Raw genomic sequence first — 57,671 nt, forward strand, 5'->3', positions numbered from 1 at the left:
TCGAGGGACCGTTGCTGTACTACCCAGGCCGCCGCTACCTGCCGGCGCCGCTGCGGGCCTTCGTCGACTTCATCCAGACCATGCGCTGGTAAATTGCTGCACTGCCGCTAGCACTCTTTCAATGTTGACGATATAGTCAATGCACAAATCACAACAAAGGAGACAGCATGATCATCAAACGTTCGTTTGCAGTGCTCTGTTTCATCCTGCCGTGCGCACTCGCGTCGGCGGGCAACCCGGCATCGGTGCCGCTGCCGGCGCCGGCCATCGGCGATTCCTGGACTTATCAATATACCGATGTGTGGAAAGGCGCCAAGGGCAATATCAACCGCATCGAGGTGGCCGCCATCGACGAGGCCGGCATCCATGTCGATATCAAGCGCGCCGCCAGCGGCGCCCTGCTCACCAAACAGCTGTTCAGCCCGGAAATGAATCCGGTCGACCGTGGCGGCATGCACTTCGCACCCGCGTTCGCGCGCTACGCCTTCCCGCTGGCGCCGGGCAAGGAATGGAACAGCGACGTCACCGGCAACAATCCCAAGCTGGGCAAGAACTGGCGCTATCACATCAAGGGCAAGGTGCTGGACTGGGAAAAAGTGCGGGTGCCGGCCGGCGAATTCGACGCGCTGAAGATCGTGGTGGAAGCCACCTACAGCGCCGAGGATACGTTCACCAAGAACGGCAGCGGCCAGCTGACCGAAACCGTGTGGTTCGTCCCCGAGATCAACAACTTCGTCAAGCTCGACTACCGCGACACCGACTGGCAAGGCCGGCTGTACAACCGCGACAGCTGGGAACTGACCAGCTACGCCCACAAGCAATAGTCATTTCGAAATCCGCAAAATCGCCGACGCCAGCTTGGAGAAGCACGGCGTCAGGTCGGCCTGGGTGGCCGCATAGCAGTAGACGCCGATCGGCTTGTAGGCGTTGTAGCAGCGCGCCGGTGCGTCGGCGGAGTTGGCCATGCATTTCAGCGTGTCCTCGCCCTTCTCGCCATCGGCGCCGGTGCCGGTCTTCAGGCTCGCCCCCAATCCCAGCGTGAACACATAAGTGCCCTCGTCGCGCGCCTTGGCAGCCATCGCCTCGACCAGGTTGCGCGCGGCGCGGTTGACGTTTTTGTAGGTGATGGCGTTGGTCACCACGCGCGGCGAGCTGGTCACGATGGGGAATTCGTGCGCCACCGCCGGATCGTTCCAGATCTTGGTGGCCGTGCTGTGCGCGTTGTACCAGTCCGGCAAGGCCGTGGCCTTGGCGGTGATGTCGGACGGCGTGCAACTGCCGCCGATGTCGTCCGATTGCTTGTCCAGGTAGTACAGCCCGCCCGGCGTGCCCGAGCCATCGTCGTCGGTGGTGATGGTGCCGGGTATGTAGTTGCCCGACGCGTCCCGGCAGTCGGTGCTGCTGTTCCACTTGACCGTGGTGCCGAACGAGTTCGGCGCGCCGTCCGAGAAGAACACGATCACGCGCAGGTTGGACCAGTTGTTGTTAGCGGTCGGCATGTCGTTGAGCTGCTTGCGCGCCGCGTACATGCCTTCCGGCGAGGCGGTCGAGCCGGTGAAGCTGTAGTTCTTGATGTGGTTGTTCATGCTGGTGCGGTCGAAACCGCGCGCGGTCTGGCGGATCGGGTCGTCGATCACGGCGCCGTAGGAAAAATGCAGCAGGCCGACGCGGTCGCGGGCGACGTTGAACTGGTTGAGGAAGGTCTGCGCCGAGCTGCGCACATTGGCCGCCGAACCGGACAGCGAGCCCGAGGTGTCGAGCACCACCACCATGTCGAGGTCCTTGCGCTTGGTCTCGGTCAGCACGCCCGGCGACAAGGGGCCGGTGCTGAAGCCGCCAAACAGCGCGGTCGGCATGGTGGCCGAGGCGCTGACGGTAATCGTCACCTCGCTGGTGTTGAAGACCACGTTGATGTCGTTCAGGGTCGCGGTCGACATCAGGTAGTTGGCCGGGAAGTTGGCATAGAAGAAGCGCTGCCCGGCCGCCTTGGCGTTGGCCATCTGCTCGGTCTGGTTATTGCCGTTGCTGATGGCGCGCGCGGCCGCCAACCCGGCCGCATCGGTAGCCGCGTTGAGCTTGGACTTGACCATGTAGCTGAGGCCGGCAGTAAAGGCCAAGCCCACCACCGCCAGCAAGGTGGTCAGCGAGACGATCACCATCACGGTGATGCCGCCGCGTTGTCTGTGTAAAGTCATCAGAACACCGTCATCGAGTAAAAGTCCGGCCCCAGCACCGGCGTGCTGAAGCCGGCAAAGCTGAAGCTCTGGAACAGCATGTTGAATTTGTAGAACACTTCGACCACATAGATCACTTCACCGTCGATCAACTGGCCGCTCATCAGCGATACCGAGGGGGCGTTATTGCCGCTCGGGACCAGGCAGGTGCCGGCGGTGCCGCTGGCCCAGTTGGCGCAGGTCCACACCTTGCTGGCCGGGCCGTAGCCGCTGACGCGGAAGCCGCGATTATTCACGCTGTCGTCCCAGCGGTACTGTTCCAGCACAATGCTCTTGGTGACGCCGTTGGTGGTGGAGCCCATGATGCGCGTCACGTAGATCATGCCCAGCTTGTTCATGTCGAGCGGCGGCGCCGAGGCCGCCACCTGGCCGATGATGGTCTGGGCGTTTTCCGACAGCTGCAGCTTGCCGCGCGAGGCCAGGTTGGCGCCCTCGCGCGACAGGTTAATCAGGATCATATTGGCTTGCAGCGCGCGCGCCACGTCGACCAGCGCAATGAACAGCACCAGCAGGATGGGCAACAGCAGCGCGAACTCCACCGCAGCGATGCCGCGCTGGCTGCCGCGCGCGTGGCGGCGACTCAAGCACGTGGCCCGCATCAGTAGTCCTCGTTCTGCATGGTGGCGGCCACGGTGAACTTGTATTCGCCGTTGGGGAAGAACACCGCCAGCAGCGGCGTGGCCAGCTTCCAGGTGCAGTCGAGCCGCAGCACCACGATGTCGCCGGGGTTGCCGAACATATTGGCGTTGTAGTTGCCGCTGCTGGCATAGGTGGCGCCGTTGACCGAGATGATGGGATTGACGCTCTCATACATCCCCATCGCGGTGTTTTTCATTTGCTGCACCACGGCCAGGTAGCGCTGCTGGCCGCTGGCCGCCGGGTCCTTGTCGGTGCGGCCGGTGACGGCATAACGCGCACCTTCGCGCACCGCGTACTGCATGGTCAGCGTGGTGTAGAACAAAATACTGAACTCGATCACGCCGATCAGCAGCAGGAAGGCGATCGGCGCAATGATGGCCATCTCGACGACGGCAGAGCCGCGCTGGCGGCGCAGGAATGCGGGTACGTTCATGATGTTGCGTCCGTGATACGGTGGAGTCGGGAACACCTGACTATGCAGGCGTGAATCATTACATGCAGCGTAGCACGCTCTCGCTAGACATTGCAGCGCCGTATGCGTAGACTCGATTGCGTTAGCAACAACTATCGAATCGCTATTTCGTTTAGTTTGCTTGTATGCGGGGGGACAGCGCCTTGATTGCAGAGCGTACCAACACCAGTGCGGCCCGTCAGGGCGGCGACGCCGCCGGCGCCTCGATGGTGTTTGTCATGCGTCTGGTGCTGGCCCTGACCGCGATCCTGACCCTGTTTGTCGCCCCCGGCGACCTCGGCAACCGGCACGGCCAGCTCAGCGTGCTCAACGCCATCATCTTCGGCGGCTACCTGCTGCACAGCCTGACCCTGCTGCTGGCGGCGCGGCGCCACCGCAATCCCTTCTGGCACGGCAAGGCGGTCTACTGGATCGACCTCGGCTGGTATGCGCTGATGGTGTACTGCACCGGCGGCGGCAACAGCTTCTTCTTCCCGTTCTTCTTCTTTGTGATCCTGACCGCCTCGTTCCAGTGGGGCTTCGACGAGGGCGCGCGCATCACGCTGGGCGCCACCGTGGCGCTGACGCTGGCCACCTGGCTGGCCAACAGCAGCATCAACCACGGCCACCTGCTGCTGCGCACCGCCTTCGTGCTGGCGCTTGGCTACATGATCGCCTACTGGGGCGGCATGGGGGTGGCGCAGCGGCGCCGCCTGCGCCTGCTGCGCGATGTGAGCCAGCTGTCCAATCCGCGCTTCGGGGTCGAGCAAAGCATCGCCACCATGCTGCAGCAAACGCGCGACTTTTACCATGCTAGCAATTGCCTGCTGCTGATGCGCGACGGCAGCGACGAGCTGTGGCAGCTGCATTCGTCGGGCGCGCCGGGCGGCCGCGCTTCGCTGTCGCGCCTGCCCGAGGGGGCGGCCGCGCCGCTGCTGGTGTTTGCGCCGCAGGCGCTGGTGCAGTATGCGGCGGCGCTGCATGCGCGCCTGCCCGGCACGCGCGAGTCGCGCATCCGCACGCCGGACGACACGCGCTGGCGGCTGCTGCCGCCGGACACGGTGGAACAGCTGATCGACTTGCTCGATGCCAGTTCCTTCGTCAGCGCGCCGCTGCCGCTGCGCAAGGGCGAGGGACGGATTTATGTGGTCTCGCAAACGCACCGCTTCAACCGCGCCGATGCGGTGTTTTTGCAACAGCTGGCGGCGCAGGTGTTCCCGGTGATCGAGAACATCGTACTGCTGGACCGGCTGGCCTCGGACGCCGCCTTCCGCGAGCGGCAGAAGATTGCGCGCGACCTGCACGACACCACCATCCAGCCCTACATCGGCTTGCGGCACGGGATCGCGGCGGTGCGGCAATCCTTGCAATCGGAACACCCGGTGGCGGCTGAACTTGATAAACTGCTGGACATGACCACCGAGGTCATCGGCGACATGCGCCAGTTCGCCCGCAATGTGCGGCAAGGGGCGGCGCAGACCGACGCTGAACTGATGGTGGCCTTGCGCCGGCAGGCGCAGCAGGTGCAGGAGTTCTACGATATCCAGATTACGATACAGGCGGAAGACGGCCTGACCATCAGCGACCGCCTCGCTGCTGAGGTGTTCCAGATCGTGAATGAAGGCATGCACAATATACGCAAACACACCCGTGCCCGCACCGGTTCGATCAGCCTGAGCAACGCTGACGGCCAGCTGCGGATACACATCGAGAACGAAAATCCGGACGGTCCCACGGCCCCATTCCTGCCTGGATCGCTGGCCGAGCGCACTGCCGCGCTGGGCGGAACGATCGAGATCGACTGCGAGACGCCCGGCGTCACCGCAGTGCGCATCGCCATTCCGGTATAACTGACCGAGACAAAACCATGATACGCATCATGCTGGTGGACGACCACAAGACCATGCTGTGGGGCCTGGAAAAACTGATCGAAGGCGGCGGCAGCGATTTGCAGCTGGTCGGCACCGCCAACAACAATGACACGGCTTTGCAGCAGGCCAGCGTGCTGAAGCCCGATGTGATTGTGCTCGACCTTGATCTGGAGGGGCGCAGCTCGATCGAGATCTTGCCGCAGCTGCTGCGGGAGAACGAGGGCGTGCGCGTGATGATCTTGTCGGGCAACCGCGACCAGGGCTTGCTGACGCAGGCGGTCAAGCTGGGCGCGCGCGGCGTGGTCAGCAAGGAGGCGCCGGCCGAGGTGGTGCTGAATGGAATCCGCAGCGTGCACCGGGGCGAGACCTGTCTCGATCCGACCTTGATGAATGCCTTGCTGGGCCAGCTGTCGACGCCGGCCAAGGCCGATCCGGAAGCGGCGCGCATCGCCTCGCTGACGCCGAAGGAACGCAAGATCGTGGCGGTGGTAGTGGAAGGCAATGGCGCGCCCAACAAGGAGCTGGCGTCGCGCCTGTTCATCGCCGAGCCGACCCTGCGCAACAACCTCACCACCATCTACCAGAAGCTGGGCGTGGCCAACCGGCTGGAACTCTACGTCTACGCCACCAAGCACGGCATGACCAGCGCCGCCTGAGCAAATTCCTCATCGCGTGAGAATTGGTGACAAATGTCATGGCACATCGTGACGTTTGTCCGCTGTGCCGTGACATCGGCCTGCCTAGAATGTCTTACATGGGCAGCACAGATACACCACCTAAAACCCGGACCCCGTTTTAGTCAGCGCCGCCAACGACATACCAACCCCACACTGAAACGAGGTCCATCATGAACGCAGTCAAAAACTTCATCAACGACGAAGCCGGCATCACCGCCATCGAATACGCCCTGATGGCCGCCGCCATCGCCGCCGCCATCACCGCCGGCCTGGCCATCCTCGGTCCGAAGCTCACCGCCTCGCTGACCTATATCTCCGGCTTGATCAAATCCTCCTGATCGCCGCAACAGCGTCGCCCCCTATTTCAAAATCCGGCCCCGCGCCGGATTTTTTTCGTCTCAATCAAAAGCCACGTCTTCAAGGCGAAAGTGGTATTTGCGGCGCTCGGGCAAGTCCCGGCCCTCTCTGGGTACACCATCGCGCGGCCGCGCGGGGGTCGTTGTTTTTGCGGTTCTTGTTTTGGCAGCTCTTTGCGCAAGATGCAGGCAGGCCTGAACTGCTTGTCTGCGCTGCCAATTACTTCGGATAAGTCTTGCGTGCCACCGCGTATTTGCAGTTGGGAAATGAGGCGGAGCAGGAGGCTGGTGTCTATCTGTAGGCTCATTGTGGATTTCGGGGAGCGCCCAAGACACTACCCCTGTGTATCCTCGTGACAAATGTCATCGCAGATCGTGACGTTTGTCGGATGTGCCGTGTGGAAAGGGTGCGTAGAATGGTCTTCATCGGCAGTACCTAAAACCCGAACCCCGTTTTAGTTGAAGCTCTCCCCCTTAACGCATTCAACTTAACGAGGTTTATCATGCAAGCTATCAAACAGTTCATCACCGACGAAGACGGCATCACCGCTATCGAATACGCCCTGATGGCCGCCGCCATCGCCGCCGCCATCACCGCCGGCCTGGCCATCCTCGGCCCCAAGATCACCGCCTCGCTGACTTACATCTCGGGCCTGATCAAGTCTTCCTGATTCACAGTCTCCTCGTTGTAGCTCCCTTAGTAGTCTTGTTCCGGGACCGGTGTCCCGGATTTTTTTTGCCTGCGAAAAAGCCATGACAAATGTCACGCCAGATCAGGACGTTTGTCGGATGTAAAAACGATGCCAATTCCTTAAACTGATAGCTTGAAAATCAACGTCTTTCGCCAGGAGTAACAATGCGTATCGCCCTCATCCCCCGCCGGCTCGCCCGCTTCGTCCGCAACGACGACGGCGCCACGCTGCTGGAGTACGCATTGATTGCCGCGCTGGCCTCGGTCATCGTCATCATCGCCGTGCTGGCGGTGCTGGGCTCGAAGACCTGAACCGAAATCTAAAACCCCGACCCCGTTTTAGTTGAAGCTGCAAAACGCAACTTGTCCATCAACCTGAACGAGGCTCACCATGAACGCAATCCAGAACTTTCTGCGCGACGAAGATGGCATCACCGCCATCGAATACGCCCTGATCGCTGCCGCCATTGCCGCTGCCGTCACCGCCGGCGTCGTCATCCTCGGACCGAAGCTGACCGACTCGCTGACCTACATCTCCGGCCTGCTCAAGTCCTCCTGATGAAGCGCCGCCACAGCGGCGAAAATATTTCCGGAACGGTACACGCCGTTCCGGAAATTTTCTATACACTAGGCTTGTCTGTTTCCTTTCCATAAGGCGACCCATGACCTTGCTGCCCCTGATCATCCTGTGTGCCTTGCTGGCACTGGCTGTCTGGAACGATTTGCGTACACGCCGCATTCCCAATGCGCTGGTGTTCGGCGGCGCGGTGCTGGGCCTGCTCTTCAACTCGGCGTTGCCGCCCGGCGACGGTCTTTTCATACAAGTCTTTGGCGGCATCGGTTTTCTGAGCGCACTCGGCGGCCTCGCGCTTGGCCTGTGCCTGCTGCTGCCGATGTACGCCATGCGCGCGCTGGGCGCCGGCGACGTCAAGCTGATGGCCATGATCGGCGCCTTCGTCGGTCCCGGCGCCGTGGCTGGCATCACGCTACTGACCTTGCTGGCCGGCGGCGTGCTGGCATTGGCCGTGGCCGGCTTCAACGGCCGCCTCAAGGTGATGCTGTTCAACACCTGGCACATGATCAAGTACAGCATGCTGCGCTCGCTCGCGGGCGAAGTGCCGAAGATGGATGCGCCGGCCGCCGCCAGCGGCCGCCTGCCCTACGCGGTGGCGATCGCCGCCGGCGCCGCGCCCTACCTGATCGTCGGCGCCAGCACGGGCCGCAGCCTGTTTTCGTGAAGGATGCCATGACCTTCCAGCAGACGACCGAAGCCCCCGCCGATGCGCGCGCCCCGCGCACCACGGAAGAAACGGGATTGCCGTTTCTGTTCCTGGTCGAGCTGTTGTCCAAGGTCTTGTTCCAGCGCGGACAAGTCCGCCTGCCTGAACTGGCTAGCCATCTGAAACTCAGCGTCAGCGTGATCACGCCGCTGGTCACCCATCTGCGCAACGAGAAGCTGTGCGAAGTCACGCGCAGCGGCGGCAGCGGCACCGACGCCGACCTCACCTATCACCTGACCGAGGCCGGCATGCAGCGCGCCATCGCCTGCCTCAACCGCAACTCCTACGCCGGACCGGCGCCGGTCACGCTGGCCGCCTACGTGGCGCAGATGGAATCGCAAAGCGTGCGCCACCTGCACGTCACCCGCGAAGATGTGCACGCCACTTTCCACGACGTGGTGGCCAGTCCCTTCGTGCTGGACCAGATGGGCGCGGCCATGAATTCGGGCCGGGCGATTTTCATCTATGGCCTGGCCGGCAGCGGCAAGACCTTTTTGGCCGAGCGCCTGTGCGGCCTGCTGCACGGCGCCATCGCCGTCCCCTACGCCATCATGATCGACGGCGAGGTGGTGCCGTTCTTCGACCCGGTACAGCATCGCCCGATCGACAACACGCCGCCCTCCGACGAAGCGGGCGAGCTGCTGCGCCCACTCGATCCGCGCTGGGTGCGCGGCGTGCAGCGCCCGACCGCGCTGACCGGCGGCGAACTGACGCTGGAAATGCTGGACCTGCGCTTCGATCCCAACACCCGCTTGTATCAAGCGCCTCCTCATTTGAAAGCCAACAACGGCATCTTCATCATCGACGACCTCGGCCGCCAGCGCTGTTCGCCGCTGGAACTGATGAACCGCTGGATCGTGCCGATGGACCGTGGCGTCGATTATCTTTCGCTGCACACCGGACTGGTTTTCCAGGTCCCTTTCGATGTGGTCGTGGTATTCTCGTCGAACTTCCTGCCCGAGCGCTTATCCGATGGCGCCTTCCTGCGCCGGCTGGGATACAAAATAGAAGTACCGCCGCAAACGCCCGCCGAATATGAGCTGCTGTTCCGCCAGGCCTGCGCGCAGTACGGTATCGCATTCGACGCCGCAGCCTACGACTATTTGCTGAGCGCCCTGCATGCCAAAGACGAGACACCGCTGCTGGCCTGCTACCCGCGCGACCTGATCCGCCAGGTGCGCGACCTGGCCCGCTACGAAAGCACGCCGCCCACCTTGACCCAGCGCTCGCTGGACTGGGCATGGCACAACTACTTTGCCGGCGCCGGCGCAAGACGCGTGGCCGCCGAACAGCAGAAAAAGGAACGCGAACGCCGCGACGCTCAACTCAATCCGCTTAATCAAGGACGGCAAGCATGAGAAATACCCGTGCGCTGACAATGATCGGGGTGGCGCTGTTTCTGGCGCTGGCGGCGGTGGTGGTGGCCGCGCAGTGGATCGCCGGGCAGTCGGCCAGCAACAGCAACCGGGTGGCGGTGGCGCTGCTCGACATCAGCATGGGCGCGCGCATCACGCCGGAACTGGTGCACATGGTGGACTGGCCGGCCAGCTCGGTGCCGCCGGGCGCGATGACCGATCCCAAGGCGCTCGAAGGCCGCATCACCCGTTCCAACATCCAGCGCGGCGAGCCGGTCACGGAAGGCAAGCTGGCGCCGGCCGGCACCTCGGGCGGCTTGTCGGCGGTGGTGGCCGAGGGCAAGCGCGCGATGACGGTGCGCGTCAATGATGTGGTGGGCGTGGCCGGCTTTGCGCTGCCTGGCAATTACGTCGATATCCTGGTCAACACGCAGAGCGACAGCGGCGGCGACCAGTCGGTGCGCGAGCAGGCGATTTCCAAGATCGTGCTGGAACGGATACTGGTGCTGGCGATTGCGCAGGAATCGAATCGCGACGATACCAAGCCGAAAGTGGTCAATGCAGTGACCCTGGAGCTGACGCCGGAGCAGGTGGAAAAGCTGGACCTGGCGCGCAGTGTCGGCACGCTGTCGCTGGTGCTGCGCAACCAGATCGATCCGAAGTCGGCCAACACCGGGGGCGCCACCAAGAGCAGCTTGCTCGATGGCGTGCCGGTGTCGGTGGGGCAGCCGGTGCCGGGCACGCGCCATGAACCGGCCTCGCCGGCGCCGGTGGCTGCTGCTGCGCCGGCGCCGCGTCCTGCACCGCCGCCGCGCGTGGCCGACAAAGTGGAAGTCATCAAAGGGCTGGAGCGTAGTTCACAACAATTCTAAGCATAGTGATGGGAGAACGCGACTTGAGTAACGTATCTTCGCCATGCCATTTCGTACCGCTGCGGGCTGCCGCCCTGGCGGTGTTGCTGAGCGCCGCGCCGCCGCCCACCCACGCCAAGCGCGCCAAGCCGCCGGCCGCCGCCCCCATCCCCACCGCTGCCGCCGCTGCGGCCTCCGCGCCCACGGCAATGGAACTGGCCAAGGAAATCACGCTCTCGGCCGGCAAGTCCACGCTGATGCGCCTGCCCTCCCCGGCCGCCCGCGTCGCAGTCGGCGACGCCAAAATCGCCGACGTCATCCTGCTCAATCCCAGCGAAATCTACATGCTGGGCAAGGCCACCGGCGCCACCAATCTGATCGTCTGGAACCGCGCCAACCAGGCCAGCGTGATCGATATCACGGTCGGCCTGGACACCGCCGCGTTGCGCGCCCAGTTCACCGAACTGTTCCCCAATGAGCGCGATATCCGCATCACCGTCTCCGGCAATTCCGTAATCCTGCACGGCACCGTGGCCGACGCGGTGAAAGCATCACAAGTGGTCGCCGTCACCAGCGCCTACCTGCAGCGCAACGGCCGCAGCGGCATGAGCGGCGGCGGTGCGGCCTCGCCCGACGCGGCGGCGCAAGCTGCACAAGCGGCGGCCGGCGGCGGCGCGCCATCCGCCGCATCGGGCGCAGCGGCCGGCGCCGCCTTCCAGCAGGCGATGGATCCCATGTCCGGCCTGTCGCAAGGCCAGGGCAGCGCCGGGCGGGTGGTCAACATGCTGTCGGTGGCGGCGCCGCAGCAAGTGATGCTGGAAGTGAAAATCGCCGAGGTCTCGAAAACGCTGGTCGACCAGCTCGGCGCCAGCGTCGGCCTGAACGGCTCGCGCGGCAGCTGGACCTACACCATGCTGTCCAACCTCCTCAGCGGCAATCCCAGCAAGGTGGACGCCTTCAACAACAAGAGCGGCAAGTTCGTCACGCTGGACGCGCAAAAGAACGATGGCCTGATCAAGGTGCTGGCCGAGCCCACCGTGATGGCCATCAGCGGACAGGAAGCCAGCTTCCTGGCCGGCGGCAAGATCTTCATCCCGGTCTCGCAGAGCAATACCTCGGGCACGCCGCAGGTCACGCTGGAAGAAAAAGAGTACGGCGTGGCGGTCAGGTTCACGCCCACCGTGCTCGAAGGCGGCCGCATCAACCTGCGCGTGTCGCCCGAGGTGTCCGAGCTGAACCGCGAAGGCATCGGCGTCAGCGCCACCGGCAGCACCGCCACCGCCATCCTGCCCTCGTTCACCACGCGCCGCGCCACCACCACCGTGCAGCTGTTCGACGGCCAGAGTTTTGCGATTGGCGGCCTGATCAAGAACAACGTCACCAGCAGCATCAAGGCCTTCCCCGGCCTGGGCGAGATTCCGATCCTGGGCGCGCTGTTCCGCAGCAGCGATTTCCAGAACGACCGCACCGAGCTGGTGTTCATCGTCACGCCGCATCTGGCGCAGCCGCTGCCGCCCGATCACAAGCTGCCGACCGACGACTACGTGCAGCCCAGCCGCGTCGACTTCTTCCTGAACGGGAAGATGGAGGGCTCGCCCCCGCCGCCCGCGCCCGCCACTCCTGTGCCGTCCGGCGGCAACAATTAGGAGGCGCCATGCGAACACTCATCATCCTGCTCACCGCCTTGCTGACTGCCTGCAGCACCACGCCCACGCTGGACCGCGAATTCGGCAACAGCCTGCGGCTGGCGCGCACCCAGCAGACGCTGCATCCCGATGCCGGCCGCACGCCACGCCCGGTCAACGGCCTCGATGCGGCAGCAGCGGCGGCGGCCTACCAGAACTACCAGCAATCGTTCATCACCAAGGACGACCAGGGCAACGGCTTCACCATCGGCGTCGGCAGCAAACGTTAAGGAGCGGCTCACTTGAAGATCACCGTTATCTCCCGCGACGAACGCCAGCTGGCGGACCTGATGCGCCTGCTGCGCGCGCGCTCGCCGTCCGATGAAATCGACCACCTGTCAGGCGGCGTGGCGCGCACCGCCGCCCTCACCGACGAGCACATGCCCGATGTGCTGATCGTCGACCGCCCGCAAGTGGCCGACGATGACCTCGAACAGCTGGAACGCTTCTCGACCCAGCATCCCAACATCGCCTGCGTGGCGCTGTGCATCGACCAGGAACCGCAATTCCTGCTGCAAGCGATGCGCGCCGGCGTGCGCGAAGTGCTGCCCTCGCCGGTCACCAGCAGCGCGCTGTATCCGGCGCTGGAACGCATCGCCGAAAAACTCGAGCGGCGCGGCCAGACCAGCGGCAAGGTGTTGGCCTTCATCTCGTGCAAGGGCGGCAGCGGCGCCACCTTCCTCGCCACCAACCTCGGCTACGCGCTAGCCGCCAGCGGCAAGCAGAAAGTGGCGCTGATCGACATCAACCTGCAATTTGGCGACGCCTCGCTGTTCGTCTCCGACCACAAGCCGCTGGCCACCTTGAGCGACGTGGCGCAGCAAATCCACCGGCTCGACCCCTCGTTCCTGACCTCGTCCATGCTGAGCATCACGCCCAACTACGGCGTACTGGCCGCGCCGTCCGACCCGGCCCACGCCAACGACGTCAAGCCCGACCACATCGACGCCATCCTCAAGCTGGCGCGCCGCCAGTACGACTTCGTGGTGCTGGACGTGGGCCGCAGCCTGGACGCGGTCAGCATCCGCGCGCTCGACCATGCGGACCAGATTTTCCCCATCCTGCAAACCACCCTGCCCTACATCCGCGACAGCAAGCGCCTGCTCAACGTGTTCCGCTCGCTCGAATACGGCAAGGAGAAAATCCAGCTGATCGTCAACCGCCACGACAAGCACAGCGAAATCCGTTTGAAAGATCTTGAAAGCGCCTTCGACGCCGAGATCGCCTTCACCATCCCCAACAACTACGACTCGGCGGCCGCCTCGGTCAACCAGGGCGTGCCGGTGCTGCAACTGGCGCCGACCGCGCCGCTGAGCGTGTCGCTGGCCGAGCTGGCGCGCAAGCTGTCCGGCGAAGCGGCGCCGGTGCAGCAAGGCGGCGGCTGGCTCGGCAAGCTGGGCTTGCGCAAATAAAAGGAAAGCATCATGAGCACCACACCCGTGTCGCTGCGCGAACGTCTCGAAAACGCCGACATACGCGGTTCCGGCCAACGCGTGCAAGGCGGCATCGACAACCGCGCCTACCAGAAACTCAAGCAGCGCCTGCACGCCTCCTTGCTGGACCGCGTCGACCTCGAAAGCATGCAGCGCCTGACGCCGGAACAGATCCGCGTCGAGCTGCGCAACCTGGTTGAAAAACTGCTGGAAGAAGACGCAGTAGTGATCAACGACGCCGAGCGCAAGACGCTCACGCGCGACATCCAGAACGAGATGCTCGGCTTCGGCCCGCTGGAACCGCTGCTGGAAGATCCCACCGTGTCCGACATCCTGGTCAACACCTACCGCCAGATCTACGTCGAGCGGCGCGGCAAGCTGGAACTGACCGACGTCACCTTCAGCGACGACGCCCACCTGATGAAGATCATCGACAAGATCGTCTCGCGCGTGGGCCGCCGCATCGACGAATCGAGCCCGATGGTCGATGCCCGTTTGCCGGACGGCTCGCGGGTCAACGCCATCATCCCGCCGCTGGCAATCGACGGCCCCATCATGTCGATCCGGCGTTTTTCGGCCGACCCGCTGCGCCTCGCCGACCTGGTGGCCTACGGCTCGATGACGGCCGACATGGCCGAAGTGCTGCAAGGCCTTGGCAAGGCGAAAGTGAACATCGTGATCTCGGGCGGCACCGGCTCCGGCAAGACCACCATGCTCAATGTGATCTCCGGCTTCATCAACCCCAGCGAGCGGGTGGTCACCATCGAGGACGCGGCCGAACTGCAGCTGCAGCAGCCGCACGTGGTGCGCCTCGAAACACGGCCGCCAAATATCGAGGGCAAGGGCGAGGTCACCCAGCGCGCGCTGGTGCGCAACGCGCTGCGGATGCGGCCCGACCGCATCATCCTTGGGGAGGTGCGCGGCGCCGAAGCGCTCGACATGCTGGGCGCGATGAACACCGGCCACGAAGGCTCGATGGCCACCATCCACGCCAACACCCCGCGCGACGGCCTCACGCGGCTGGAAAACATGGTGTCGATGGCCGCCTCCAACCTGCCGACCAAGGCCATGCGCCAGCAAATCAGCAGCGCAGTCGGCGTGGTGATCCAGGTCTCGCGCCTGACCGACGGCAAGCGCAAGGTGATGTCGATCCAGGAGGTGACCGGCATGGAAGGCGAAATCATCACCATGCAGGAAATCTTCGCCTTCAAGCAGACCGGTTTGGCCGACGACGGCAGGGTGCTGGGCCACCACACCGCTACCGGCATCCGCCCGCGCTTCATTGAGCGCTTGCGCAATTTCGGCGTCAACATCGGCTCCACCGTGTTCGACCCATCGGGGCACTGATCATGGACCTGCGGCTGCTGCTATTCATCATCCTGATCTTCGCCGCTGTGGCGCTGGCGGTGTGGGGCGCCTACACCGGCTGGAACAACGCGCGCGGCCCCGAGGCCGAGCGCATCGCACGCCGCCTGCGCAACGCCATCGGCGACAGCGGCAGCGAACTGGCGGTCTCCATCACCAAGGAGCGCACGCTGTCGCACGACCCGGGCGTGCAGCAATTGCTGGCGCGCCTGCCCGGCATCCAGAAGCTGGACCGGCTGCTGCTGCAAACGGGACGCAGCATGAGCGCGGCCCAGCTGGCGGCGCTGATGAGCGGCTGCCTGCTGATCGGCTTCATCGTCGCCAGCGCGCTGCGGCTGCCGTGGTTCGGACGCTTGATGGTGGCGTGCGCGGTGGCCTCGCTGCCGGTGTTCGAAGCGCTGCGCGCCAAGCGCAAGCGCATCCTGCGCATCGAATCCTTGCTGCCCGACGCGCTCGACATGATGGGCCGCGCCATGCGCGCCGGCCACGCCTTCCCCACCGCGCTGAAAATGGTGGGCGAGGAAATCCCCGATCCGCTCGGCGCCGAATTCCGCATCGTGTTCGACGAGGTCAACTTCGGCGTGTCAATGCCGGACGCGCTGATGAACCTCGCGCTGCGCGTGCCCAGCACCGACTTGCGCTACTTCGTGATCGCGGTGCTGATCCAGCGCGAGACCGGCGGCAACCTGACCGACTTGCTGGCCTCGATCAGCGCCATCATCCGCGACCGCCTCAAGCTGCTCGGGCAAGTGAAGGTGATGTCGGCCGAGGGCCGCATGTCGGCCTGGGTACTGGGCCTGATGCCGTTTGCCGTCGGCGGGCTGGTGTCGGTGGTCAATCCCGGTTCGCTGGAAGTACTGTTCACCGATCCGGGCGGACGCAAGATGCTGACCGTGGCGGCCGCGCTGATGGTGATCGGCATGTTCGCCATCCGCCGCATCACCACCATCCGGATTTGAGGAGGCAGCCATGACCATCATCCAGCTCATGTTCCTGTTCGTGGTGTTCATCGCGGTGTTTGGCGGCGTGGTGCTGGCGGTGCGCCTGTTCACCGCCAACCCGGTCAAGGACCGGCTGGAAGCGCTGCACGACCGCAGCCAGGTCACGCGCAAGAGCGCGGTGTGGATCGAAGCCATCGTCAACCTGGCGGCGCCGCTGGCGAAACTATCGCTGCCGACCGAGGGCTGGGAAAACTCGCCGGTGCGCATGCGCTTCATCAATGCCGGCTGGCGCACGCCGTCGACGCCGGCGCTGTTCTACGCCGGCAAAACCGGGCTGGCCGTGCTGCTGCCGCTGATCGTGTTCCTCTACCTGAGCAGCAAGGCCGTGGCCACCGACGGCAACGTCAAGATGTTCTGGATGGTGATCGCCGGCGGCGCCGGCTACTACCTGCCCAACGTCGTGCTCAACCACGTGGTCAAGACGCGCCAGCGCGACATCTTCGAATCCTTCCCCGACGCGCTCGACCTGATGACGGTGTGCGTGGAAGCCGGCCTGGCAATGGACGCCGCCCTCGCGCGCGTGGCCAACGAGATCGGTTTGAAATCCGTGGTGCTGGCCGAAGAGATGCAGCTGGTGACGCTGGAACTGCGCGCCGGCAGCGCCAAGGACAAGGCCTTGCGCAACCTGGCCTTGCGCACCGGCGTGGAGGACGTCGATGCGCTGGTCACCATGCTGATCCAGGCCGACCGCTTCGGCACCAGTATCGCCGATTCGCTGCGGGTGCAGTCGGAACAGCTGCGCACCAAGCGCCGCCAGCGCGCCGAGGAGCATGCGGCCAAGATCTCGCTCAAGCTGCTGTTCCCGCTGATCTTCTTCATCTTCCCGAGTTTGCTGGTGGTGCTGCTGGGCCCTGCGATGCTCAACCTCTATCGCAACCTGCTGCCCGCGATGGCCGGCACCAATTAACAGGAGACGACATGACCTTGCGTTATTTGCTGGCCCTGATGTGCGCACTCTTGCTATCTGCCTGTGGCGGCGGTGGCGGCGGCAGCACCGGCTGCACCACCATCGATCCGAATCGCGACCCTAACCTGCCGGGCTGCGGCACCACCACCACGCCAACCGGCAAGCCGGCCATCACGCTGACGCTGACCGACAGCAGCGGCGCCGCCGTCACCACCATCGCGCCCGGCGCCAACGCCACCGTCAGCGCCGTACTGAAGGACGCCAGCAACGCCGCCGTGCCCAACATCGTGGTGACCTTCACCAGCACCGACAAGAACGCCGTGTTCTCGGCCGCCGGCGGCAGCGCCGTCAGCGACGGCAACGGCAAGGCCACACTGCAGATCGGCCCCGGCGCGGCCAGCACGGCCGGCGGCTACGTGGTCACGGCGGCCGCCACCGTCGGCGGCACCGCCGTCTCGGCCAGCGCCAACTACACCATCGGCGCCAAGCCCGGCGCCAGCGCCAGCCAGTTGACCTTTGTCTCGGCCTCGCCGCAGACCATCGCGCTGAAAGGCACCGGCGGCGCCGGACGCCAGGAAAGCAGCGTGGTCACCTTCAAGGTGCTGGACGCCAGCGGCAATCCGGTGGTCGGCCAGCAAGTCAACTTCGCACTCGACACCACCGTCGGCGGCCTGGCGCTGAGCGCGGCCAGCGCCACCAGCGGCACCGGCGGTCTGGCCAGCACCACGGTCATGGGCGGCACCGTCAACACGCCAGTGCGGGTCAGCGCCACGCTGTCCGGCAGCAGCGTCAGCACCCTGTCCGACCAGCTGGTGGTGTCGACCGGCGTGCCGGAACAAAACAGCTTCTCGCTCAGCGCCGCCATCAAGAATGTCGAGGGCGGCCAGTTCAACGGCTGCACCGCGCCCACCGGCACCGCCATCACCGCGCGCCTGGCCGACCACTTCCACAACCCGGCGCCGGACGGCACGGCGGTCAGCTTCACGGCCGAAGGCGGCAACATCGAGGCATCCTGCCTGACCGGCCTGATTCAGACCACCCAGCCCGACGGCAGCGTGTTGACGCAGAAAGGCACGCCGGGCGAATGCACGGTGCGCTTCTGCGCCGGCAATCCACGTCCGGCCGATGGCCGCGTCACCATCCTGGCGTACGCGCTGGGCGAAGAGAGCTTCGTCGACACCAACGGCAACAACCGCTACGACGCCGGCGAACAGTTCACCGATCTGGGCGATCCGTTCCGCAACGACCGCGCCGTCACCGACGCCAATGCCAACGGTATCGACGACCTGTACACCATCAGCAACGCCATGCGCTTCGCCGGCGAGCAGTACATCGACTCCAACGGCAACGGCAGCTGGGACCAGGGCGGCAACGGCGCCTACAACGGCGTGCTGCAAGCCACGCCAAGCAACGGCACGGTGCACGTGCGGCAGTCGCTGGTGATGGTGCTGTCCGACAGCACGCCGGCGGTCAGCCTGCTCAGCAGCGCCACCGGCACCGGCACGCTGGCGCTCGCGCACTGCACCAACGGCGCCGCCTTCGTCAACGACACGCGCAGCTTCAGCTTTGCCATCCGCGACAGCAACCCGACCGTGTTTGCCACCAACCGCATGTCCGCCCACGCCGGCGATCCGCTGTGGCTGGCCGACCGTCCCGGCAATCCGCTGCCGGCCGGCACCAGCATCCAGTTCAGCACCTCCAACGGCATCATCCTCGGCTCTGCCGCCGCCACGGTGCAGAACACCAACGCCGCCGATTCCAGCGCCTGGGTGTACACCGTATCGATGCTCAGCGATGCCGGGCAGGACACCGCGCTCAACTGCACCAACAACATCACCAGCGGCGCGCTGAGCGTCACCGTCACCACGCCGAACGGCACCGTGACGCGCTTCAGTTTCCCGGTCACCGACTGATGACGACTGCGCCCGCCCCCTACGCCGACGGCCGCCTGCATGCGCGGCCGGAGGTGCTGCGGCAAATGGATCACCAGCGCCAGCCGCCGCTGGAGGCCGGCACCCACCAGCTGGCGTTTGCCGATGGCCGCAAGGCGGTGCTGCATGTGCCGCCGCAGGCCAATGAGGAGGGCCGCCTGCTGCATTTGCTGCTGTTGCTGCACGGCGCCGGCGGCCAGCACGGCGGCGGCGATCACATCGCGCTGGCGCATGCGATCCGTCACGGCGCGCTGCTGCTGATCCCCGACGCCCACGGCCGCAGTTGGGATTTCCTGTTGGGCGGCTTCGGCGCCGACCTGGCCTTCATCGACCGCCTGCTGCTGTGGACCATGCAGCGCTACGAAGTGGACGAACAAGCGATGGCGATTGCCGGTTTTTCCGATGGCGCGTCATATGCGTTGTCGGTGGGCTTGATGAATGGCCTGATGTTCAGCGATATCCTGGCGTTTTCGCCCGGCTTCATGGCGCCGCTGCGGCGCGAGGGCGAGCCGCGCGTATTCGTCTCGCACGGCCGCGACGACCGCGTGCTGCCGGTGGCGCGCGCCGCCGCCATCGCCCAGCGGCTGGCGCAGGAGGGTTACGACGTGGCGTACCAGGAATTCGACGGCGCCCATATCGTCTCGCCGCCAATCGCCCGCGCCGCCCTGCACCGGCTGGAAAAGTAACGTCGTTCCGGCGCAGGCCGGAACCTAATAGGCCGCCAGCATTGGGTTCCGGCCTCCGCCGGAACGACGCACTTAGGGTTCGGCCAGGCGCACGCGGTTGCGCCCTTCCGACTTGGCCACGTACAGCGCCTTGTCGGCCGCCTCCACCAGCATGCTGCTCAGGTGCACGCCGCGCCGGGGCGTGATGGTGGCCACGCCGGCCGACAAGCTCACATGGCCGAACGGGCTGCCGCTGTGCGGCAACTGCAACTTCTCCACCGCCTGCCGGATGCGCTCGGCCACCGCCTCGGCGCCGTGGATGTCGGTATTCGGCAGTACGATGCCGATCTCCTCGCCGCCGTAACGCGCACTCAAATCGCCGGGCCGCTTGGGCGTGAGCGCGCGGATCAACTTGCTGATCGAACGCAGCACTTCATCACCGGCGCTGTGGCCATAGCGGTCGTTGTACTGCTTGAAGTAATCGACATCGATCATGATGAAGGCCAGCGTGCTGCCTTGCCGGGTGGCGCGGCTGAACTCATTGCCCAGCGTGACGTCGAACTGGCGCCGGTTGGCCAGCCCGGTCAGGCCGTCCTGCATGGCTTGCCGCTCGAGCGTGCGGTTGGCGGTCTCCAGCGCGTCGCGCGCCTTGCGCAGCTCGGCCTCGGCCTGCTCGCGCCGCTTGATCTGGTCCACCAGCCGCTTGCCGAAAAAGCCGATCAGCGCCGCCAGCACCACCACCCCGATCGAGCGCGTGAAGGTGTCGCGCCGCCAGCGCTCCAGCATTTCCTCGCGCGACAGGCCGGCCGTGACAAACAAGGGATAGTGCTCCAGCGGACGGAAGCTTTGCAGGCGCAGCTCGCCGTCGTGCGACGAGTGGAAGAACTGGCTGCCGGTGCGCGCCGCGCCGCTTTGCTGCGCGTAGTGGCGATACAGCTCGCTGTCGCGCATGCTGGCGCCGATGCGGCCGCCATCGAACGGGTGGCGCAGCATCAGCACACCGGTATTGGAAATCAGCCCGACCGCGCCGCGCGCGCCGATGTCAAAGCCCTGGTAATAGCGGCGGAAATAATCGATGTCGAGCGTGGCCAGCACCACGCCGCCGAAGCTGCCGTCCGGCTTGTCGAGGCGGCGCGACACCGGCATGATCCACTGGCCGCTGGAACGGCTGATCACCGGCTCGCCCACATGCGGCGCGCGCCCGGTGTGGGTGCGGTGGTAGATGAAGTATTCGCGGTCGGCGTTGTTGTAGGCCTGGCTCAGCTGGCCGCGCGAATTGACGATCCAGCGGCCGTTTTCGTCGTACACAAACAAGCCCACCAGCTGTGGCAGATTTGCCACCTGCGCCTGCATCTGTCTTTGCAGCCGCGCCAGTGCCTTGTCGCCCTGGCCTTCAGTTTCGAGGCGCTCGACCATGTCGGCCAGCGCGGTGTCGGCCGCCTTGATGGTGTCGTCGGCCTGCTGCGCCATCGCCCGCGCCACGTTGGCGCCAAGCCGCTCCATGTCCTGCAGCAGGAAGCTGCGCGCGTTCAGGCTGCGCCAGACGTCGATGCCGACCAGCGACAGGCAGACCACGCTGACAAACACCGTGGCCCAGAAGGTGATGGAATAGCGCTTGAGCATAGTGGAGCGCAGTGGGTGGCACTCCTGATGTTATACCTCAGTGCCGTTCAGCGCGCCAGCATCGGTTGCAGCTTTTGCCACGCCAGGTCGGGCGTCAGCTTGACCATGCAATCCTGATGGCCGAGCGGGCACTCGCGCTGCTTGCACGGCGCGCAATCGAGCCGCAGGGACAGCGAGGCGGCCATATCCGAAAACGGCGGCGCGTGGTCGGGATCGGTGGGGCCGTACAGCGCCAGCACCGGGCGGTTCAGCGCCGAGGCGATGTGCAGCAGGCCGGAGTCGTTGGCCACCACGGCGGCCGCGCGCGCAATCAGGGCGATCGCCTCCGGCAGGCTGGTGGCGCCGGCCAGGTTGAACACCGTGGCGTCCGCCGGCAGGGCGGCCGCCACTTCGGCGCAGGCTTCTTTATCCTTGGGCGAACCGAGCAACGCGATCTGTGTCGACGGCTCGCGCTTCAGCACCTCCTGCGCCAGACCGGCGAAGTGGCGCGCCGGCCAGCGCTTGGCGCCGCCGAATTCGGCGCCCGGCGCCATCGCCACCAGCGGCCGCGCCGGATCGAGGGCAAGGCGTTCAAACACTGCCGCCGCCTGCGCATCGGTCACCAGCAGGCGAGGGCGCGGCAAGGCGGCGCGCAGGCCCGGCCCCTGCACCGTCACCGGCGGCTTGGCCAGCGCCGCGTAAAACGCCACCATCGGGCGCGGCGGCAGTTCGTCGTGGTGCATCACATTGATCATGCCGTAGCGGCTTTCACCCTTGTAGCCGACCCGTCTGGCGATGCCGGCCAGCCACGGGATCAGCGCGTACTTGATGGTGTTGGGCAGAATGTAGGCGTCGGCGTAGCCGCGCTTGCGCAGCAGGCGGGCGTACTGCCAGCGCTGTTTCAGTTGCAGGGCGCCGTGGCGGAACGGCGTTTCCAGCACCTCGTCGACCTCGGCGCACTGGCGCCACACGGCCGCCACCGCCGGCGGCGCCAGCACGTCGATGGCCCGCTCCGGATGGGCCGCGCGCAGCAGCTGCAGCAGCGGCTGCGCCATCACGGCGTCGCCGATCCAGTTGGGGGAAATAATCAAGGTACGCAATTCGCTCACTGGGCTTTCTCCTTCGCGTTCAGGCTCAGTCCTGCCAGCAGGAACAGCATCATCGCGTAAAACATATTGCTGCGCACCGACCAGAAGATCACTTCCGTCAGGCCGAAGCTGAAATAACTCAAGACCAGCAGCATGCCGGCCAGCGCCGGCGCATTGAGCTGGGCGCTATGGTGCATCTGGCGGCGGAAGAACAGGAACGGCACCACCAGTGTGGCGCCCCAGGCCAGCAGCCCGGCCACGCCGCCGAACACCAGCGCCTGCAGGATATCGTTGTGGAAGTGCTCGAACTCCAGCACATACGGGTGGGCTTTGCCGCTGCTGACCAGCCCTTCCATCTCGCTGCGCACGGTGGGGATGGAGGCGCCCAGCAGCGGATGGCGCTCGATCAGCTGCAGCGCGCTGCGCCACAGCTCAAGCCGGATGCCGACGCTGGTATAGGTCGGGCCGCCGTTGAAATACTGCTGCACGTCGCTGATGCCCTCGTCGATGCGCTCACGGGCGCCGGTCTGGGGAATGAAGTAGGTACTCACCACCAGCGCCAGCGCCAGCAGCGCCACGCCCTTGCGCAGGCGGCCGCGCAGCACGTGGCCGTAGCGCACCAGCAGCACGGCGGCAAACACCACGGCGATCCAGCTGCCCCGGGTGCCGCTGGCGATCGAGCCGACCAGGCCGGCCAGCGCGCCGAGGCCGGGCCAGATGGCGCTGCGGCCGGCGAAGTCCAGCGTGCCGGCCAGGCACATCAGCGCCATGCACAGCATGATGTCGCCAAAGGTAATCGAGTTGATCAAGCCGCCCGGACGGTCGACCCCCAGGCCCCAGCGCTGGTAGGCGATGAACACGGCGCCGGCCACGGCGCCGGCGATCAGGCCCCACCACAGGGCCTTGCGGCTGGGACGGCAAGCCAGCACGGTCAGCATCACGGTCGATGCGGCCAGCATGCGGAACGGTTTCTCCAGGTCGCGCAGGCGGCCGTCGCCGCTCAGCAGGCCCAACACCAGCGCCAGCACCAGCGTCGCGGCGAACGCTACCAATACCGGGCGAATCTCAGTAAGATGGCGCAGCAGCTCGGGCCAGCCGCGCCGCCAGGTCACCAGTGCCGTGATCAAAAAGGCGAAACTGCACAAGCCGACCCCGATCCGGGTGATCAGCAGCAAGAATGGAAACAGGAAAATCAGGCTGTGGATAAAGACAGTGCTGGTCGCGGACTGGGCTGAGGTATTATTCATTCATATTATCGTTTATTGCAAGAAAGCAATTACTACAGCTTCCTATGTCATCCGTCCTTATTTCCGTCGTTATCACTACTTACAACCGGCCGGATGCGCTCACCGCCGTGGTCGAAGCCTGCTTCGCCCAGGACGACCTCGGGTTCGAAATCATTATCGCTGATGACGGCTCGGGCCACAACACGCAACAGGCGGTGGCCGCGCTGCAAGCGCGCTCGCCGGTGCCGCTGCGCCATGTGTGGCAGGAAGACCTCGGCTTCCGCGCGGCGCGCGCGCGCAACCTCGGCACGCTCGACGCCCGTGGCCAGTACATCGTCTTCCTCGACGGCGACTGCGTCCCGCAGCGCAATTTTATCAGCCAGCACCGCAAGCTGGCGCAGCGCGGCTATCTGGTGCAGGGCAGCCGCATCCTGCTCAACGAGCGCGCCACGGCGCGCGTGCTGGCCCAGCACCTCGACCTGAACGCGCTGGGCCCGGCCGACCTGCTGGCGTGGCGCCGCCGGGGCGAGCTCAACAAAGTGCTGCCGCTGCTGTTCACCCTGCCCGACGTCGGCCGCACCAGCCGCCGCTTCACCTGGCGCCGCATCAAAAGCTGCAACCTGGCCGTGTGGCGTAGCGACCTCGACCTCGTGAACGGCTTCGACGAAAGCTTCCTCGGCTGGGGCCATGAAGATTCCGACCTGGTGGTGCGCCTGTTCAATGCCGGGGTGATGCGCAAGGACGGCGCCTACGCCACCGAAGTGCTGCACCTGTGGCACAAAGAAAACGCGCGCGACCAGGAAACCAGCAACCGCGCCACCGTGCTGCAGCGCGCGGCTGACCGCACCGTGCTGGCGGTGAAGGGGCTGCGGGCATGAAACCGCTGCACGCCGACGGTCCGCTGCTGAGCATCCTGGTGCCGGGCTACAACGTCGGGCGCTACATCACGGACTGCCTCGACCACATCGTCGCGCAGATGCACCAGCGCCACGAGCTGATCATGGTAGACGACGGCTCCACCGACGACACCGTGGCGCGCGTGCAGGCCGTGCAGCAAGCCTATCCGCGCCTGCAGATCCGGCTGGTGGTGCAACCCAACCAGGGCATCGCCGACGCCCGCAACCGCGCCCTGATGGAAGCGCGCGGCGAATACATCCTGTTTGTCGACAGCGACGACCGGCTGTTGCCGCGTTCGCTGGAAGCGCTGGAACGGGTGATCGCGGCCCAGCGCCCGGACGTGATCGCCACCGCGCTGCGCATGTGGCATCCGGACGCGCCGGACAAGGACCGCGACGTCTACATGAGCTATGCGCCGGAGCAGACCATCACCTGCCAGGACGCGATCCTGACCTCCTTCCTCAACGACCGCCACATGTACGTGTGGTGCAAGGTGTTCCGGCGCGAGATCTATGCGCAGGAAGCGATGCCGCTGTTCCCGTCGCGCCGCCTGTTCGAGGACGTGGCGGTGGTGCCGCGCCTGCTGCAGCGCTGCCGCAGCCTGGTGTACCTGCCGCACGTGCTGCTGGCGTATCGCCAGCATCCGGTCAGCATCACGCGCGTGATCAGCGAGCAGTGGTGTGTGGATTTCGTGTCGGCGCTGGCGGCGGTCAAGCCGCATTTCGAGCGCGCCGGCGTGAGCGCGGCGGTGCGCGCGCAGTTCGATGTGGCGGCGTGCCACTTCTACATCGGCATGGTGAAGAATTCCTACCAGCTGCCAGCCAAGGCCGGCGATGCGGTGCGCGGCAAGGTGCGCGGCATCTTCCTCGACAGCCTGTTCGCGCCGCCGCAGCAAGTGCTGGCCGGCATGGCCGGCGGCGGTAAGCAGGCGGCCCGCACCGCGCGCCAGGTGCAGCGCGCGCTGGACGGCAACCGCTGGTTCCACCTGCAGCAAACCGCCGTGCGCAAACTCAAGCTATGGCAGCGCCTGGAACGCACCCGCGCCGCCCAACGTTAACTTCCGTAAATTCAGGGTCAGCTCTGTCATTTGGACATTCGGGAACTAAATTTTCCGGATTAGTTCCGCCGTGTCCAAATGACAGAGCTGACCCCGAATGCTCTACTCGCTTTCAAGCATGCTGATGCGGACCAGGTCGGCCACGTTGTCCACGCCCAGCTTGCTCATCAGGCGCGCCTTGTGCACTTCCACCGTGCGCACGCTGATGCCCAGCGCCGGGCCGATGTCGCGGTTGTGGCGGCCCAGCACCACCAGCTGCATCACTTCGCGCTCGCGCGGCGTCAGCTCGTTCAGCAGGCTGGCGCTGCGGCTGCGGCGCTGCTGCTCGCTGTGGTTGGCCCGCGCCCGCGCCAGCGCTTCATCGATGGCCGCGATCAACTTGGCGTCGTCGAACGGCTTCTCAAGGAAATCCACGGCGTCGGCCTTGAACGCCGCACGCGCCGTGCTGACGTCGCCGTGCCCGCTCATCACCACCACCGGCATGCCGCTGTCGCGCGCCAGCAGCTCGCGCTGCAAGGCCAACCCATCCATGCCCGACATGCGGATATCGACCAGCAGGCAACCGCTCCACGTGGCCTGCCAACCCTGCAGGAAGGCTTCGGCGCTGGCGAACACGGCCGTGCGGTAGCCGCGCACGCCCAGCAGCAAGCCCAGCGCGTCGCGTACGGCCGGGTCGTCGTCGACAATGAATACGGTCAAATCATGCTGCATAGTTTTCCTGCCCTTCCACTCCACGGCGCGCCAGCGGCAGCGCCATCTTGAATATGCCGTGATCGCCCACTTCGGCCCAGAGCGAGCCGCCGTGCGCTTCCATAATGGCCCGGCTCAACACCAGGCCCAGTCCCATGCCGCTGGCCTTGGACGATACAAAAGGTTCAAACAGGCGCGCCGCCAGTTCTTCCGACACGCCCTTGCCGCTGTCTTCCACCGTCAGCTGCAGGCAGCTGGCCTTGCCGTGGCGCTCGCTGTCGAGCAGTTGCAGCGACACCCGGATGCGGCGTTCGCCAGCCGTTTGCTCAGCCACCGCATCGAGCGCATTGGCCAGCAGGTTGCGCAGCACCAGCTCGATCTGCAGGCGGTCGGCCAGCATCGCCAGCGACGGCATCTCTGCCACGTCCAGCGCCACCTGATGCTCGCGCAGCTGGGCGAAGAACTGCTGGCTGACGCTCGACACCAGCTGCGCCGCATCGACCGCTTCCAGCTTCATGGCGCCGGTGCGGAAGAAGTCGCGCAGGCGCCGCACCACGTCGGCCGCCCGCCCCGACTCGGCGATCATGCGCTGGATCGCGCTTTTCAACATTTCGCCGCCATCGTTGTCGCCGCGCTCGAGCAGGAATTCGCAGGCCTTGCCGTAGGCGGCCAGCGCCGTCAGCGGCTGGTTCAGTTCGTGCGCCAGCGCGGCCGCCATCTCGCCCGCCGCCGCCAGCCGCAAGGACTGTTTCAAATCGTTCGACACCCGGCGCAGCTCGTCCACCACAATGCCGAGGGAGAAGCCGACCAGCGCCAGCATCGCATCGAGCATCTGCAGCTCCGGCACCTCGATGCTGAGGGTGTTATTCCACTTCACCAAAGCGCCGATGCCCAGCTGCAGCACAAACACCATCAGCGCCGTGCCGTACAAGCCCTGGCGCGAGGCGGCCCAGATCACCGGCAGGAACAGGAAGTAGAAATGCGTGAACTCCGAGGTCAGGATGGTGCCGAACACCAGCACCAGCACGCCGATCGCCAGCGCCAGGTAGCCCAGCGTTTCGACATTCCACACCGTGGCGCGCAAGCGCGCCCGCCCCTGCGCGCTGGACAGCATCCACACCAGCGGCATCGACACCAGCACCCCCACCATGTCGCCGATGCCGAAGCGCACCACCACCGCGCCCCACTGGCCCGGCGGGATCAGCCCCGCCAGCGACAGCAGCGACATGTAGACCATGTCATTCAGCAGCGTCCCCACCACCACGATCAGCACCCACTGGAACAACCGGTGGCGGCTGTCGAACACGCCGCTGTTGCCGAAGGTCCGGTGCAATACCATGCCGATGGCGCCGTAGCCGATGGTCAGCCACAGCGACAGAAGCAAGGTTAATACCAGCCCGGCCGGCATGCCGCGCACCACCACCTCGCCCAGCACCAGCGCAATCCACCACGGCAGCGCCGAGCGCCAGCCGTACACCAGCCACAACACCATGCCCAGCGCCGGATCGGGATTCCACGGCGTGATGTTCAGCCCATACAGCGGATCGATGTAGGTGGCCCAGTCAAACAACAGGTACAAGGCGATGAACACCGGGAATACCAGGTAACGGGGCAAGGGAGAGGCGGTCATACGGGACGGTTTGTATCGCAATGTATCATTATGCGTTGCCTCAGTACATCGTGCATTGCTTTTTAATAGTACGCGTAACCCTTAGCACAGCACGCTCTCCTCTATACAACACTTCAATTAGCTAAGCAGCAATTATTACGGGAAATCCTTAGATCTTTACCCCAATTTACATTGCGTTACATGAACACTACACTCGCGGCTCGCCCACAAGGCTCCCCCTGGAAGAGTTCCAATGCCGCAGTCCATCACCGTCCGCTCCGGCGCCGCAGGCTTCACCGGCCTCAAGCAATTGCGCGAGACCCTCAAGCTGTCCGTCCGCGCGGCCGTGCATCGCCGTGCCACCTATGGCTGGCTGGAACTGCTGAACTCCCATCCGCTGTTTGCCGACCTGGTCAAGGCGCGTCCGCGCCTGCTGTACAAGATCTACCGCCCCTACCTGAGCAACACCATGCCGATCGGCGATCGCCTGGCGCTGCTGCGCGCGCACTACCGCCACCTCTTCCGCCTCGGCCTCGGCCCGCTGACGGTGCAGGCGGCGCGCGGCGCGGTGACGCTGGCCCGCATAGAAGGCAAGAGCGGCCTGCCCTACCAGCTGCAGTTGCGCGCCATTGAGCCGATGGAGCGCGAGGGCGAGCTGGTGCTGCAACTGCTGCAGCAAGATGAATTGGTGTACAGCTGCGCCTTTTCTTTCGTCCACGGCGATGACGGCATGGCGCTAGGCATCGGCTGCATGCAGGGCCCGCGCGGCGAGCACGGCCTGCAACTGATCAAGGACGCCACCCGCGAGCTGCACGGCCTGCGACCGAAAAACCTGATGCTCAAGCTGCTCAGCCAGTTCGCCCACGACCACGGCTGCGCCACGCTGCGACTGGTCAGCAACGCCAACCGCGTGGTGTGCAGCGCCACCCGCCAGGGCAAGGTGCATGCGGATTACGATGCCTTATGGCAAGAGCTGGACGCAGAGGCGCGCACCGACGGCGACTACCAGCTGGCCAGCGAGGCGATTTGCGCGCCTGACCTGGCAGCCATCGCCTCGAAGAAGCGCTCGGAGGCGCGCAAGCGCCATGAAACCCTGTGCGAACTGGCGCAAGCGATGACGGTCAGCCTGCGCGCGCCGCGCATGGAAGCCGTGCCGGTGCTGGCCGAGCCAGCCTTCCTGCCGATGGCAGAGGACGAGGATAAGTACGCACTAGCGTAAAGAAATCCGGTAACATGGGATTTTCGTCCGAGGAGAAATACCATGCGCGTGGATATTTATTGCCGAGATGAAGCACAGGGCAAACACAGCTATCTGGCGGTCCCGGAAGGTAAGCCCATTCCGCAGGAAGCCACCAACACCGACTGGCACCCCGAAGCCCAGCACGTGGAAGTCGACGACGACCATGACGAACTCCCCCGCTACCATATCGAGCACACCCTGGCGCAGATCGGGTTGAAAGGTTACGCCATCACTGGCGTAACCCAGCAGCTTTAATACTCGACCGCTACTTCGCTGGCGCCAAGCACTTGCTTGAGCGCCAGTTGCAACTCGTCGGACGGCGCCACCCGCCACCCTTCCCCGAACTGCAGCACGCAGCTCACGCCCTGCGGCTGGATGCGCGCCGAAATCGGCAAACCGTCGGCCTGGCGGTACGGCGCCAGCACTTCGGCCACCTTCTTCGCATCGACCGTGGTCGGCAGCGCCATGCCCAGCTGCTTGCCGTGCTTGACGCGCGAGCTGATGATGTCGAACACCTTCTCCGCCGAAATCCGCAAGCCGCCGTTGAAACGATCCTCCGACACCTTGCCGATCACCGCCAGGAATTCATCCTCCTTGAACATGTGCTTGTTCTCTTCGAACACCTCGGAGTACACCGTCACCTCCACCACCGCGCTCTTGTCGTCCAGCGTGACGATCAGGATCTTGCCGCGCTGGGTCATCTGCGGACGGATGCCGGTGATCACGCCGCACAGCATGCGCGGATCGCGCGACGGTTCCAGATCGGCCAGCTTGGTGCGGGCAAAACGGCGCGCTTCCGGCGCGAACGAGTCAAACATGTGGCCCGACAGGTAGAAGCCCAGCGCGATCTTCTCTTCCGCCAGTTTCTGGCGGTCGGTAAACGGCGCGGCCTTCACATAATCGGGCGGCGGTTCGAGATCGCTGTCGTCGCCGCCGAACAGGCTGACCTGGTTGGCCGACTTGGCTTGCTGGTCGGCGTACTCCATCGCGAAGCCAACCGAGGCCAGCAACACCGCGCGGTCGACGCCGAAGCCGTCGAAGGCGCCGGCGCGAATCAGCGATTCAATCGTGCGGCGGTTGATCTGCTTCTTGTCGACCCGCTTGCAGAAGTCGAACAGGCTGGTGAACGGACCGTTGGCGTTGCGCGCGGCAATGATGGCCTCAATGGCGTTCTGGCCCGCGCCCTTGCAGGCGCCCAGGCCGTAGCGGATTTGCGTGACTTTCTTGCCGGTGACCGAAGGCGGCGGGCCGTCCGGCACGAAGCGGAAGTCGGATTTGTTGATGTCCGGCGGCAGGATGGTCAGGCCGCAGATATCGATCGCATCTTCGACCAGGATCTTGACCTTCTCGGTGTCCTCCATCGCCAGCGACATATTGGCTGCCATGAACGCGGCCGGATGGTGCGCCTTCAGATAGGCGGTGTGATACGACAGCAGCGCGTAGGCGGCGGCGTGCGATTTGTTGAAGCCGTAGCCCGCGAACTTTTCCATCAAGTCGAAGATCTCGTCGGCCTTTTGCTCCGACAGGCCGTCCTTGGCGGCGCCGGCGCGGAAGATGGCGCGGTGCTCGGCCATCTCCTCGGCTTTCTTTTTACCCATCGCGCGGCGCAGCATGTCGGCGCCGCCCAGCGAGTAGCCGCCGACGATCTGCGCCATCTGCATCACCTGCTCCTGATACACCATGATGCCGTAGGTTTCGGACAGAATCGATTCGGTGCGCGGATCGGGATAGTCGAATTTTTCGCCGTGCTTACGTTTGCAGAAGTCCGGGATCAGGTCCATCGGGCCCGGACGGTACAGCGCCACCAGCGCGATAATATCTTCGAAGCGGTCGGGACGCGCGTCTTTCAGCATGCCCTGCATGCCGCGCGACTCCAGCTGGAACACGGCCACGGTCTTGGCCTTGGTCAGCAGCTCGTACGATGGACGGTCGTTGAGCGGCAGCTTGGCCAGGTCGAATTCCGACTCGGCCGGATCGAGCGCCTTGATATAGCGGACTGCGCGGTCGAGAATGGTCAGGGTCGTCAGACCCAAAAAGTCGAACTTCACCAGGCCGACGGCTTCGACGTCGTCCTTGTCGTACTGCGACACCACGCCGCCGTCGCCACCCTGGGTGTACAGCGGGCAGAAGTCGGTCAGCTTGCCCGGCGCGATCAGCACACCACCGGCGTGCATGCCGATGTTACGGGTGATGCCTTCGACCTGCTGCGCCAGGTCCAGCAGCTGCGCCACTTCCTCTTCGTTTTGCTGGCGCTCCTTGAGCATCGGTTCTTCTTCGATCGCCTCGGCGATCGACACCGGCTTGCCCGGCTTGAACGGAATCAGTTTCGACACGCCGTCGCAGAAGTTGTAGCCGAAGTCCATCACGCGGCCGACGTCGCGGATCGCGCCCTTGGCCGCCATCGTACCGAAGGTGGCGATCTGCGACACCGCGTCGCGGCCGTACAGGTCCTTCACGTGCTGGATCACCAGCTCTCGTTTTTCCTGGCAGAAGTCAATATCGAAGTCGGGCATCGAGACCCGTTCCGGATTCAGGAAACGTTCGAACAGCAGGTTGTACTTGAGCGGATCCAGATCGGTAATCTTCAGCGCGTACGCCACCAGCGAGCCCGCGCCGGAACCACGGCCCGGACCGATCGGCACATCATTGTTTTTGCCCCACTGGATAAACTCCGCCACGATCAGGAAGTAGCCGGGGAACTTCATGTTGATGATGGTGTTGTTCTCGAACTCCAGCCGGTCTTCGTAGCGCTTGCGGTTGGCTTCGCGCTTTTCCGGATCCGGGTATAGCTGGATCAGGCGTTCTTCCAGGCCCTTGCGGGTTTCGGCGCGCAGGAATTCATCGATGGTCATGCCCGGGGTCGGGAAGTTCGGCAACTGTGGCTTGCCCAGCGTCAGGGTCAGGTTGCAGCGCTTGGCGATTTCCACCGAGTTCTGCAACGCGGCCGGCAGGTCGTGGAACAGCTCGCCCATCTCGGCCTGCGTCAGGAAGCGCATCTGCTCATTGAAGCGCTTGACGCGCTTGGCATTGGCCAGCATCTCGCCCTCGGCGATACACACGCGCGCTTCGTGGGCGATGTACTCGTCCTTGGAAATGAATTGCACCGGATGGGTGGCCACCACCGGCAGGCCCAGCTTCGACGCCAGCGCCACCGAATGGCGCACCTGCATCTCCTGGTTCGGCTGGCCGGCGCGCTGGATCTCGATGTAGAAGTGGCCAGGGAACAGCTGGGCCCACTTGCGGGCGTTGGCTTCGGCCAGCGCCGGATTGCCATTTTCGATGGCCATGCCGACGTCGCCAAAGTGGGCGCCGGACAGGGCGATCAGGCCATTGGCCGGGCTGTCGTTGGGCAGCAGCGCGTAGGTCTTGGTGGTCAGCTCTTGCAGCCACTCGGTGCGGATCTCGGCGCGGCCCTTGTACTGGTTGGTCAGCCAGGCTTGCGACAGCAGTTCGCACAGCTGCAGATAACCCATGCGGTTCTTGGCGAACAGCATTAACCGGGATGGTTTATCCCGGTTTTCATCGTTAGTGATCCAGACATCGACGCCGACCACCGGCTTGATACCCTTGCCGCGCGCCGACTTGTAGAACTTCACCATGCCGAACATATTGGCCAGGTCGGTGACCGCCAGCGCGCCCTGCTTGTCCTTGGCGGCTTGCTTGACCAGGTCGTCGATGCGGACCAGGCCGTCGACGATGGAATATTCCGAGTGCACGCGCAAATGGACGAAAGACGGTCCCGCCGGTACCACTGCAGTGCTGGTCATTTCTTGTTCGTTTGCTACCATGTTCATAGGTGGGTTCAATACAGGTCCGATAACCCCCTATTTTACCGCGCAGCGGCCCGGACCGATAAATCTGATTCAGTCGGAACCTTCACTACGCTTGGCGCTGCGAGGAACGAATGGCACAGCGTCATCACGCGGCTCAGCCATCGACATCAGCGCGTCACCGACAAAGTCAGCAGGCAGCTCAGAATTCTCCTTCACTGCGCGCCGAATCTCTGATTGCTGCCGACGCCACGCTTTCATGCGTTGCATAATATCGCGTGCCTTTGCTTCCAAGCCGACCTTATCAAGATAAAAATCGGGATCTTTAGAAAGCAATATTTCATCGGCTGTGTAAGATTCCGCATCCCCAAAGAGTTCATCAAGCAAGCTAAACAGCACTACTCCTAGCGGCTCAGTTTCGTTCTTAAAAGCTTCGAGGAATTGGTCACTAGATTCCTGAGCCGACCATTGCCGGCTCAAAAATCGCTTGATAAGATCGGAGTACCGGTCAAATGCTGTATTCATGTCCCACCTCCTCCTAGCCTGCCGCTATTCAACAAACACTGTAGTTGCTCTTCGCTCAATTTCCATCCCGACAGATACTCGCCATTCGGCAGGTACAGCACAGTATAGGGAGAAGCAACATGCACCACGAGCGCGATGCGAAACTTCTCCAACGTTTTCTTATTAGACGTTCCCCTCACACCAAAGTTGTCCGCATGACGAAGACAAAAATTCAGACGGATATCATCCGACGCTCAAAATTTGTCGCCATGAGGTGGCGCAAGCCATGCTCAAATTCTATGCAAGCGCAAGAATTCCTTTGCAATCGCGCGTATAATGTCGCCTTCCCCTTTTTTGATTCCTTAACCATCATGCAAGCTAATACCGCTTTACAAGCTGAAGCGCATGCTGGCGCTGCAGCACAGCACGTCAACATCGCCGCCTACAAATTCATCACGTTCGACAACACGGAAGAGATGCGCCCGCAGTACCAGGACATCTGCGCCCGTCTCGGTCTGAAAGGCACGATCCTGTTGACTCCGGAAGGCATCAATATGTTCCTGTCCGGCCCGCGCGGCAATATCGACGAGTTCCTGGCCTGGGTGCGCAGCGACGCCCGCTTCGCCGACCTGGAAGTGAAGGAAAGCTACTCGGCCGAGCAGTCGCACAAGCGCATGCTGGTCAAGATCAAAAAAGAAATCATCACCATGCGCATGCCGCTGATCAAGCCGGAAGAAGGCCGCGCCCCGTTCGTCGAAGCCCACACGCTCAAGCGCTGGCTCGACAACGGCGTCGACGACAACGGCAAGCCGGTGGTGATGGTCGACACCCGCAACGATTTCGAAGTGGACGTCGGCACCTTCGACCACACGGTCGACTACCGCATCAAGAAGTTCACCGAGTTCCCGGACGTGATCGCCGCCCACAAGGACGACTTCGCCGGCAAGACCGTGGTCACCTTCTGCACCGGCGGCATCCGCTGCGAAAAAGCCGCGATCCACATGCAGAACATCGGCTACGACAACGTCTACCAGCTCGAAGGCGGCATCCTCAAGTACTTCGAGGAAGTCGGCGGCGCCCACTACACCGGCGACTGCTTCGTGTTCGACTACCGTACCGCGCTCAACCCGAAACTGGAACCGACCGAGACCGTGCAATGCTTCAACTGCCGCGCCGTGGTCACCCCGCGCCAGCAGCTGTCGCCGGAATACGTGTACGAGAAATCGTGCCCGCATTGCTACGGCCAGCAAAAAGCGGACTGAGCCGACTAAGCCGACAGCGGACTCTGGCAATAAAAAAAACCTGCGAGCGCCACGCGGCGCCGCAGGTTTTTTTTTAATGGATGCGAAGGCTTACTCGAAGTAAGCGGCCACCATCCGAACGTCTTCCGGCGTCAATGTGCCAGCGTCGGCGCGCAGCCGAAGCACGGCCAGCAGATAGCCATAGCGGGCTTGCGCCAGGTCTCGCTGCGCGCCAAACAACTGGCGCTGGGCCGTCAACAGATCCAGATTGATGCGCACGCCGCCCTTGATGCTTTGTTCGGTGGCGGTAATCAGCAGCTTGGCCGACGCCACCGCACGTTCCAGCGCATCAAACTTGGGCTGGCTGCTAACGATCTGGTTATAGTTTTTGCGCAAATCCAGCAGCACTTTGTCGGTCTGCCCCTGCAGGTCGGCCAACGCCTTCTCGCGGTTGGCCACCGCCTGACGGGTCGAAGCACTGACGGCGCCACCGCTGTAGAACGGGATGTTGACCTGGAAACCGATGCTGCGCACCGTGGTGTCCTGGTCAATGGTCGACAGGGTGTCGGACGAAGTCTTGCCATAAGTGCCGACCAGGTCGACACGCGGCGCATGCCCGGCGCGCTGTTTGTTGATTTCCTGCTTGGCGATCTCGATGTTTTTCTGCTGTGTGCGGATATCCGGATTGTTCGCCAGCGCCAGCGCGCGCCAGGTCTCAAACCCCTTGATGTCGGCGCGCTCCACGCTCAGGCCCGGACGCAAGTGGTCCAGCGCGCCCAGCTCGACGCTGGCGCCAACGGTGGCGTTCAGCGCCTCCCGCGCATTGTTCAATGCATCTTGCGTTTCCAGCAGCTGTGCTTCGGCCAATTCCAGCCGCGACTGGGTTTCCAGTAAATCGGTGCGGGTGCCTTCGCCGCGCTTGTAGAGCAGGTCGTTGACGTTGCGCTGTTCCACGTACATGTCGCGTTCAGCCTTGGCATAAGCCAGTTGGTCTTCCTTGAGCAGCACTTCAAAATAGTTGCCCAAGACCCGCATCAGCACTTCCTGCGCCTGGCTGTCAAACTGCGCGGCCGCATACTCGCTCTGCGCCGCGCCCTGCTTGTAGCGTGCCCAGGCGTCCATGCTGAACAATGGCTGACGCACCTGGATGGTGGCCGAACGGGAGATATAGTCCTGCGCGACGTCCTTGCCGCCATTGTAGTTCAGGGTGCTGCGGTTCTGGGAGCCCGAGTATGCCCCGCTCACCGACGGCAACAGCGCCGAACGGCCGAGGATACGGTTCTCTTTACCCGCTTCCGCCTGGTAGTAGGCGGCGCGATAAGCCGGGTCGTTCTGCAGCGCCGCTTCATAAGCCTGCAACAAGGTCAGGGCCGATGCAGCACTGCTGCCCATCAGGCCGCCCACGGCCAACGCCAGCGGCAACAAGCGTGCGGAAATCGGTTTGCGGGTCATCGCTTACTCCTCCGTGAGGGCCGACTTGGCACGGTCGAAGACCGGCTTCAGCAGATAGCTCATCATGGTACGCTCGCCGGTCGTGACGAACATCTCCACCGGCATGCCAGGGACCACGTCCAGTTTTTTCTCGGCCATCATCTTGGCGCCGGCCGGCGTCACACGCGCACGCACTTTATAGTAGGCGGCGCCAGTACGCTCTTCCACGGTACGGTCGGCAGCCACCTGGATCACCTCGCCCTGGATATGCGGGGTCTTGTTGCTGTTGAAGGCCGAGAAGATCAGCTCCACCTTCAGGCCCGGATGAACGCGGTCGACCAGATTGACCGGCAGGTTGCCCTCCACCACCAGCGCATCATTGATCGGCACCAGGTCCATCATGCGCGCACCCGGAGCGACCACGCCGCCCTTGGTGAAGATGCTGCTGCCCACCACGATGCCATCCACCGGCGCGCGCACTTCGACATTCGCCAGTTCAAATTGCTGCGCGGCGATACGGCTAAACAGTGCTTCCGCCTCCTTCTGTGCCTCTGCCAGTTGGGTACGGACTTCCTTCTGGTATTCCTGGCTGCGCTGCACACTGCGCAGCTTCAGTTCGGACACTTGGCGGCGTGCGCGGGCAATATTGCCGACGTCCTCGGAAATCGAACCAGCCACCTGGGAATAGGTGCGCTCCAGGTCCAGCAGGCGGCTGCGCGGCACATAGCCCTGGGCCGCCAGATCGCGAGCGCTATCCAGTTGCTCTTTCAGGAACACTTGCTGCTCCTTCTTGCTATTGCGCGACTCTTCCAGACCCTGCATCTGCGCTTGCAGGCCGGCCATGTTTTCCTCCATTGCGCCCAGCTCGCTCTGCACCGCCAACTGGCGCGATGACAGCAGTTGCTGCTGCAGCACCATGCCGGACTGTACGCGCGGATCGCTCTTGTACTGCTGCAGGCTGGCTGGCAGGGCCACCGTATGGCCGCCGCTCAGTTCGGTCTTCAGGCGGGCTTCCGTCGTGCGTGCGGCAAAGTACTGCGCCAGCGTAATCTCCAGCGCCGAATTGGCTTGTACATCGCTCATCTTGACCAGCACCTGGCCGGCCTTGACCACGTCTCCATCCTGGACCAGGATGTCTTGCACCGTGCCGCCGGTCAGGTATTGGATCGCCTTGCGGTTGCCTTCCTTGGCCACGAAACCGCTCATCGGCACACCCTTGTCCAGCGGCGCCAGGCTGGCCCACAGCAAGCCACCCACCACGCCGCCCAGCACGATCAGCCAGCCAAGCCGGGTGTAAGCGCGGGCATCGGTATTGACGGTCAGCGGGGCCACATCGTGGCTGATAACTTCTGCCGGCACGTCATCCGGCTTCTTGATAATGTTCGACATGGTTTACTCCTGTTTCGCCGCTGGTGCGGCTTCCGCTTGATGGACTGCGGTCTGCTGAGCTGCTTGCTGAGCGGTCTGCTGGGCCGTTGCCGCGCGCTGGGCAGCCGCCTGCTGGCCCGCCGCCTGCTGCGCCGCCATCTGTTTCTGTTGATTTTCCTGCACCGCCGCCAGCACCTGCTGGGTCGGGCCGAACGCCGCCACGGTGCCGTCGCGCAGCAACAGCAGCTTGGTGGTGACGGAAATCGCGCTGCTGCGATGGGTGATCAGCACCACGGTCTTGCCCTGCTTGCGCATGGTTTGCACCGCATTCACCAGCGCCAGTTCGCCCGGTTCGTCCAGGTTGGAATTCGGCTCATCGAGCACCAGCAGGGCCGGGTCGCCATACATGGCGCGGGCCAGGCCGAGGCGCTGCTTCTGGCCGCCCGACAGGCCGGCGCCGCCGTCGCCCAGCACGGTGTCATAGCCTTTCGGGAAATGCAGGATCAGCTCGTGCACGCCGGCGCGCTTGGCCGCGTCTACCACTTTCTCGCTGTCGATCTCACCGAAGCGGGCAATATTTTCCGCAATGGTGCCGCCGAACAGTTCCACATCCTGGGGCAGGTAACCGATGTGCGGTCCCAGCTCGCTCTTGTTCCATTGATAAATATCGGCGCCATCCAGGCGTACCTTGCCCATCGCGGCCGGCCACACGCCCACCATCAGGCGCGCCAGGGTCGATTTGCCGCAGCCGCTAGGGCCGATCACGCCCAGCACATCGCCCGCTTCGAGCGCAAAATTGACCCCGCGCAGGACCGGTACCGGACTGCCCGGCGGGGCGGCGGTGATCGCCTCGATGGTCATGGCGCCACTTGGCTTGGGCAACTCCATGCCGGCCTCGCGCTGCGGGTTCTTTTCCAGCAGCGTGCTCAGGCGCTCAAAGGCGCTGCGCGTGCCGCTCCAGCTTTTCCACACGCCGATGACTTGCTGCACCGGCGCCAGCGCGCGCCCCACCAGGATCGACGAGGCAATCATCATGCCGGCGCTGATTTTGTTTTCCAGCACCAACAGCGCACCAAAACCCAGTACCAGTGACTGCAGCGACAGCTGCACGAACTTGGTCACGGCATTGATGCGGCCGGCAATTTCGCTGGCCTCTGCTTGCAGATGCAAGAATTTACCGTGCAGCTTGAACCAGCGCCCGAGCAGATTAGGCAGCATGCCCATCGATTCGATCACTTCGGCGTTGCGCAGGTTGTTGGTGGCCAGGTTGTTGGCCGTGATGGCCATCGAGTTGGCGTCCGCCAGCGGCTTGTGGGTGATTTTTTCATTAATGTAGGCCAGCACCACCAGCACCAGCGTGCCGGTCAGCGCGAACAGGCCCAAGGTCGGCTCGAACAGGAAAATCACCACCAGGTAGACCGGGAACCACGGCGCGTCAAAAAACGCAAACAGGGCGTTGCCGGTCAAGAACTGGCGCAGATTGGTCAGATCGGCCAGCGACTGCCCAGCATTGCCACCGGCGGCCTTGAGATTTTGCTCGAAGGCTGCGGTGTAGACCCGCTTGTTGAGCTGCATGTCGAAGTGGGCGCCAACGCGCACCAGCACGAAGCTGCGTACCAGCTCCAGCACGGACATCAGGACGTAGCCCCCCAACAGCATCAGCGTCAGCATCAACAGCGTGATTTCATTGCGGCTGCTGAGCACGCGGTCATAGACCTGCAGCATGTACAGCGAGGGCAGCAGCATCAACAGGTTGATGATGGCGCTGAAGACGCCAACGGTGTAGAAGGTGCGCTTAAAACTGCGCAGGATTTGCGCAATCTCGTTCTTGGAATTTAGAAAAGTTTTCATGGCCTGGTCGGATAAGGTGCGCGTTGCCGCGCCGACGCTCGCTGAGCAAAGACAACTAAAGATTAGTAAAGGCCAGACATTATCCCCCAAAACCAAGTAAAAATGTGATGTGTGTCACAAATTTTTATGTAACAGCCGCTTCCCGGGGCGGAGGGGGCAAAAAAAAACCTCCCGTGCCGAAACACGGGAGGTTTTTGCTGGTCAGCCCGGACCGAAGTCCGGGACTGGGTTGCTTAATTAGCCAACCAGAACCAGGGTGTGTGCCGTAGCGCTGAACGAAGCGTGGCTCAGGTCAACGTTGCCGGTGATCTTAACGATCAGGTCGTTACCGTTGTCGAAGGTGGTGCCGCCGCTCACGTTGTCGATCACGTAGGTGTTGCCACCGATCTGGAACCACGAGATGTCGCCGGTTGCCGATTCAGCGATCGCAGCATTGGCGTAATCCTGGAACACAGCGGTGTCTTCCAGCAGCACTTTCGATGCGTTGAAGGCAGTACCAGCGCCGAACGCGATGATATCGCCAACCGACAGGTCGGTGATGGTCGCGTAGCTGTTGACGTTCGAGGTAGCGTCCGACACGTTGAAGGTGTCGGTGCCAGCACCGCCGGTCAGCTTGGCCAGGTTACCGGTAGCGATCAGGGTGTCGTTGCCGGCGCCGCCGATCAGGGTGTCGCCGTTGCCAGCTGCGGTCAGCACGTCAGCAGCCGCGCCACCTTTGATGGTTTCTGCCAGGGTGCCGTTGGTCGATGCGGTCAGCACGCCGGTCATGGCCGAGCCGTCCACCGATGCCAGCTTGACGTCGCCGGTGTTAGCCAGGGTGACGTTCGAGTTGCCAGTGATGACGATCGATTTCACGGTGGTGCTTACCAGGTCGATGGTCTGGGTATCGATGGTGTCTTCATCGGTATCGGTAGCGGTCAGCTTGATGGTTTCTACGCCAGCAGCATTCACGGTACCGAAGTCGGTGTCGCCGTCGGTGGTCAGCACAACATTGATCGAATCCGAGGTGCCGGTAGCATCATCCAGAACCACGTCGATCGAGGTAGCAGCCGAGGTGTCGCCAGTCAGTTCCAGGGTGAAGTTGTTGGCAACGTGATCCAGGGTCAGGACGTTGGCGGTAGCGCCCTCAACTACTACGTAGTTGATGTTGTCCAGGTTGTCCAGGTTCACGGTCACGTCAGCGCCGCCGAAGGTGGTGATACCCACTTTTTCGAAGCCCGAGATCTTGGCTTCGAACAGTGCGTCGGTCGAAGCGTCTTCTGCGTCAGCACCGGTAGCGAACACGATGGTGTCGGTACCGTCGCCGCCTGCCAGGTTGGCAGTGCTCGAGGTGGTGGTAGCTGCCAGGATCAGCACGTCGTCGCCAGCGCCCAGCGAAACAGCTTTGGTTGGAGCCGCAGCCAACAGGGTCACGGTGTCAACGCCAGCGCCGCCGGTGAAGGTTGCTTTGGTCGCGTCAACGGTGATGGTGCTGTCGCCGGTGGTGCCCGAGGTGTCAACCGAAGTCACGTTGGCGCCCGAAGCGTCAACGCTCACGCCAGCTGCGCCGGTTACTTTCAGGGTAACCAGTGCCGACAGGTCGGTAGCAGCGTCGGACAGGTCAACTGCGTTGGTGCCCGAAACGGTCAGGGTCTTAACGCCATCAGCAATCAGGGCGATTGCCGAATCTTTGGTGGCGGTAACCAGATCCAGGCTGGTGTAGACCGAACCCAGGTCGATCGCGGCAGCGCCGGTGATCTTGTTCAGGGTCAGGCTCAGGCTGGTAGCTGCGGTGTTGGTAACAGCGAAGTCTTCAGCGCTGTTAGCCAGGCTCAGCGAGGTCAGCTTGTCGGAAACAACAGCCGAACCGGTGCCGTAGCCGTCAACCGACACGGTCGCCAGGGCTGCGCCGCTCAGGGTAACAGCACCGGCGGTCACGCCCAGTACGCCGGTCACAGCGTCGGTCGAGGTCGAACCAGCGGTGTGCACTGGGGTTGCCAGGGCGGTGCCGTTGGTGCTCACTGCCAGGGTGTCGGCAACTTTGGTTTTCGAGGTGAAGGTTACGGTTGCACCGCTAGCGGCGGCCGAGGTCCAGTCGGCGGTCAGCACGCCGGTGTAGATACCGTTGCCAGCCACGCCGCTACCTTGCGAAGCGCCAGCAGCGATGTTGGCGAAGGCAGCAGCAACTTCAGCTGCGGTCAGGTCTTTCGAGGCGGTGAAGATCAGGCCTTCGATGGTGACTTGTTTGCCCGAAGCCAGTGCCTTGAAGGTCACAACGTCGGTCGAGTAGGCGCCGGCAGCAGCGTCCACTGCATCTTTCGAAGCAACGGTAGCCGATTGCTGAACGGTCACGGTGGTGGTTTTTGCACCGCCGTTGATGTCGATTGCGCCTTCAACAACGGTCGCTTTGGTCAGGTCGGTTGCAGCGAACGAAGCGTCCGAGGTCGCGGCAGCGATAACGCTTACCGTGGTGCCGCCGGTGACGGTGATGTCGCCCAGGGTCACGTCGGCGCCAGCAGCGGCAGCGCCGGTGGTGTTGACAACCACTGCGCCGGTAGGAGCGGTGGTGGTGCCGATTTCGATATCGCTACCGGCAACAGCTGCGGTGCTGGTGACTGCAACGGTGGTGCCGCCGTCGATGGTGATTGCCGAATCTTGTGCCGATGCGGTCACGGTGATCGCGCCTTTCGAGCCGGTCAGGTCGATGGTGTTGCCGCCGGTTGCGGTCACGGTCTGGGTCAGGCCGCCATCAACAGCGATGGTGCCGGTTGCGCCAGCAACGGTAACTGCGGTGGTAGCTGCAGCGGTAACGTCCACGTTGGCACCTTGGGTAACCGACAGTTTGGTCACGCCAACCACGCCGCTTTCGGTGGTGCTGTCGTAGGTAATGTCAGACGAGCCACGGATGGTGATGTTTTCAACGTTTTTAACCGAAACGCCGCCACCCAGGGTGGTGAATGCGCCCACAGCCAGAACGTTCAGGGTGTCGGTGCCGGCGCCGCCGTCAACCGAATCCAGTGCGTTCAGGGTAGCACCGGTACCGACTACGCCGGTGAAGATGTCGTTGCCATTGCCGCCAACAACGGTGTCCACAGCGTCGGTCAGTGCGGTGTTGGTGCTTGGGATCGAGCCGGTAACAACGGTAGCAACCGCTGCTTCAACGGTCGACTGGTAAGCGGTCACGCTGGTGGTGCTGTCCACGCCAGCCAGCAGGCCGCGTGCGGTAGCAGCAGCGGTGTCGCCCGAGTAGGCGTTGATTTCAGTCACGGTGTCCAGCGCCGCGGTGAAGTTGGTGGCAACTGCCAGCTTGTTGGTGACAGCGGCTTTGTCCAGCAGGCCTTGGGCGCTGGTGTTTTCCAGGGCGCCTTGGGTGATGGCCATTGCAACGTTGGCGCGGGTCAGACGACCCGAAGTGATTTCGTTGGTCCAGTATGCCCAGCCTTCAACGTCTGGAGCACGGCCCAGTACGTTCTCGTAGATGGCTTCGACGAATTTCGAGATACCAACTTGGCTGGTGTCGGTGCCGTACAGGCTCGACGATTCGGTCGATGCGTTGAAGCTGTTAACCAGGGCAGCCAGGGCGCCGGTTGGAGCGGTTTGAACAGCGGTGTTCAGCGCGGTGAAATCGGTAGGAGCATTCAGCGCAGCCAGTTGTGCGGTGAAGTTCTGCAGACCGAAGTAGTCAGCAGGACGGCCAAAGTACGAAACGTACAGTTGTTGTACTACGGCGACGTAATCAGTAGCTACTGCCATGATGGTATTTCCTTATAAAGTGTGGTTTAAACCAAAATTCTGCAGTCCAGAGCAAACAGCGCTGTCCACAGCTGGACGCTTTTTTGCAGAAGACCGAAGTATATTGCCACAGCGGGGGGGATATGTTGTGATGGCCATCACAAGTGCGCGTATTTCTGCATGAAAAACGTGTTTTTTTACAGAATGTTGCAATTAGCAAGCTGTCATTTTGCCCAAATCGACAAGAATTGCGACATTTGGAGAGAATTGAAGCCGTCAATTAAACCCGGCCGATAATAAAAAAAACGCGGAATAACCGCGTTTTTTTTAAATAAGCAAATGCACTTTTTAACTCGCGGATATTATCGCTTCCAGCTGGTGGCGCCCGTAATCGTGGTGCCGGGATAGGCGACGTTTTTAAATATATATGCCGCTTCTTCCACCTTGGTGCCGCTCAGGTAACCGCGGATGGTGGTCGGCGAGGAAATTACATTCGACATCAGCCCGCTCATATCCACCACACCCTTGCCATTGACATTATATTTTGCGCCATCGGCGGCGACCACCAACCCGGTGGTAAAACTGCGGTCGACAAAATTAATCGATAATTGTCCGGTTTCAACCGCCGCCAGCGATTCCGCCATGCCGGTCTTTTGCACGAAGGCTTCGCTGCCGTTCAGGGTGAAGGCGACCGTGCCTTCGGTCGGCATGACCAGCTGCGCACCTTTCAAGCGGGCCACCGCATAATTACCCACGAAGGCGGTGGCGTCGGTCGCGTTATTCTGGATGCTGGCCGGCATGACGGCGGCGCCCGCCACCGTGCTCCAGCGCCCCCAGAACACTTCCTGCGCCTTCGGCGCGATCGGTTCCGTCACCGGCGGCGTGACCACCACCGGCGGCGGCGTCACCACTGGCGGCGTCACCGGCAACACCGGATCGACCGGCGCGGTCGTCCCCTCGGTCGTGGTGTGCACCGCGCCCAGCGACAGCTCGGATTTCTGCGGATCCAGATTGACCTGGGTGGCCGGCAGCACGCTCGACATGGCCACCTTGCCCACTGGCTCGTCGGCACGCGGCTTTTCGTTCTGGTCAGGCGATAAAGCTGGATTATTCAACAATTGCGGCGTGGCCTGGCCGCGCCGCACCTGCAGCAGCATGCCGGCCTGGCCGGCGAACAGCTCGCGGCTGGCCTGGCCTTCGCACGGCCCGGCGCCCTCGGCGGTGCAGCTGCCGGCAAACGGACTCACCACCACGCCGCCGGACACCACCGACACGCGCGAGGTTTCGGCGTCGGTGTACACAATGAAGTCGGTCCCGCGCACGCCGATCGCGGCCACCGGGGTGTTGAAGCGGAAATTCTGGCGCGCCTGCTTGACGCCCTGGCCGGAAATCGCCCGCGCCACGCCGCTCAGCAATTCCAGCTTGACCCTGGTGGCGGACGGATGGGCGGGATCGAACTTGTAGTCGGCGACCCGGGCGCGGGTGTTGGGCCGCAGAATCAGCATGCCGGCATCCAGGGTCTTGATGTACATATAGCCATCGCTGCCTGTACTCAACTCGGCGCCCTCGTTGACGACGGCATCGAGCTTGGCCGGCTGCCCGCCGAGGTCGGCACGACCGGTAACGAAGACGATACGGCCCGCCTCACCCGCCCACGCTGGGGACAAGGCGGCAAGCAACAACGCAGCACCGGTCAGATATTTCCGTAACATAATAAACTTCTCCTATGCTGCGTATTGTCCTCTCCACACAGCAAAAAGCAGTGATCGTCATCACATCTTACATCTATTACATTCGGTTACAGCCGTTGCCGGCGGTGGCGGCAGGAATTGTCATGCCCATATGTTTACTTGGGGCAGTGATATATACTAACAGCCATTCTGGAGCGCAACTGCCCCTCTGTTCAACCCCAATTCCCAGTTAATTTGCGCATTCGCCTGTCCCTCTCTCTACTGTTGCGTAGCCTGATCGCCGTGGTTGCCGTGCTGCTGTGCGCCCTGCCACAGTGGTCGTCCACACCCGCCTGGTCGCACTGGGGCGGCGAGTGGCTGCGCGACCGCTACCTGGCGCTACAGGCCGACGACCGTCTCGAGGACCGCATCCTGGTGGTCGACATCGACGAAGCCAGCGTTGCCAGCCAGCCGTGGCCGTGGCCGCGCAGCCGCATCGCCGATCTGGTGGAACTCCTGCTGCAGGCCGGCGCGCGCGGCGTGGCGCTCGACATCCTGCTGGAAAAGCCGGCCGACGCCGAAGGCGACGCGCGGCTCGCCATGCTGGCCCGGCATGGCCCGGTGGTGCTGGCGCAGATGCTCGACTACCAGCCGCACCCGGTGCCGCTGCGCAACGGCGTACTGGCCGGCGGCGTGGCCGCGCCGCAGCCGGGCGCGGCGCTGCAAGCCACCGGCTATATCGCCAACCACGCCGGGCTGGCCCAGTCGCGCCATTTCGGCAATATCGGCGTGCTGCCCGACGCCGACGGCGTGCTGCGCCGGCTGCCGGACAGCGCCTGGTACCAGGGCCGCCTGTACCCGTCGCTGTCGCGCGCGCTGTTCGACTGCTGCGCCGGCGCCGGCCCGGCCCCTGCCGCCGCCGTCGGGCTGGAACGCATCCCCTACCGCCGCAACTGGGCCGCCTACGATGTCGCCCAGGCCGCCGAAGTGCTCGACGGCCGCCTCGGCAAGGCCGACGTGGCCGGCCGCCTGGTGCTGATCGGCTCCTCCTCGCTCAGCATCGGCGACCGCATCGCCACCCCGCTGGCCGCCTCCAGCGCCGGCCTGCTGGTCCATGCCGCCATGCTCAGCGCCCGCCTCGACGAACAGGCCGGCCTGGCGCCGCGCCCGCTGCCCGGCCGCTGGCTGGCCTTGCTGTACACGGTGGCCATCGTGCTGCTCGCCAGCTACACCTTGCCGCGCCTGTCCGCCATCGCCAACACTGCCATGCTGGCCGCCAGCGCGCTGCTGTGGCTGGCGCTGGCCTATGTGCTGGCGCCGCGCGATCCGCTGCTGGCGCCGGCGGCGCCGCTGTTGTCGCACCTGCTGCTGCTGGCGGTGGCCGTGCCGTTCCACTGGCAGCAGGCGCAACAGCGTTCGCGCCAGCTGCTGGGCACTTTGCGCCAATACGTGGCCAAGGATGTGGTCAATGAATTGCTGCGCAGCGACCTCAAGGATCCTCTGGCGCCGCGCCTGCTGCAAGTGACCACCCTGATCGCCGACATGGAAGGCTATACCACCCAGGTCGAGTCGCTGTCGCTGGAAGCGGCGGCGCGCCTGACCACCGATTTCCTCGATTGCCTGACCCGCCCGGTGCTGGAAATGCAGGGCACGCTGGACAAGTACACCGGCGACGGCCTGGTGGCGTTCTGGGGCGCGCCCCTGCCCAACGCCGACCACGCCGACCTGGCGCTGGACGCCGCCGAGCGCATCGTGCGCGAGGTGGCCGCCTTCAGCGCCGCGCGCGCGCGCCAGGGGCTGGCGCCGCTGCGGGTGCGCATCGGCATTGAAAGCGGCGCCGCTATGGCCGGCGACTACGGCACCAGCTTCCGCAGCATCTACACTGCGGTCGGCGACAGCGTCAACACCGCGTCGCGGCTGGAACAGGCGGCCCGCGACTACCCGCACGACATCATCGTCGGCGCCGGCACGGCGGCGCGCAGCCAGCGCCACCGCCTGCTGCCGCTGGGTGAACACCAGCTGCGCGGCAAGGAAAAACCGATTCAGCTGTACACGCTGGAGTTGCAGCCATGATGCGCCTGCATCGCCGCCTGTTGCTGCCCGCCCTGTTCGCCACGGCGCTGGCCTGCGCCCAGGAAGCGCCGCCGGCCGCCGCCGATAGCGCGACCGCCGCCAGCGCCGAGCCGGTCAACACCCCGGAGCAGCAAGAGGCCATGTACCAGGCCGCGCTGAAGGAACTGGCGCTGGGCCGGCCCAGCGCCGCCGCCGAGCTGCTGACCCGCCTGATCGAGCATGAGCCGCTGCATGCGGGCGCCTGGATGGAACTGGCACTGACCCAGTGCGACGTCGGCAACAGTGCCGAGGCCGAACGTCTGTTCCGGGAAATCGAGCAGCGCTTCGCGCCGCCGCCCGGCATCATGGAAGTGATCGACGGGCGCCGCGCCAGCGGCTGCAAACCAGCGCCGTCGCGGCCGCCCTCTTGGCTGCTCAGCGCCGGACGCGGCCACGACACCAATGTCAATCAGGGCGCCACCAATCCGATCTTCAGCGTCGGCGGCGTGCCGGGCGAACTGGCGCCGGAATTCCTGCCGCACCCGGACAGCTTTTCGCTGTTGAGCGGCTCCTACATCCAGCCGCTCGACAGCAGCGGCACGCAGGCCATCGTGCAACTGTATGCGCGCCGCCACGACCACCAGCGCGAGCAGGATACCGCGTCGCTGCTGCTGGGGCTGGAACGCGCCTGGACCCTGGGCCGCTGGCGCACCCGCCTCACCGGCGCCTACGGCAACGCCACGCTGAACGGCAAGCTTTACCAGCGCCAGCAGCAGGTGCAGCTGCACGCGGCGCCGCCGATCACCCTGCCGGCCAATCTCGACCTGGCCCTGATCAGCAACCTCAGCCGTGTGACCTATCCGACCCGCAGCAGCTACGACTCGACCACCTACGAACTGGGCAGCATGCTGACCTACCGCAGCAAGCGCGAGCAACTGCAACTGACCGCCAGCCGCCTGCGCGACAACGGCGAGGCGCTGCGCCCCGGCGGCAACCGCGACGGCTGGTTCGGCAGCCTGCAGGGCTATGCCGTGCTGGGCAGCGGCCTGTACGGCGAAGCCGGCCTGACCCATCAGCGCTGGCGCGGCGCCAGCATTTACGCGCCGGAACTGGTCGAGGTGGTGCGCAACCAGCGCACCAGCATCGCACGCGCCGCGCTGCAGTGGTATGTACTGCCCAACATCAGCCTCTACCTGGAGGGGCGGGTGGTGCGCAACCGCGAGAACATCTCCCTGTTCGAATATAATAGCCGCGCGCTGCATTTGAGCCTGCGCTGGGATAATTTTTAAGGGAAGTGCATGGCGTCCAAGCGTAAAAGTAATGAAGCACCGCTGCCGGACCTGGTGCCGCCCGACGAGGCCGCCCGCCTGATGGCTGCCGCGCGCGAAGCGGGCGGCGCCAACCCGCAGATGATGATTCATCTGCGCAAGATTCCATTGCTGGCAGACCTCAGCGAAGAGGACATGGCGCGCGTCAAGGCCGATCTGCGCATCCGCCAATACCTGAAGCGCGACGTGGTGCTGCAAAAAGGCGGCCCCGGCGACAGCCTGCTGTTCCTGCTGACCGGCTCGCTGCAAGTGGTCGACATCACCGAAGAGGGCCGCGCCATCGGCCTGCGCATGCTGGCGCCGGGCGACTTCTTTGGCGAGATCGCCGTCATCAACGGCTCGGCGCGCTCGGCCTCGGTGGTGGCGCTGTCGCCGGTGCTGGTGGCGCTGCTGCCGCGCCAGACCGCGCTGCACCTGTTCGCCCACGCGCCGTCGGTGGCCAACCACATGCTGCGCTTCCTGGCCGCCAAGGTGCAGCGCGATTCGGAATTCCGCGCCCTGCTCAGCATCCACAACACGCCGCGCCGCATCTACACCTTCCTCACCCTGCTGATGGAGAAAAAGGACGACGGCGTGCACGTGGTGAGCAACCTGCCGACCCACCAGGACATGGCCAATATGATCAACACCAGCCGCGAAACCGTGACCCGCACGCTGCTGGCGCTGATCCAGCAGGGCATCATCGAAAAAGGCCCGCACAGCCTGCTGATCGTGCGCCCGGACGAGCTGCAAAAACTGGCCCAGGTCTAAGCTGCAACCACTTGTAACAGGGCAAGGGTTGCCTATATCACCATGCTATAATCAGCGCCTTTTTTACTCTCCGGCTTGCGCCGCCACGCGCTGTCGTCAGGCGCGCCGCCGGTTCCTAGCCGACATGATCAGAACAGCCTTCCCACCCGCCGCCATGCTGAGCGGGGTCTGGCGCTACCGCGGCTTCATCGCCGGCAGCGTACGGCGCGAATTCCAGGGCCGCTACCGCAACTCGCTGCTGGGCGCGGCCTGGACCGTGCTCAACCCGCTGGCCATGATCGTGGTCTACACCGTCATCTTTTCCCAGGTCATGCACAACCGCCTGCAGGGCGTCGACACGCCGTTCGCCTACAGCGTCTACCTGTGCGCCGGGGTGCTGACCTGGGGCTTGTTCGCCGAGATCACCGGGCGCAGCCAGAGCGTCTTCATCGACAACGCCAACCTGCTCAAGAAGCTGCAGTTCCCGCGCATCTGCCTGCCGATCATCGTGGTGCTCAACGCCGGCATCAACTTCGCCATCATCTTCGGCCTGTTTACCGCCTTCCTGGTGCTGTCGGGCACCTTCCCCGGCTGGATCTACCTGGCGCTGGCGCCGGTGCTGCTGGTGCTGGTGCTGTTCGCGGTCGGCCTCGGCATGATCCTGGGCGTGTTCAATGTGTTCTTCCGCGACGTCGGCCAGTTCTTCACCATCCTGCTGCAGTTCTGGTTCTGGTTCACCCCCATCGTCTATCCGGCCAGCGCACTGCCGCCGGAAATCCGCGGCCTGCTGCACTGGAACCCGATGGCGGCGCTGGTCGGCGCCTGCCAGGATATTCTGGTCGGCGGCCATGCGCCGCACTGGGCCAGCCTGCTGCCGGTCACCGGCCTGGCCCTGCTGTTCTGCGCACTGGGCCTGCAACTGTTCCGCAAGCGCGCCGGAGAAATGGTGGACGAACTGTAATGGGCAGCATACTGGTCAACGGCCTGGGCAAGGCCTACAAACAATATCCGCACCGCTGGAGCCGGCTGGCCGAATGGCTGCTGCCGTGGCGCGGCCCGCGCCACACGCTCAAGTGGGTGCTGCAGGACATCAGCTTCACGCTGGCGCCGGGCGAGGCGGTCGGCATCATCGGCATCAACGGCGCCGGCAAGAGCACCCTGCTCAAGCTGATCACCGGCACCACCCAGCCAACCACCGGCCGCGTCAGCATCAGCGGCCGCGTGGCCGCGCTGCTGGAGCTGGGCATGGGCTTCCACCCGGACTTCAGCGGCCGCCAGAACGTCTACATGGCGGGCCAGCTGCTGGGCCTGACCGTGGACGAGATCAACACCCTGATGCCGGACATCGAGGCGTTTGCCGAAATCGGCGACTACATCGACCAGCCGGTGCGGGTCTACTCGTCCGGCATGCAGATGCGGCTGGCCTTCAGCGTGGCCACCGCGCGCCGTCCGGACGTGCTGATCGTCGACGAGGCGCTGTCGGTCGGCGACGCCTATTTCCAGCACAAGAGCTTCGAGCGCATCCGCGCCTACCGCCAGCAGGGCACCACCCTGCTGATCGTCAGCCACGACCGCGCCGCCATGCAGTCGATCTGCGACCGCGCCATCCTGCTCGACCGTGGCCGGCTGGCCATGCAGGGCACGCCGGAAGCGGTGATGGACTACTACAACGCCCTGATCGCCGAGCGCGAAGGCTCGAGCGTCGAGCAGGTGCGCACTGCCGAGGGCCGGGTGCAAACCACCTCCGGCAGCGGCCAGGCCACCGTCACCGCCATCACGCTGGAGGACGAGGCCGGCAACGCCAAGGAAATCCTCAACGTCGGCGTGCCGGTGACGCTGCGGGTCAAGGTCAAGGTGCAGGCGCCGCTGCCGCGCCTGGTGCTCGGGTATATGATCAAGGACCGCCTCGGCCAGCAGATTTTCGGCACCAACACCCATCACATGGAGCAGCCGCTGGAACAGCTGCAGGCCGGCGACGAGATCGAATACCGCTTCCGCTTCCCGCTCAACCTGGGGCCCGGCAGCTATTCGGTGACCACCGCGCTGACCAGCAATGAAACCCATCTGGCCGACAATTATGAATGGCGCGACCTGGCGTTCATGTTCATCGTCACGAATATGAACCGGCGCCATTTCGTCGGCAGCAGCTGGATGGAACCGACCGTGGAGATCGAACGATGAATTCCGCTATGCATCCGTCTTTTTACCGGGCGTTTGAAGACCGTTATCGCGGCAGCCGCGAAACCATCACCGGGCGCCTGCGCGCCTACCAGCCGTTCGTGGCGCCGCTGCTGGACGACGGCCCGGCCGCCGCGCTCGACCTCGGCTGCGGCCGTGGCGAATGGCTGGAACTGCTGGGCGAATACGGCCTGGCCGCGCGCGGCATCGACCTCGACGACGGCATGCTGGCGGCCTGCCGCGAGCGCGGCCTGCAAGTCGAGACGCAAGATGCGCTGGCCGCGCTGCGCGCCGCGCCCGACAACAGCCTGGCGCTGGTGTCGGCCTTCCATCTGGTCGAGCACATCCCGTTCGACATGGTGCGCGAGCTGATCGCCGAAGCGCTGCGCGCGCTGCGCCCGGGCGGCCTGCTGATCCTGGAAACGCCGAACCCGGAAAACCTGGTGGTGGGCGCCTCCAGCTTCTACATGGACCCCTCGCACCTGCGGCCGATCCCGCCGCTGCTGCTGGCCTTCGCCGCCGAGCATGCAGGCTTTGCGCGCCACAAGATCGTACGCCTGCAGGAAGAAGCGCAGCTGCACACCGACGCCCGCATCGGCATGATCAACGTGCTGGAAGGCCCGAGCCCGGACTACAGCGTGGTGGCGCAGAAGGCCGCGCCGGATGAAGAGATGGCCGCGCTGGACGCCGCCTTCGCCACCGACTACGGCATCGCGCTGGCGCCGCTGGCACAGCGCTACGACCTGCAGCTGGCCAAGGAAAACGGCGAGCTGCACCGCGCTCTGGGACGGCACGCCGAGCGCCTCGCCGAGCAACAAGTCCAGACCCGCGCCGAGCACGCCGACAGCGCGCAGCGCTTGCAGCAGCTGGAGCAGCGCCTGAACGAAACCCAGCATCACCTGCACCAGGCCTCGCTGCTGCTGCAGCAGACCACCCAGAAGGCCGACGCGATGGGCCGGCTGGCCAACGAGCTGCTGGCCAGCACCTCGTGGCGCATCACCGCGCCGCTGCGCGCCGCCGTCACTTTCGCCCACCGCGTGCGCGGCTGGGGCAAGCGCAAAGTGCGCGGCGCCGTGCTGGCCGGCGGCCGCTGGGTACTGCGCCATCCGCGCATCAAGCGCGTGCTGCGCGCGGTGCTGACCGCGCTGGCGCCGCGCCTGCAGGCGCGCCTGATGCGCAGCATGCTGCAAGCCAGCGCCGTGACGCCGGTGCCGCTGCGCCAGGACGATGCGCCGGGCCAGCTGTCGCCGCGCGCCACGCGCGCCTACCATGAACTGACCAGGGCGGCGCAACAGGCCGCCAGCAAGGAATAAGCTGTGCGTATCGTAATCGACCTGCAGGGCGCCCAATCGGAAAGCCGTTTTCGCGGCATCGGCCGCTACTCGCTGGCGCTGGCGCTGGGCGTGGCCCGCAACGCCGGCCAGCATGAAATCTGGCTGCTGCTGAACGGCGCGCTGCACGCCTCCATCGCCGACCTGCGCACCGCCTTCGCCGGCCTGGTGCCGCCCGAGCGCATCTGCGTGTTCGATGCGCCGACGCCGTGCGCCGAGCACGCCCCGGTGCACGGCCCGCGCGCGCGCGCCGGCGAGCTGCTGCGCGAATACGCGCTGGCCCAGCTGCAGCCGGATGCGGTGCTGGTCACCAGCCTGTTCGAAGGCTATGTCGACGATGCGCTGGTCTCGGTCGGCCGTTTCGACCGCAGCGGCTTTACCGCCGTGGTGCAGTACGACCTGATCCCGTTCCTGAACCCGGCCGCCTACCTGGTGCAGCCGTCGCAGCGCGACTACTACGAGCGCAAGATCGCCTCGCTGCGCAATGCCGGCCTGCTGCTGGCGATTTCCGACTACTCGCGCCAGGAGGCGATCGACGCGCTGCAGCTCGAGCCGCAGCAAGTGGTGTCGATCTCCACCGCCGTGGACGAGATGTTCCAGCCGGCCGACAGCAACGCCGCCGAACTGGCCGCGCTGCGCGCCCGCTTCGGCGTCACGCGCGAGATGCTGATGTACGCGCCCGGCGGCTTTGACGCGCGCAAGAATATCGACGGCCTGGTGACGGCCTTCAGTCTGTTGCCGGCAGCCGTGCGCGCGCGCCACCAGTTGCTGATCGCCAGCAAGTTCGACCAGAACGAGCGGCGCAAGCTGGAAGCCCACGCCCTGCAGTGCGGGCTGGGCGCGGACGAGTTGATCCTCACCGGCTACGTCGACAACGATACCCTGATCGCGCTGTACCGCGCCGCCACCCTGTTCATCTTCCCGTCCAAACACGAAGGCTTCGGCCTGCCGGCGCTGGAAGCGATGGCCTGCGGCGCGCTGGTAATCGGCGCCAACAACACCAGCATCCCGGAAGTGATCGGCTGCGAGGAGGCGCTGTTCGACGCCAGCGAGCCAGCCGCCATCGCCGCCAAGATCGGCGAAGTGCTGAGCGACGACGCGCTGCGCGAGCGGCTGCGCGCGCACGGCCGCCTGCAAGCCAAAAAATTCAGCTGGGACCACAGCGCCCAGCGCGCCCTGCGTGCGCTGGAAGCCGAGCATGCGGCCCGCAGCGCCGCCGCCCTGCCGGCACAAGTCGCGCCGGCCGGCGCCAAGCCGCGCATCGCGCTGGTGTCGCCGATGCCGCCCGAGAAAACCGGCGTGGCCGACTACACCAACCGCGTGCTGCCGACCCTGCTGCCCTACTTCGACGTCGACCTGATCGTCAACCAGCCGACCGTCACGCTGCCGCCCGAGACCAGCCACGTGCGCTGGTACGACGCCGCCTGGCTGCGCGCCCACGCCGACCAGTACGCGCACATCGTCTACCAGTTCGGCAACAGCCCGTTCCACAGCTATATGCTGCCGCTGCTGCAAGACCTGCCGGGCGTGGTGGTGCTGCACGACTTCTTCCTGAGCAGCATGCTGGCCTATGAGCAGATCAACGGCAATATGCCGGGCGCCTGGACCCGCGCGCTGCTGCACTCGCACGGCTATGCCGCCGTGCGCGACGGCCTGCAGCCGCAAGGCATGGAAGCGGCGCGCGACCTGTGGCCGTGCAACCTCGAGATCCTGCAGCAGGCCAGCCATGTGATCGTCCATTCCGACTACGCGCGCCAGCTGGCGGCCGACTGGTACGGTCCGGAAGCGGGTTGCGACTGGAGCATGGCGCAGTTGCCGCGCGCAGTGCCGGAAGTGCACGACCGCGCCGCCGCGCGCGCCGCGCTGGGCATCGCGCCGGACGCGTTCGTGGTCTGCAATTTCGGCTTCATCGGCCCGAGCAAGCAGTGCCTGGAACTGCTGCAGGCGTGGCTGGCGTCCAGCCTGCACCAGGACCGCCAGTGCCAGCTGATTTTCGTCGGCGCCAACCACGGCGGCGACTATGGCCTCAGCATCACCGATACCATCGCCGCCGCCAACGCCCAGCAGCAAGTGCGCATCTCCGGCTGGATCTCGGACGAGGACTACCTGAACTACCTGCAGGCGGCCGACGTCGGCGTGCAGCTGCGCACCACCTCGCGCGGCGAAACCTCGGGCACGGTGCTGGACTGCCTGATCTACCAGCTGCCGACCATCATCAACGCCAACGGCGCGATGGCCGAATTCCCGCACGACGCGGTGTGGATGCTGCCCGACCAGTTCGAGCGCGGCGAGTTGATCGGCGCACTGGAGACCCTGCGCAACGACAACGCCCGCCGCGCCGAATTGAGCCGCGCCGGCTTCGCGCTGATGGGCACCCGCAACAGCCCCGAGCGCGTCGGCCGCATGTACTACGAAGCACTGGCGCGCGCCGCCGAGCGCAAGGGCCGCAGCCGCCCGGCGCTGGTGCAAGGCCTGCTGGCCACGCCTGGCCTGCTCACTGGCGATGAAGCCAGCGACGACACCATGCTGCAACAGCTGGCGCGCTGCATCGCGCACGCGCCCGATCCGCTGCACCCGCGCCAGTTGCTGGTCGACGTCACCACCATCGCGCGCCACGACCTGAAGACCGGCATCGAGCGCGTGGTGCGCAACCAGTTGCTGGAACTGCTGCAGCTGCGCGCCAGCGGCTGGCGCGTGGAGCCGGTCTACCTGAGCAAGGAAGACGGCCGCTATCGCTACCGCTACGCGCGCAACTACGCCGCCAAACTGCTCGGCATCGAGGCCACGCTGGCCGGCGCCGATCCGCTGCTGGACGTGCAGGCCGGCGACGTCTACTACAGCGCCGACCACGCGCCGCACGCGGTGATGGAAGCGGCGCGCGACGGCGTGTATGCCGAGCTGCGCGCGCGCGGCGTGACGCTGAACTGGCTGGTGCACGATCTGCTGCCGGTGCTGCGGCCGGAATTCTTCCCGGTCGGCGCCGACGCCGTGCACGGCGCCTGGCTGCACAGCGCGGCCGGCATGGCCGACCGCCTGATCTGCATTTCCGCCGCCGTGGCCGACGAGCTGCAAGCCTGGCTGAAGGCGGAACACGCGCCGCGCATTCCACCGCTGGCGGTGCTGCATCACGGCGCCGATCTGGTGGCCGGCGCCTCCGCCGTGGCCCCGGCGGCAAGCGCGGCAAGCACCAAAGCAGACGCGCTGCCGCTGCTGGCCCAGCTGGCGCACACGCCAAGCTTCCTGATGGTCGGCACCATCGAGCCGCGCAAAGGCCACCTGCAGGCGCTGGATGCGTTTGAACAGCTGTGGCGCGACGGCGTCGAGGCGCACCTGGTCATCGTCGGCAACGAAGGCTGGAAGGCGCTGCCGGCGTCCGAACGCCGCACCATCCCGGCCATCGTCAACCGGCTGAGCCGCCATCCGCAACTGGGCCAGCGCCTGCACTGGCTGCAAGGGCTTGACGACGGCGCGCTGCAGCAGCTGTACCGCGCCAGCAGCTGCCTGCTGCAGCCGAGCGAAGGCGAAGGCTTCGGCCTGCCGCTGATCGAGGCGGCCAGCTACGGCATGCCGCTGCTGCTGCGCGATATCCCGGTGTGCCGCGAAGTGGCGGGCGACAACGCCAGCTACTTCAGCGGCATGGACGGCGCCGCCCTGGCGCGCGCCGTGCAGGACTGGCTGGCGCTGCACGCGGATGGCCGCCATCCTGGCTCGCAAGCGATGCGCTGGAACAGCTGGCGCGACAACGCGCACCAGCTGCTGGCCATCATCGGCGGCAAGGACGCAGCATGAACCAGCCGCTGCGCCAACCCGCACCAGCGCCGCGTGCCGCCCCTCCCCAGCGCCACGCGCGGCGCAAGGCGCTGCGCGCCAGCCGCCTGCTGCTGCCAGCCGCGCTGCTGGCCCTGAGCGTGGGGCCGGCGCTGCTGGCCTTCATCAGCGCCGCGCCGCAAGCCGATGCCTGGCTGGAGCGCCACATCGCCGACAAGCATGTGGTGCATGTCTACCGCAACCACGTGTCGCCGGTGGAGGAACTGCGCCCGCTGGCGCCGCTGCCCGACCTGAAGGAGTGGTGGCCGGTCGAGCGTTTCTACAGCCGCTTCGAACGCTGGTTCAGCGACCACCTCGGCTGGCGCACCCTGATGATCCGCGCCAAGAACGAACTCGATTACCGCCTGTTCAACTCGTCCACCCGTGTCTACTTCGGCGCCGATGGTGAACTGTATGGCCGCAATCTGATCGACAACGAAATGCCGGCCACCGAACGCCTGCTGGCCGAGCCGGCGCGCGCGCAAGCGGTGTACGACGGCGTGCTGGCCTTCAACGCGCAGCTGCAGGCGCAAGGCGTCACCATGCTGCTGGTCGCGCCGATCCAGAAGCAGTACTACACGCGCGAGCGCCTGCCCTCGTTTGCGCCGCAGGTGCCGGACGATTCCCACTTCCTGGCTCTGTACCAGCGCCTGAAAAGCGCGCCAGGCCTGCACTTCATCGACGTCAAGCGCCACCTCGACGACAACCGTGGCAAGTTCCCGCTGTTCTACAAGCAGGACTTCCACTGGACCGACCTGACCGCGATGGTGGTGGCGGCCGATGTCACCGACACCATTGCCGGCATGGAAGGCAGCGCGCTGCGCTGGCGCCATCCGCTGGAAGCCGATTACCAGCCCTTCGTCGGTTCCGAGGCGCGCTTTGCCGCCCGCCTCAACCTGAAAGAGCAAGTCATCGAGCCGCAGTTGAAGCGCACCTGGACGCCGCGCCACCACGACATCCAGGCCGCGCCCGGCAGCGGCTGGGAATTCAGCACCGATGTGCTGGACGATCCGGCGCTGCTGCCGTCCACCTGCATGTACGGCAACAGCTTCAGCGACGGCATGCTGCGCGCCGGCCTGACCGAGCACTTCCGCCAGTTCCACAAGCTGAGCCGAGGCCTGATGCCGCCGCAAGTGCCGGCCCTGCTGCAGGGCCGGTGCCGCTACCTGATCGTGCAAATCCTGGATATCCAGAGCGGCCACTGGGCCGCGCTGGCCCCCACCCCATAACGCCACCGACGACATCATGGTTTTTTCCTCGCCAGGCTTTTTGTTCCTGTTCTTTCCGCTGTTCTACCTGATGTACTTTGCGCTGCCGCGCGGCTGGCGCAACAGCTACATTCTGCTGGCCAGTTTCGTGTTCTACGTGCTGGGCGCAGGCGCGCTGACGGTGGTGGCGCTGGTGCTGTTGCTGGCCAACTGGCTGCTGGCCGGGGTGATCGGCGCGCGCCGCGAGCAGCAGCCGCAGCAGGCGCGCGCGCTGCTGGCGGGCGGCATCGCGCTCAACCTGCTGCCGCTGCTGTTCTTCAAATACCTGCTGTTCCTGGCGCAACTGCTGCAAGACCTGAGCGGCTGGCAAGCCACGGCGCCGGTGCGCGAGCTGGGCATCGTGCTGCCGCTGGGGATTTCGTTCTATGTGTTCCACTTCCTGTCCTACCTGCTGGACGTGCACGCCGGCCGCATCGCGCCCGAGCGCAGCCTGCAGAAATTCGCCATCTACATCTTCCTGTTCCCGCACCTGATCGCCGGACCGGTGGTGCGCTACGCCGAGGTGCGCGAACAGCTGCACATCCGCCACCGCGCCGGCACCAGCCGCCAGCTGTTCTGGGGGCTGCTGATCTTCATCGTCGGCCTGTCCAAGAAGCTGCTGATCGCCGACCCGCTGGGCGTGGTGGCTGAC

Annotated in this window: 48 protein-coding genes (2 of these 48 cut by a window edge); 33 read left to right on the top strand and 15 right to left on the bottom strand. The window is 64.8% G+C overall.

What is annotated here, in order from left to right:
* Positions 1–92 carry the 3' portion of a LysR family transcriptional regulator gene (locus BMZ70_RS14280; protein WP_092275354.1) on the top strand. It extends 808 nt beyond the left edge of the window, so only the last 92 of its 900 coding nucleotides appear in the window; the start codon falls outside the window, past its left edge; its stop codon occupies positions 90–92.
* A 75-nt stretch (positions 93–167) separates the two neighbouring features.
* The gene (locus BMZ70_RS14285) at positions 168–824 is read left to right on the top strand and encodes a DUF3108 domain-containing protein (RefSeq protein ID WP_092275357.1); all 657 of its coding nucleotides are present in this window, start codon (positions 168–170) and stop codon (positions 822–824) included.
* On the opposite strand, the gene BMZ70_RS14290 is transcribed toward BMZ70_RS14285, so the two are convergent.
* Genes BMZ70_RS14290 through BMZ70_RS14300 form a run of 3 tightly spaced genes read right to left on the bottom strand, consistent with a single transcriptional unit; the run spans position 825 to position 3,306 of the window.
* Entirely contained in the window at positions 825–2,195 is a 1,371-nt protein-coding gene (locus BMZ70_RS14290) for a VWA domain-containing protein (protein WP_092275360.1), read from the bottom strand.
* Positions 2,195–2,818: a TadE/TadG family type IV pilus assembly protein gene (locus BMZ70_RS14295; RefSeq protein WP_165403472.1), complete on the bottom strand. Its 624-nt coding sequence runs from the start codon at positions 2,816–2,818 to the stop codon at positions 2,195–2,197. The genes BMZ70_RS14290 and BMZ70_RS14295 overlap by 1 nt, the downstream gene beginning before the upstream one ends.
* 14 nt (positions 2,819–2,832) lie before the next feature.
* Positions 2,833–3,306, bottom strand: a complete 474-nt coding sequence (locus BMZ70_RS14300) for a TadE/TadG family type IV pilus assembly protein (RefSeq protein WP_092275366.1) — start codon at positions 3,304–3,306, stop codon at positions 2,833–2,835.
* Between the two features lie 182 nt (positions 3,307–3,488).
* Here BMZ70_RS14300 and BMZ70_RS14305 point away from each other — a divergent pair, with 182 nt between their 5' ends.
* The 17 genes from BMZ70_RS14305 (at position 3,489) to BMZ70_RS14385 (ending at position 19,413) form a co-directional block, all read left to right on the top strand.
* On the top strand, positions 3,489–5,174 hold the full coding sequence (locus BMZ70_RS14305; RefSeq protein WP_165403471.1) for a sensor histidine kinase: 1,686 nt from the start codon (positions 3,489–3,491) through the stop codon (positions 5,172–5,174).
* Positions 5,175–5,191: 17 nt separating this feature from the next.
* Positions 5,192–5,851, top strand: coding sequence for a response regulator transcription factor (locus BMZ70_RS14310; protein WP_229205407.1), 660 nt, complete (start codon positions 5,192–5,194; stop codon positions 5,849–5,851).
* A 191-nt stretch (positions 5,852–6,042) separates the two neighbouring features.
* Complete coding sequence (locus BMZ70_RS14315) at positions 6,043–6,210, top strand: Flp family type IVb pilin (RefSeq protein ID WP_092275371.1); 168 nt, start codon at positions 6,043–6,045, stop codon at positions 6,208–6,210.
* A gap of 521 nt (positions 6,211–6,731) precedes the next feature.
* The gene (locus BMZ70_RS14325; protein WP_092275377.1) at positions 6,732–6,899 is read left to right on the top strand and encodes a Flp family type IVb pilin; all 168 of its coding nucleotides are present in this window, start codon (positions 6,732–6,734) and stop codon (positions 6,897–6,899) included.
* A gap of 185 nt (positions 6,900–7,084) precedes the next feature.
* Positions 7,085–7,231 (top strand): Flp family type IVb pilin, encoded by a 147-nt coding sequence (locus BMZ70_RS28030; RefSeq protein ID WP_229205408.1) that lies wholly within the window; start codon positions 7,085–7,087, stop codon positions 7,229–7,231.
* Positions 7,232–7,310: 79 nt separating this feature from the next.
* Complete coding sequence (locus BMZ70_RS14330) at positions 7,311–7,478, top strand: Flp family type IVb pilin (protein WP_092275380.1); 168 nt, start codon at positions 7,311–7,313, stop codon at positions 7,476–7,478.
* 103 nt (positions 7,479–7,581) lie between these two features.
* A complete protein-coding gene (locus BMZ70_RS14335; RefSeq protein WP_092275383.1) occupies positions 7,582–8,157 on the top strand; it encodes an A24 family peptidase in 576 nt (191 codons plus the stop codon).
* Positions 8,158–8,165: 8 nt separating this feature from the next.
* Complete coding sequence (locus BMZ70_RS14340; RefSeq protein ID WP_092277853.1) at positions 8,166–9,557, top strand: P-loop NTPase family protein; 1,392 nt, start codon at positions 8,166–8,168, stop codon at positions 9,555–9,557.
* On the top strand, positions 9,554–10,426 hold the full coding sequence (gene cpaB, locus BMZ70_RS14345) for a Flp pilus assembly protein CpaB (protein WP_092275386.1): 873 nt from the start codon (positions 9,554–9,556) through the stop codon (positions 10,424–10,426). Before BMZ70_RS14340 ends, cpaB begins: the two co-directional genes overlap by 4 nt.
* A 23-nt stretch (positions 10,427–10,449) precedes the next feature.
* Positions 10,450–12,051, top strand: coding sequence for a type II and III secretion system protein family protein (locus BMZ70_RS14350; RefSeq protein ID WP_229205409.1), 1,602 nt, complete (start codon positions 10,450–10,452; stop codon positions 12,049–12,051).
* Between the two features lie 8 nt (positions 12,052–12,059).
* On the top strand, positions 12,060–12,320 hold the full coding sequence (locus tag BMZ70_RS14355; protein WP_092275392.1) for a hypothetical protein: 261 nt from the start codon (positions 12,060–12,062) through the stop codon (positions 12,318–12,320).
* A 12-nt stretch (positions 12,321–12,332) separates the two neighbouring features.
* Positions 12,333–13,502, top strand: a complete 1,170-nt coding sequence (locus BMZ70_RS14360) for a CpaE/TadZ family protein (RefSeq protein WP_092275395.1) — start codon at positions 12,333–12,335, stop codon at positions 13,500–13,502.
* A 12-nt stretch (positions 13,503–13,514) separates the two neighbouring features.
* On the top strand, positions 13,515–14,870 hold the full coding sequence (locus tag BMZ70_RS14365; RefSeq protein WP_092275398.1) for a TadA family conjugal transfer-associated ATPase: 1,356 nt from the start codon (positions 13,515–13,517) through the stop codon (positions 14,868–14,870).
* Positions 14,871–14,872: 2 nt separating this feature from the next.
* Positions 14,873–15,847: a type II secretion system F family protein gene (locus tag BMZ70_RS14370; protein ID WP_092275401.1), complete on the top strand. Its 975-nt coding sequence runs from the start codon at positions 14,873–14,875 to the stop codon at positions 15,845–15,847.
* A gap of 10 nt (positions 15,848–15,857) precedes the next feature.
* The gene (locus BMZ70_RS14375; protein ID WP_092275404.1) at positions 15,858–16,796 is read left to right on the top strand and encodes a type II secretion system F family protein; all 939 of its coding nucleotides are present in this window, start codon (positions 15,858–15,860) and stop codon (positions 16,794–16,796) included.
* A gap of 11 nt (positions 16,797–16,807) precedes the next feature.
* A complete protein-coding gene (locus BMZ70_RS14380; RefSeq protein WP_092275407.1) occupies positions 16,808–18,709 on the top strand; it encodes an Ig-like domain-containing protein in 1,902 nt (633 codons plus the stop codon).
* Entirely contained in the window at positions 18,709–19,413 is a 705-nt protein-coding gene (locus tag BMZ70_RS14385; RefSeq protein WP_092275410.1) for an alpha/beta hydrolase, read from the top strand. The genes BMZ70_RS14380 and BMZ70_RS14385 overlap by 1 nt, the downstream gene beginning before the upstream one ends.
* A gap of 72 nt (positions 19,414–19,485) precedes the next feature.
* Here the strand turns inward: BMZ70_RS14385 and BMZ70_RS14390 are convergent, their stop codons facing one another.
* The 3 genes from BMZ70_RS14390 to BMZ70_RS14400 are packed head-to-tail and all read right to left on the bottom strand — an operon-like array spanning position 19,486 to position 23,329.
* Positions 19,486–21,015, bottom strand: coding sequence for a sensor domain-containing diguanylate cyclase (locus tag BMZ70_RS14390; protein WP_092275413.1), 1,530 nt, complete (start codon positions 21,013–21,015; stop codon positions 19,486–19,488).
* A gap of 47 nt (positions 21,016–21,062) precedes the next feature.
* Entirely contained in the window at positions 21,063–22,103 is a 1,041-nt protein-coding gene (gene waaF / locus BMZ70_RS14395) for a lipopolysaccharide heptosyltransferase II (protein ID WP_092275416.1), read from the bottom strand.
* A complete protein-coding gene (locus BMZ70_RS14400) occupies positions 22,100–23,329 on the bottom strand; it encodes an O-antigen ligase family protein (protein WP_092275418.1) in 1,230 nt (409 codons plus the stop codon). The genes waaF and BMZ70_RS14400 overlap by 4 nt, the downstream gene beginning before the upstream one ends.
* Before the next feature lie 44 nt (positions 23,330–23,373).
* Between BMZ70_RS14400 and BMZ70_RS14405 the strand changes: the two genes are divergently transcribed.
* Complete coding sequence (locus BMZ70_RS14405) at positions 23,374–24,186, top strand: glycosyltransferase family 2 protein (protein WP_092275421.1); 813 nt, start codon at positions 23,374–23,376, stop codon at positions 24,184–24,186.
* The gene (locus BMZ70_RS14410; RefSeq protein ID WP_092275424.1) at positions 24,183–25,262 is read left to right on the top strand and encodes a glycosyltransferase family 2 protein; all 1,080 of its coding nucleotides are present in this window, start codon (positions 24,183–24,185) and stop codon (positions 25,260–25,262) included. Before BMZ70_RS14405 ends, BMZ70_RS14410 begins: the two co-directional genes overlap by 4 nt.
* Positions 25,263–25,364: 102 nt before the next feature.
* Here BMZ70_RS14410 and BMZ70_RS14415 read toward each other — a convergent pair whose 3' ends face one another.
* The gene (locus BMZ70_RS14415; protein WP_092275427.1) at positions 25,365–25,973 is read right to left on the bottom strand and encodes a response regulator transcription factor; all 609 of its coding nucleotides are present in this window, start codon (positions 25,971–25,973) and stop codon (positions 25,365–25,367) included.
* Positions 25,963–27,582 (bottom strand): sensor histidine kinase, encoded by a 1,620-nt coding sequence (locus BMZ70_RS14420; protein WP_092275430.1) that lies wholly within the window; start codon positions 27,580–27,582, stop codon positions 25,963–25,965. The genes BMZ70_RS14415 and BMZ70_RS14420 overlap by 11 nt, the downstream gene beginning before the upstream one ends.
* Positions 27,583–27,814: 232 nt before the next feature.
* Between BMZ70_RS14420 and BMZ70_RS14425 the strand changes: the two genes are divergently transcribed.
* Together BMZ70_RS14425 and BMZ70_RS14430 are read left to right on the top strand one after the other, a co-directional pair.
* Entirely contained in the window at positions 27,815–28,780 is a 966-nt protein-coding gene (locus BMZ70_RS14425) for a VirK/YbjX family protein (RefSeq protein WP_092275434.1), read from the top strand.
* A gap of 42 nt (positions 28,781–28,822) precedes the next feature.
* Positions 28,823–29,056, top strand: coding sequence for a DUF6139 family protein (locus BMZ70_RS14430; RefSeq protein ID WP_092275437.1), 234 nt, complete (start codon positions 28,823–28,825; stop codon positions 29,054–29,056).
* Here the strand turns inward: BMZ70_RS14430 and dnaE are convergent.
* Together dnaE and BMZ70_RS14440 are read right to left on the bottom strand one after the other, a co-directional pair.
* The gene (dnaE, locus tag BMZ70_RS14435; RefSeq protein ID WP_092275440.1) at positions 29,053–32,595 is read right to left on the bottom strand and encodes a DNA polymerase III subunit alpha; all 3,543 of its coding nucleotides are present in this window, start codon (positions 32,593–32,595) and stop codon (positions 29,053–29,055) included. The genes BMZ70_RS14430 and dnaE overlap by 4 nt on opposite strands.
* 69 nt (positions 32,596–32,664) lie before the next feature.
* Positions 32,665–33,096: a colicin immunity domain-containing protein gene (locus BMZ70_RS14440; RefSeq protein ID WP_092275443.1), complete on the bottom strand. Its 432-nt coding sequence runs from the start codon at positions 33,094–33,096 to the stop codon at positions 32,665–32,667.
* 350 nt (positions 33,097–33,446) lie between these two features.
* Between BMZ70_RS14440 and BMZ70_RS14445 the strand changes: the two genes are divergently transcribed.
* Positions 33,447–34,337, top strand: a complete 891-nt coding sequence (locus tag BMZ70_RS14445; RefSeq protein WP_092277855.1) for a sulfurtransferase — start codon at positions 33,447–33,449, stop codon at positions 34,335–34,337.
* A gap of 90 nt (positions 34,338–34,427) precedes the next feature.
* On the opposite strand, the gene BMZ70_RS14450 is transcribed toward BMZ70_RS14445, so the two are convergent.
* The 5 genes from BMZ70_RS14450 to BMZ70_RS14470 all read right to left on the bottom strand — a co-directional run bounded on the left by BMZ70_RS14450 (position 34,428) and on the right by BMZ70_RS14470 (position 44,389).
* A complete protein-coding gene (locus tag BMZ70_RS14450) occupies positions 34,428–35,768 on the bottom strand; it encodes a TolC family outer membrane protein (protein ID WP_092275446.1) in 1,341 nt (446 codons plus the stop codon).
* A 3-nt stretch (positions 35,769–35,771) separates the two neighbouring features.
* Positions 35,772–37,136: an HlyD family type I secretion periplasmic adaptor subunit gene (locus BMZ70_RS14455; RefSeq protein ID WP_092275449.1), complete on the bottom strand. Its 1,365-nt coding sequence runs from the start codon at positions 37,134–37,136 to the stop codon at positions 35,772–35,774.
* Between the two features lie 3 nt (positions 37,137–37,139).
* The gene (locus BMZ70_RS14460; RefSeq protein ID WP_092275452.1) at positions 37,140–38,966 is read right to left on the bottom strand and encodes a type I secretion system permease/ATPase; all 1,827 of its coding nucleotides are present in this window, start codon (positions 38,964–38,966) and stop codon (positions 37,140–37,142) included.
* Positions 38,967–39,203: 237 nt separating this feature from the next.
* On the bottom strand, positions 39,204–42,698 hold the full coding sequence (locus tag BMZ70_RS14465; protein ID WP_092275454.1) for a beta strand repeat-containing protein: 3,495 nt from the start codon (positions 42,696–42,698) through the stop codon (positions 39,204–39,206).
* Between the two features lie 341 nt (positions 42,699–43,039).
* A complete protein-coding gene (locus tag BMZ70_RS14470; protein ID WP_092275457.1) occupies positions 43,040–44,389 on the bottom strand; it encodes a FecR family protein in 1,350 nt (449 codons plus the stop codon).
* Positions 44,390–44,602: 213 nt separating this feature from the next.
* Here BMZ70_RS14470 and BMZ70_RS14475 point away from each other — a divergent pair, with 213 nt between their 5' ends.
* The 9 genes from BMZ70_RS14475 to BMZ70_RS14515 all read left to right on the top strand — a co-directional run.
* Complete coding sequence (locus tag BMZ70_RS14475) at positions 44,603–46,420, top strand: adenylate/guanylate cyclase domain-containing protein (protein ID WP_092275459.1); 1,818 nt, start codon at positions 44,603–44,605, stop codon at positions 46,418–46,420.
* Positions 46,417–47,688 (top strand): BTAD domain-containing putative transcriptional regulator, encoded by a 1,272-nt coding sequence (locus BMZ70_RS14480; RefSeq protein ID WP_092275462.1) that lies wholly within the window; start codon positions 46,417–46,419, stop codon positions 47,686–47,688. Before BMZ70_RS14475 ends, BMZ70_RS14480 begins: the two co-directional genes overlap by 4 nt.
* Before the next feature lie 9 nt (positions 47,689–47,697).
* Positions 47,698–48,477: a Crp/Fnr family transcriptional regulator gene (locus BMZ70_RS14485; protein WP_229205411.1), complete on the top strand. Its 780-nt coding sequence runs from the start codon at positions 47,698–47,700 to the stop codon at positions 48,475–48,477.
* A 124-nt stretch (positions 48,478–48,601) separates the two neighbouring features.
* On the top strand, positions 48,602–49,417 hold the full coding sequence (locus BMZ70_RS14490) for an ABC transporter permease (RefSeq protein ID WP_304529073.1): 816 nt from the start codon (positions 48,602–48,604) through the stop codon (positions 49,415–49,417).
* A complete protein-coding gene (locus BMZ70_RS14495) occupies positions 49,417–50,637 on the top strand; it encodes an ABC transporter ATP-binding protein (RefSeq protein WP_092275468.1) in 1,221 nt (406 codons plus the stop codon). Before BMZ70_RS14490 ends, BMZ70_RS14495 begins: the two co-directional genes overlap by 1 nt.
* On the top strand, positions 50,634–51,947 hold the full coding sequence (locus tag BMZ70_RS14500) for a class I SAM-dependent methyltransferase (protein WP_207231505.1): 1,314 nt from the start codon (positions 50,634–50,636) through the stop codon (positions 51,945–51,947). The genes BMZ70_RS14495 and BMZ70_RS14500 overlap by 4 nt, the downstream gene beginning before the upstream one ends.
* 3 nt (positions 51,948–51,950) lie before the next feature.
* Positions 51,951–55,754 (top strand): glycosyltransferase, encoded by a 3,804-nt coding sequence (locus BMZ70_RS14505; protein ID WP_092275471.1) that lies wholly within the window; start codon positions 51,951–51,953, stop codon positions 55,752–55,754.
* Positions 55,751–57,001, top strand: a complete 1,251-nt coding sequence (locus tag BMZ70_RS14510; RefSeq protein WP_092275474.1) for an alginate O-acetyltransferase AlgX-related protein — start codon at positions 55,751–55,753, stop codon at positions 56,999–57,001. The genes BMZ70_RS14505 and BMZ70_RS14510 overlap by 4 nt, the downstream gene beginning before the upstream one ends.
* Positions 57,002–57,017: 16 nt before the next feature.
* Positions 57,018–57,671, top strand: the start of a protein-coding gene (locus tag BMZ70_RS14515) for an MBOAT family O-acyltransferase (RefSeq protein ID WP_092275477.1). It continues 759 nt past the right edge of the window; only the first 654 of its 1,413 coding nucleotides appear in the window; it begins with the start codon at positions 57,018–57,020; the stop codon falls past the right edge of the window.

This window comes from Duganella sp. CF402, assembly GCF_900109645.1.
In the GTDB taxonomy this organism is placed as follows: Bacteria; Pseudomonadota; Gammaproteobacteria; order Burkholderiales; family Burkholderiaceae_D; genus Rugamonas.

What these genes read in the sequence shown, in the direction of transcription:
- BMZ70_RS14440 (WP_092275443.1), bottom strand. Translation starts at nt 33,096, where the DNA reads ATGAATACAGCATTTGACCGGTACTCCGATCTTATCAAGCGATTTTTG.
- BMZ70_RS14325 (WP_092275377.1), top strand. Translation starts at nt 6,732, where the DNA reads ATGCAAGCTATCAAACAGTTCATCACCGACGAAGACGGCATCACCGCT.
- BMZ70_RS14445 (WP_092277855.1), top strand. Translation starts at nt 33,447, where the DNA reads ATGCAAGCTAATACCGCTTTACAAGCTGAAGCGCATGCTGGCGCTGCA.
- BMZ70_RS14385 (WP_092275410.1), top strand. Translation starts at nt 18,709, where the DNA reads ATGACGACTGCGCCCGCCCCCTACGCCGACGGCCGCCTGCATGCGCGG.
- BMZ70_RS14370 (WP_092275401.1), top strand. Translation starts at nt 14,873, where the DNA reads ATGGACCTGCGGCTGCTGCTATTCATCATCCTGATCTTCGCCGCTGTG.
- BMZ70_RS14290 (WP_092275360.1), bottom strand. Translation starts at nt 2,195, where the DNA reads ATGACTTTACACAGACAACGCGGCGGCATCACCGTGATGGTGATCGTC.
- BMZ70_RS14335 (WP_092275383.1), top strand. Translation starts at nt 7,582, where the DNA reads ATGACCTTGCTGCCCCTGATCATCCTGTGTGCCTTGCTGGCACTGGCT.
- BMZ70_RS14400 (WP_092275418.1), bottom strand. Translation starts at nt 23,329, where the DNA reads ATGAATAATACCTCAGCCCAGTCCGCGACCAGCACTGTCTTTATCCAC.
- BMZ70_RS14330 (WP_092275380.1), top strand. Translation starts at nt 7,311, where the DNA reads ATGAACGCAATCCAGAACTTTCTGCGCGACGAAGATGGCATCACCGCC.
- BMZ70_RS14480 (WP_092275462.1), top strand. Translation starts at nt 46,417, where the DNA reads ATGATGCGCCTGCATCGCCGCCTGTTGCTGCCCGCCCTGTTCGCCACG.
- BMZ70_RS14465 (WP_092275454.1), bottom strand. Translation starts at nt 42,698, where the DNA reads ATGGCAGTAGCTACTGATTACGTCGCCGTAGTACAACAACTGTACGTT.
- BMZ70_RS14450 (WP_092275446.1), bottom strand. Translation starts at nt 35,768, where the DNA reads ATGACCCGCAAACCGATTTCCGCACGCTTGTTGCCGCTGGCGTTGGCC.
- BMZ70_RS14425 (WP_092275434.1), top strand. Translation starts at nt 27,815, where the DNA reads ATGCCGCAGTCCATCACCGTCCGCTCCGGCGCCGCAGGCTTCACCGGC.
- BMZ70_RS14310 (WP_229205407.1), top strand. Translation starts at nt 5,192, where the DNA reads ATGATACGCATCATGCTGGTGGACGACCACAAGACCATGCTGTGGGGC.
- BMZ70_RS14510 (WP_092275474.1), top strand. Translation starts at nt 55,751, where the DNA reads ATGAACCAGCCGCTGCGCCAACCCGCACCAGCGCCGCGTGCCGCCCCT.
- BMZ70_RS14415 (WP_092275427.1), bottom strand. Translation starts at nt 25,973, where the DNA reads ATGCAGCATGATTTGACCGTATTCATTGTCGACGACGACCCGGCCGTA.
- BMZ70_RS14375 (WP_092275404.1), top strand. Translation starts at nt 15,858, where the DNA reads ATGACCATCATCCAGCTCATGTTCCTGTTCGTGGTGTTCATCGCGGTG.
- BMZ70_RS14285 (WP_092275357.1), top strand. Translation starts at nt 168, where the DNA reads ATGATCATCAAACGTTCGTTTGCAGTGCTCTGTTTCATCCTGCCGTGC.
- BMZ70_RS14300 (WP_092275366.1), bottom strand. Translation starts at nt 3,306, where the DNA reads ATGAACGTACCCGCATTCCTGCGCCGCCAGCGCGGCTCTGCCGTCGTC.
- BMZ70_RS14380 (WP_092275407.1), top strand. Translation starts at nt 16,808, where the DNA reads ATGACCTTGCGTTATTTGCTGGCCCTGATGTGCGCACTCTTGCTATCT.
- BMZ70_RS14495 (WP_092275468.1), top strand. Translation starts at nt 49,417, where the DNA reads ATGGGCAGCATACTGGTCAACGGCCTGGGCAAGGCCTACAAACAATAT.
- BMZ70_RS28030 (WP_229205408.1), top strand. Translation starts at nt 7,085, where the DNA reads ATGCGTATCGCCCTCATCCCCCGCCGGCTCGCCCGCTTCGTCCGCAAC.
- BMZ70_RS14420 (WP_092275430.1), bottom strand. Translation starts at nt 27,582, where the DNA reads ATGACCGCCTCTCCCTTGCCCCGTTACCTGGTATTCCCGGTGTTCATC.
- BMZ70_RS14390 (WP_092275413.1), bottom strand. Translation starts at nt 21,015, where the DNA reads ATGCTCAAGCGCTATTCCATCACCTTCTGGGCCACGGTGTTTGTCAGC.
- cpaB (WP_092275386.1), top strand. Translation starts at nt 9,554, where the DNA reads ATGAGAAATACCCGTGCGCTGACAATGATCGGGGTGGCGCTGTTTCTG.
- BMZ70_RS14500 (WP_207231505.1), top strand. Translation starts at nt 50,634, where the DNA reads ATGAATTCCGCTATGCATCCGTCTTTTTACCGGGCGTTTGAAGACCGT.
- BMZ70_RS14460 (WP_092275452.1), bottom strand. Translation starts at nt 38,966, where the DNA reads ATGAAAACTTTTCTAAATTCCAAGAACGAGATTGCGCAAATCCTGCGC.
- BMZ70_RS14315 (WP_092275371.1), top strand. Translation starts at nt 6,043, where the DNA reads ATGAACGCAGTCAAAAACTTCATCAACGACGAAGCCGGCATCACCGCC.
- BMZ70_RS14355 (WP_092275392.1), top strand. Translation starts at nt 12,060, where the DNA reads ATGCGAACACTCATCATCCTGCTCACCGCCTTGCTGACTGCCTGCAGC.
- BMZ70_RS14470 (WP_092275457.1), bottom strand. Translation starts at nt 44,389, where the DNA reads ATGTTACGGAAATATCTGACCGGTGCTGCGTTGTTGCTTGCCGCCTTG.
- BMZ70_RS14485 (WP_229205411.1), top strand. Translation starts at nt 47,698, where the DNA reads ATGGCGTCCAAGCGTAAAAGTAATGAAGCACCGCTGCCGGACCTGGTG.
- dnaE (WP_092275440.1), bottom strand. Translation starts at nt 32,595, where the DNA reads ATGAACATGGTAGCAAACGAACAAGAAATGACCAGCACTGCAGTGGTA.
- BMZ70_RS14430 (WP_092275437.1), top strand. Translation starts at nt 28,823, where the DNA reads ATGCGCGTGGATATTTATTGCCGAGATGAAGCACAGGGCAAACACAGC.
- BMZ70_RS14490 (WP_304529073.1), top strand. Translation starts at nt 48,602, where the DNA reads ATGATCAGAACAGCCTTCCCACCCGCCGCCATGCTGAGCGGGGTCTGG.
- BMZ70_RS14455 (WP_092275449.1), bottom strand. Translation starts at nt 37,136, where the DNA reads ATGTCGAACATTATCAAGAAGCCGGATGACGTGCCGGCAGAAGTTATC.
- BMZ70_RS14365 (WP_092275398.1), top strand. Translation starts at nt 13,515, where the DNA reads ATGAGCACCACACCCGTGTCGCTGCGCGAACGTCTCGAAAACGCCGAC.
- BMZ70_RS14410 (WP_092275424.1), top strand. Translation starts at nt 24,183, where the DNA reads ATGAAACCGCTGCACGCCGACGGTCCGCTGCTGAGCATCCTGGTGCCG.
- BMZ70_RS14340 (WP_092277853.1), top strand. Translation starts at nt 8,166, where the DNA reads ATGACCTTCCAGCAGACGACCGAAGCCCCCGCCGATGCGCGCGCCCCG.
- BMZ70_RS14405 (WP_092275421.1), top strand. Translation starts at nt 23,374, where the DNA reads ATGTCATCCGTCCTTATTTCCGTCGTTATCACTACTTACAACCGGCCG.